This is a genomic window from Anaeromyxobacter oryzisoli (genome assembly GCF_022690765.1).
Lineage (GTDB): Bacteria > Myxococcota > Myxococcia > Myxococcales > Anaeromyxobacteraceae > Anaeromyxobacter > Anaeromyxobacter oryzisoli.
In genome coordinates, this window is the sequence record NZ_JALCZA010000034.1 from 1 (window position 1) to 51,064 (window position 51,064).

Sequence of the window (51,064 nt, forward strand, 5' to 3'; positions counted from 1 at the left end):
AGGGCGACGAGCCGTCCGGCGTGACGCCCGCCGCCGCGGCGGCGCCGGTGCGCCCGGCGTCCGAGACCGCCGCCGGCGCCGCGCGCTCCGAGCCGGGAGCCTCCGCCACCCCGGAGACGCCGCCCGCGCCGCTCACGGCGACCCAGGCCCGGACGCACGCTCGCACCGCGTTCGCGGAGGGCGTCCGGCTCCAGGAGAGCGGCGAGCTGCTCGCCGCCGCGGCGGCGTTCGAGCGCGCGGTCGCGGTCGATCCGAAGCTCGTGTGGGCGCACTTCGACGTGGGCGTCGTCCGGGAGCGGCTCGGCGACGAGGACGGCGCGCGCGCCGCGTACGCGCGGGCCCTCGACGTGGCGCCCGGGTTCGGCCCGGCCGTCCAGAACCTCGTCCGCCTGGAGCTGCGGCGTGGGAAGGGCGCCGCGGCCGAGGCCGAGCTCCGCGCCCGGCTGGAGCGCACGCCGGACGCGGTGGGGCTCCTGAATGGCCTGGCGGAGCTCCACCTCGCCGGCGGGCGCCTCGACCTCGCGGAGGAGGAGTCGCGCCGGGCGCTCAAGGTGGACGAGAAGAACGTGCCCGCGATGGTGAACCTCGCGACCGCCTACCACCGCAACGGCCGGAACGAGCTCGCGCGGATGGTGCTCGACAACGCGCGGCAGATCGACGATCGCGAGCCCGCGGTGTGGAACCGCCTCGGCTTCGTCGATCTCGCGCTCGGCAACCGGCCGCAGGCGCTCGAGGACTTCCGCACCGCGGCCGCGCTCCGCTCGGATTACCCCGAGGCGCACGCGAACTACGGCGCGATGCTCGCCGACGCCGAGGACTACCCCGCCGCGGTCGCGGAGCTGGAGCTCGCCGTCCGCTACGCGCCGCGGTCGCCCGGGGTCTGGCTCGACCTCGGCAACGCGTACCGCGGCGACAAGCAGTTCGTGAAGGCCGAGGAGGCCTACCGGAAGGCCGAGGAGCTCGAGCCGGGCCTCGTGGACGTCCAGTACGACCTCGCGGTGCTCTACCTCGACGGCGACAAGCCCGGGCTCCCCGCGCTGGCGCGCCTCGAGCAGGCGCTGGGCTTCTTCGACACGTACGAGGCGAAGGGCGGCAAGGACGCGCGCATCGCCGGATACCGCAAGGACACCGCGCGCGCCATCGATCGCGAGAAGAAGCGGCTCGCGCGCGCCGAGAAGGATCGGCTCCGCAAGGAGGCCGAGGCGAAGAAGAAGGAGGAGGCGGAGCGCAAGGAGGCCGAGGCGCGGGCCCGCGCGGCCGCCGAGGAGGAGGCGCGGCGCGCGGCGGAGGCGGCCAAGATGCCGGCCTCGAGCGGCGCGCCCGCGGCGATCGCGCCGGCGGCGGGGGACGGCTCGCCCGTGACGATTCCGGCCGCGGCACCCGCACCGGCAGCCACGACGGGCTCGGAGAGCGCGCCGGCACCGGCTGGTGATTCGAGCGCGACGCCTGCGCCCGCCGCGGCGCCTGCACCGGCCGCCGCGCCTGCACCGGCCGCCGCTGCTGCACCGGCCGCGGGATCCGCACCGGAGACCGCGAGCGCACCCGCGGCAACGACCGCACCGGCGGCGACTCCGACCGCGCCTGCACCGGAGAGCGCGGGGGCGCCCGCCGCAGCGCCCGTGTCGCAGACGACGACTGCACCGGCGACCGCGAGTGCCCCGGCGGCGCCTGTTCCGACGGCGGCGCCTGTCCCGACGGCGGCGCCTGTCCCGACAGCGGAGCCTGCCCCGGCGGCCGCAATGGACGCGGCGCCTGCAGCGGGAGCGACGCCCGCGCCGGCGGCCTCCGAGCAGCCGGCTGCGTCCACAGCGGAGGCCGCGCCCGCACCGGGGGCGACAACCGCGCCGGAGGTGGCACCTGCGCCGACGGTGTCGCCCGCGCCGGCGGCGCCCGTTCCCGCGGCGACGCCCGCCGCGTCCGCCACGCCGGCCGCGGCCTCCGAAGCGAATCCGGGCGCGGCGCCGCAAACGGACGTCATGGCGGCGCCGGCCGCCGCTCCCGCGTCTGCTCCGAGCGTGAAGGAACAGGGCGCGGGTGAGGAAAGGAGTGACAACAGATGACGGCCAGGCGTGCGCTTGTAGCGGTCTTCCTCGCCGTGCTAACGATCGGTGCGGCCCCCGCCGGGGCGCAGAGCGCGGACGCCGAGAAGGGCGCCGCGGCGAAGAAGGAGGGCACCGCGGCGAAGAAGGAAGGCCCGCGGAAGGTCATCCAGGTCGAGGAGCTCAAGGTGGAGGGCCGGATCCAGAAGCCCCAGGCGATGTTCCTCATGCCCAGGGCGAACTTGAGCTACGGAGACCTCGATCGCTCGGAGCCGTTCGTGCCGAAGGTGAAGAGCGCGGTGCAGAAGAGCCCGTTCTAGCAGGGGCGAGGAGCAGGGGAGCGCGATGGCGGCTCAGCAGCGGAAGGTCCTCCGCGTCGGGGTGATCCGGGGCGGACAGATCGTCGAGGAGCGCGTGCTCCCGGCGAACCAGCCCGTTTCGATCGGCACCGCGTCGACGAACACGATCGTCGTCCCGTCGGCGAAGCTTCCGGCGTCGACGCAGGTGTTCGCCTGCCGGGGAGGGCAGTACGCGCTCCTGTTCGCGGAGGGGACGCAGGGACGGATCGAGGGCGGGCAGGGCAGCGCCGCGGACCTCTCCGCGCTCGTCTCGCAGGGGCGCGCGAAGCCGCAGGGGGCAGGGCTCGCCGTGCCGGTCCGCGAGGACGAGCAGGGCAAGCTCGTCCTCGGCGACGTCACCGTGCTCTGGCAGTTCATGGCCCCCGCCGCCGAGGCGCCGAAGGCCGTCCTGAAGAGCAACCACTTCCAGAGCATGGACCGGCTGTTCGTGTCCGTGCTGGTCGGCTCCTTCCTGCTCCACTCCGGCGTGTACGTCGCCCTCGCGAACACGGAGCTCCCGAAGGAGGTCACGCTCGAGGAGATCCCGGAGCGCTTCGCCAAGGTGCTCATCCCCGACAAGCTCCCGAAGCCGCCCCAGGCCGAGGAGAAGAAGGCCGAGGAGGTCACCGAGGCGAAGGCCGAGGCGAAGAAGCAGCGGGAGGAGAAGAAGGCCGCCGAGGCACCCGAGCAGACCGCGGAGCGGAAGGCGGCGCGCGCGGCCGCGGTCGCGAAGGCCGTCCAGTCGAAGGGCATCCTGAAGGTCCTCGGCGCGCTCGGCCCGAGCACCGGCGGCGGCGCGGTCGCCGACGTCTTCGGCTCGGGCGGAGGCATGGGCGACGTCGCCTCGGCGCTCTCCGGCGCCGGCGGCGTCGCGGTCGCGACCGATCCCGGCGCGGGTGGCGGCCGGAAGGGCGGCGGGGAGGGTGGGAAGGCGTCCATCGGCGCCCTCGCCACGACCGGCGGCGGCTCGGTGGGCTACGGCGCCAAGGCCGAGGTCAACGTGAAGGTGTCCGGCTCCGTCCAGGCGGACGAGGCGGAGGTGGACTCCTCCGAGATCGACCAGGGGCGGCTCGCGAGCTTCGTCCGCGCGCGCATGGGGCTCATCAAGGCCTGCTACGAGAACGCGCTGAAGCGGAACCCGAGCCTCAAGGGCAAGGTCTCGATCCGCTTCACCATCCTCGAGACCGGCGGCCTCGCGGACATCTCCGCCGCGGTGAACACGCTCGCGACGCCGGAGGTGGCCTCCTGCATCGTGGGCACGATGCGGACCTGGCGGACGCAGTTCAAGCCGTCCGGCCCGGTCACGGTCGAGTATCCGTTCGTCTTCTCCCCGACGAACTAGGACGGCGCCGCGCGAGGTCGCCGTCCCGGCGACCTCCGCGAGCTCTGCCAGGGGGCAGGATCGGCGATGAAAGAGCTCCTCCTCGCGGTCGCGCTCGGAGCGGGCGCCCTCTCCAACTTCCCACGCGAGTCCGGCGGTCGGATCTCGCACCCCGCCATCGGCGTCGTCGTGGGCGGCGCGCCCGCGGTGATCGTCCCCGCGGGCGAGCTCCTCACCGCGTTCCACGCCGGCGGCAAGACGCCGGCCGGCTTCCCGTTCCTGCTCGGGATGGACGAGGTCGCGAGCGGCGCCGCCGCCGCGGCCGACATGGACGGGGACGGGCGGGCCGAGATCGCGGTCGCGACGGCGTCCGGGAAGATCTTCCTGTGGAGCGGCGCGGTGGTCCCCGGGTACCCGGTCGCGACCGTCGGGGCGGGGGTGAAGGCCGGGGTGTCGTTCGGCGACGTGGACGGCGACGGGCGCCCCGAGCTCCTCGTCGGCGACGACCAGGGCCGGATCCACGCGTTCAAGAAGGGCGGCGCCGAGGCGCGGGGCTATCCGGTCCAGGTCGGGCGCGCGATCACGAGCCCCGTCTCCGCCTCGAGCTTCGGCGGCGGACGCGCGATCGCGGCCGGCTGCGGGGACGGACGCGTCGTGGTCCTCGACGCCGCCACCGGCAGGCCGCGGCCGGGGTTCCCGCTCGCCACCCACTTCACCGTGTCCGGCGCGCCCATCTTCGTGGACCTGGACGACGACGGCGAGATGGACCTCGTCGTGGCGAGCCAGGACTTCTCGGTCTACGCGGTGAACGCCAAGGGCGAGCCCCTCCCCGGGTTCCCGGTCTCCGCCGGCTACCGGCTCTACGAGGCGCCCGCGATCGCGGACCTCGACGGCGACGGCCGGCTCGACGTGGTGTTCGCCTCGGCCGACGGCTTCGTCCACGCGGTGGACCGGACCGGCAAGGCGCTCAAGGGCTTCCCGGCGCGGGTCGGCGCGCGCCTCTTCGGCGGCGCCGTGATCGGCGACGTCGATCGTGACGGCGCCCTCGACGTGGTCGTGGCGACCGCGGACGGCGCCGTCCACGCCCTCTCGCGGACGGGCAAGCCGCTCGCCGGCTTCCCCGCGGCGGCCGCGGGCGAGGCGACGGCGACGCCGCTCCTCTACGATCTCGCCGGCGACGGGTCGCTCTCGGCGTTCGTCGGGGTGTCGTCGGGTGCGCTGCACGCGGTCCGCGCCCCGCGCCTCGGCCCGGGGGTGGCCGCCGCGCCCTGGCCCGGGCCCGGCCGCGACGCCGCGCGGAGCGGCCGCTACGGGCCGAACCCGCCGACGTACAAGGACCTGAAGCTCGAGCCCGCCCGCCCGCGGGTGGGCGACGCCCTCGGCGCCCGCTGGCGCGGCGTGTGGCTCGACGCCGGCCCCGGCGAGAAGCTCGCCACGCCGCGCATCGAGTGGTTCCGCGACGGCCAGCCGGTGAAGGAGCTCGAGGGGCGGCGCGATCTCCCGGCCGGCACGGCGCGGCGCGGCCAGCGCTGGCGCTTCGTCCTGTCGCAGCCGAAGGGCGACTCCCGCGCGGAGGGGCCCGAGGTGACGATCGCCGACACCGCGCCGGGCGCGGCGCAGGTCGCGCTCGAGCCCGCGCACCCGACCCGCGGCGCGGCGGTCAAGGCGGTGATCGCCCGCCCCGCGGCGGACGCCGACGGCGACGCGCTCACCTACCGGATCGAGTGGCTGCAGGATGGGGCCGAGACCGGGATCACCGGCGAGACGTTCCCGGGCGACCGGATGAAGAAGGGGGCGCTCCTGGCCGCCCGCGTGGTCGCCTCGGACGGCGAGCTCCAGGGGCCGGCCGGGATCGCGCAGGCGCGCGTCGCCGACACCGCGCCGGGCGGGGTGAAGGTCGCGCTCGAGCCGCAGCAGCCGAGCCGCACGGAGCCGGTGCGGGCTCGCGTCGCCGCGCCCGCGCTGGACGTGGACGGCGACCCGATCGCCTATCACTACAGGTGGAAGGTCAACGGCGAGGTCCGGAACGTCCCCCTCGCCTCGGCCGAGCTCCCCGCCGGCCTCTTCCGCAAGCACCAGAAGGTCACGGTCGAGGCGCGCGCCTTCGACGGCGACCTCGAGGGCCCGCCCGCCTCCGCCGAGGTCGAGGCGAGGAACTCGCCGCCGACGGCCCCCCGGGTCGTGATCCTGCCCGAGCGCCCGCGGAAGGGCGACGCCCTGCGGGCCGCCTTCGCGGCGTCGGCCGTGGACGCGGACGCCGATCCGCTCTCGTACCGCTTCACCTGGCGCAAGAACGGCCAGCCGCTCCCGGTCGCCGGCGACGGCCGCGAGGTGCCCGGGACCGAGGTCGCGCGCGGCGATCGGTTCGAGGTCGCCGTGGTCCCGAACGACGGCGAGGTGGACGGCCCCGCGGGCGTCGCCAGCGTCGCAGTGGTGAACACCCCGCCGACGTCCCCCCGCGTCGCCATCGAGCCGGCCCACCCGAAGGGCGGCGAGACCTTGAAGCTCGTGGTGGTCGAGCCGGCTCGGGACGTGGACGGCGACGCGGTCCGGCTCGGCATCGCGTGGACGCGCGAAGGGCGCCCCACGGGCACCGGCGCGGAGACCCTCGCGCCCACCGAGTTCAAGAAGCACGATCGCGTGCGCGTGGTCGTCACGCCGCGCGACGGCGAGGAGGCCGGCGAGCCGGCAGCCTACGAGGTGGTGGTGGACGACGCCGCGCCCACGGCGCCGGTCGTGGCGTTCCCGTCGGAGCGCCACACCGTCACCGCGCCGCTCCGGGTCGCGCTCGAGAAGAAGGCCCAGGACGCCGACGGCGACGAGCTCCGCTACCGCTACCGCTGGCTCAGGGACGGCGCGCCCATCGCGCAGCCGGACGGGACCGAGACCTCCCGGTCGGCGCCGTTCTGGACCGCCGCGGCCGAGGTCCCCACCACGCAGCTCGCGAAGGGGCAGCGCTGGGAGGTCGAGGTCCAGGCCTTCGACGGCGAGCAGTACGGCCCCTCCGCGCGCGCGGCGACGACGATCGTGAACAGCCCGCCGCCCGTCCCGAAGATCGCCTTCGCGCCGGCGCGCCCGCGCCGCGTGGACGGGCTCGCGCTCGCCATCACGCAGGCGCCCGACGCGGACGACGACGTGATCCGCTATCGCTACGCCTGGACGCGCAACGGCGAGCGCTGGGAGACGCCGCCCGATCAGGCGCAGATCCCGCGCGGCGTCGCGAAGAAGGGCGAGCGCTGGGGCGTCGAGGTCGTGGCGAGCGACGGCGAGGCCGACGCTCCCGCGACGCGCCTCGAGGTCACCATCTCGGACACGGCGCCGGGCCCGACGGCGGTCTCGCTCTGCGACGGGCCGGTCCCCGCCGGCACCGTGCTCCAGGCGCGCGTCGCCGCGACGTCGGCCGACGCCGACGGCGATCCCGTCAGCTACCGGCACGACTGGAGCGTGAACGGCTGGCCGGTGGCGGCGATGCAGGGCCAGGCCCGGCTCACCACGCCCGCGATCCGCAAGCACGACCTCGTCCGGGCGGTGGTCACGCCCACCGACGGCGAGCTCTCCGGCCCGCCCGCGGTCGCGGAGTGCCGGGTGGTGAACACCCCGCCCACGGCGCCGTCCGTCGTCCTCGAGCCGGCCGAGCCGACCGCGGGCTCCGGCGTGCGGGCCGTGATCCGCAAGCCGTCGTCCGACCTGGACGGCGACGCCATCGTCTACCGCTACGCCTGGACCCGCAACGGCCTCCCGACCCCGCACGCGGGCGCCGCCATCCCGGCGGCGGTCCTGCGCCACGGCGAGGTGTGGCGCGTCACGGTGACCCCGTTCGACGGGGAGGCGGAGGGCGCGCCGGTGGAGGTCACCGCGACGGTGAAGAACACGCCGCCGCCGGCCCCCTCGGTCCTGCTCCGCCCCGCCGCGGCCGTGGTCGGACAGGTGCTCACCTGCGACGCGCAGGTGCCGCAGCGAGACGCGGACCAGGAGCCGATCACCGTCCGTTACCGCTGGTATCGGAACGACCGGCTCGAGGCGATCGCGGAGGACCGCCCGGTCCTCCCCGCGGGCGTGATCCATCGGGACGAGCGCTGGAAGTGCGAGGCCTGGTCGAGCGACGGCCACGCGGAGAGCGCGCGCGTGAGCGCCCAGCTCACGGTGAAGGACAGCCCGCCGGCGGCGCCGCAGGTGGTGGTCGAGCCGGCGCGGGCGCGGAAGGCGGACGACCTCGTGTGCCGGATCGCGGCGCCGTCCGCCGATCCGGACGGGGACTCGGTGACGTACGCGTACGCGTGGTGGCGCGACGAGCGGCCCATGCCCGCCGGCGCCGATCCGGCCCGGATCGAGTCCTCCCGGATCGCCAAGGGGCAGCGGTGGCGCTGCGCGGCCACCCCGACGGACGGGACGCTCGCCGGGCCTGCGGGCACCGGCGAGCGGGTCGTCGCGAACACGCCGCCGGGACCGGCGCGTGTCCGGCTCGAGCCGGAGTCCCCTCACGGCAACCAGACGCTCAGGTGCGCCGTGGTCGATCCCTCCGAAGACGCCGATCGTGACGCGGTGCGGTATCGGATCGCCTGGTTCCGGAACGGGTCGGCCCAGCCGTTCGCGGAGACCTCGCAGGAGGTGCCTGCACGTCTCGTGAGGGCCGGTGATCGCTGGCGTTGCGAGGTGGTCCCCACGGATGGAACCGACGACGGCCCGCTCGCGGGGAGCGAGGAGGTCCTGGTGGGCCCCGGTCCGGAGGACGCCCTGTCGGCGGCAGGGGGACCGTGAGGACGATCCCTCGGTTGACCTGTCGCTCCCAACTATGTAGTCTTTCCGGGAATTTCTTTCGGGTGCGCCCAGGTGGGGAGATCATCGTGAGCCGCAAGATCGCTGGCCTGCTCGTCGCGTCGGCCCTGCTCGTCGGGAACGCGTCCGCCCAGACGGTTTCGTACGTCACGGGTGGGAACCCGGCGGGTCTGTCGGACAAGCAGAAGCTCGAGCGGGCCAGCGAGAACCTCGATCGCATGAAGGCGGCCCTGCGGCAGGTGCTCGGGCGGGTCGAGGAAGCTCGCAACGAGAAGGACGTCGTGAAGCTGAACTGCGTGAACGAGAAGCTCACGCAGATCAAGGCGCTCCTGAAGGTCGCGGAGCAGGCGGACATCGCCCTCCGCGAGGCGATCGCGATGAACGACGCGGGGAGCGACGCCGAGTACTCGAAGGTCGGGATCGCGCGGACGAAGGTGGACGCCCTCCGCGGCGACGCCGATCAGTGCATCGGTCAGCTCGCGTACGTGGTGGACGAGCGGACCACCGTCGAGGTCCAGCAGCCAGAGGGGCTGCCAGGGCGGGACGTGACGAACAACCGGCCGCCGCCGCTGCCGTCGGTGCCGGCGCCGATCGTCCGTCCACCTGCAGCGAGCAGGTTCTACTAGGCGGCCGAACGAGGCGGGGACGCCGGAGCACCGCATGAGCTCCGGCCAGGCGGAGGTCGGCCGGTCCTCCGGGACAGCAGCGGTTCCTCGCGACGCGAGGGGAGCGTGACGGGAATGTCGAAGCGGTCCAACGTCCTCATCGGAGCGCTCGCGGCCGTGCTGGTCGCGGGGCTCGCCAGGCCCGCCGCCGCGAGCGCCGGGAACGGGATCCGCCTCGGGGGCAGCGAGGGGCGCCTCCACCCGTACCTCGATCTCGAGACCCGGTACGACTCGAACCTCTACTACGCGTCGCCCGGGGTGAACGTCGCGGACGGCATCCTGCACGTCCGGCCCGGCGTCCTGCTGGCGGTCCCGGGCGAGACGACCGCCGTCGATCTCCGCGCGGAGCTCGACTGGGCCCAGTACCTCGGCCTCGAGGGGAAGACCTCCAACCTCTCCCAGCTCTACGGCGACGCCGCGCTCAGCGTCGGGGTGAACCGCCACGGCACGCTCGGCCTCGAGCTCACCGACGGCTTCCAGCGGAACGCCAACACCTCGTCCTTCTCCCTCGGCTCGGCGCTCATCTCGAACGAGAACGAGCTGCGCGTCGCGGTCCCCTGGACGCCGGGCGGGGGCGCCCTGATCCTCACCCTGGGCGGCGAGTGGCAGCTCGTGACCTACGATCCGTACCTGGACGGCACCCTCTGCACCGACCCCAACGCCCAGTGCAACTCCACGACGCTCTCCAAGCTCGGCTGGAACGAGCTGCGCGGCACCGGCGAGGTGCGCTGGAAGTTCCTGCCTCGCACCGCCTGGGTGCTCGACGGCGGGTACTTCAGCCGACTCCCCGAGAACCGGACGCTCTCGGCGAAGGTCTCGGGCTTCCGCGTGAGCACCGGCCTCTCCGGCCTCGTCACCTCGCGGCTCGTGTCCGTGCTGAAGGGCGGCTTCGGCCAGACCTCCGGCGACGTGAGCTTCGACACCTGGCTCGCCACCGCCGAGCTCGAGTGGCTCCTGAGCGAGACCTCGAGCGCCAGGCTCGGGTACATGCACGATCTCGGCACGGACTCGGGCACCGTCCTGTCCGTGTACCAGTCGAACCGCGTGTACGCCGACGCCCACGTCCTGCTCGCCGGCCGCTTCACCGGCCGCCTCGGCGGGAGCTGGGAGCGCCGGAGCTACGCGCACGTCGCCGCCGACGCGACCCTGCTCCGGATCGAGCCGGCGATCGAGGCGGAGGTGACCCGCTGGCTCCGGGCGTCGCTCGGGTACGCCTACACCGACCGGACCTCGAAGTTCCCCGCCGGCGTGACGGCGCTGCCGGGCTACGCGTACTCGAAGAACGAGGTCTGGCTCCGGAGCACGTTCACGTACTGACGCCCGCGAGCCCGAGGCGCGGCCGGCGGTTGACGTGCCCGCCCGCGTCCGGTACGACCTGCCTCTGCCGTCCGCCACCATGCTCCGCCGCCTCTCCGTCCTCTCGCTCGTGCTCGCCGTGGCGGCGTGCCGGCACGCGCCCCCTCCCGCGCCCATCCCCGCCGCGCCCGCGATCGCCTCGACGCTCGGGGCCGGGGACGTGTTCGAGGTCCGGGTGTTCCAGGAGCCCGAGCTCTCCGGCGTGTTCCAGGTCGGGCCGCAGGGCGACGTCATCTTCCCGCTCTGCCAGCGGGTCGTCGTGTCGGGCCTCACCGCGAACGGCGCGGCGGAGAAGCTCCGCGCCTGCCTCTCCGACGGCTTCATGCGGGACCCGCAGGTCTCGGTCCTCGTGAAGGAGTACAACTCCAAGAAGGTCTTCGTCTTCGGCGAGGTCCAGAAGCCCGGCACCTTCGCCTTCGAGGACGGGATGTCGATCGTCCAGGCGGTCACCATCGCCGGCGGGTTCACCAAGGGCGCCGCCCAGAACTCGACCTCCGTCACGCGCCGCGTGAACGGCACCGAGGTCAAGGTGAAGGTGAACGTCCAGGACATCGCGCTCGGGAAGGCGCCGAACTTCACGCTCGAGCCCGGCGACATCGTGTTCGTGCCGGAGAGCTTGTTCTGATCTAGCGAGGGCTGCGCCCTCGCCCCGCCGGCCCTGAGCTCGTCGAAGGGTCGTCGGGGCCCCGCTCGCGACCCCCGCTTCGCGGGGGATCCGCTCGCGGTCCCCGCGCGGAGGAGCTGCGCCCCTCCCCCCGCCTGCGGCGGGGTCCCGTCATTCTCGACGGAGCGTGCCGCCCCGCCCCGGCGGCGGAGCCGTCGGGGCCCCACCCCTGCTGCGCGGGGGCCGTGACCGCTCGCGACCCCCGCTTCGCGGGGGATCCGCTCGCGGTCCCCGCGCGGAGGGGCTGCGCCCCTCCCCCCGCCTGCGGCGGGGTCCCGTCATTCTCGACGGAGCGTGCCGCCCCGCCCCGCCGGCGGAGCCGTCGGGGCCCCACCCCTGCTGCGCGGGGCCCGTGACCGCTCGCGACCCCCGCTTCGCGGGGGTTTCGCTCGCGGTCCCCGCGCGGAGGGGCTGCGCCCCTCCCCCCGCCTGCGGCGGGGTCCCTCCACCCTGCGTGACGGGCTCGGCTGCGCCCTCGCGCCGTCGAGCGCGGGACGAGACGCTCGGTCTCCCGTTATCCGTTACCGTCACCGGCTGCTGCGTGAACCGTGAACCGGGTCGCGTGGCCCGTGGCCCGATCCCGTGGTCCGACCACGCCGTCGGATCACGGACCAGGGGCCACGGGAGGCGGGAGGCGGGCACGGGGAACGGTCACGGTCACGGGCACGGGCACGGGCACGGTGACGGTTCGAAATGGCGGCCGCGTACCCGCCCGCCGTGCCCCCCGGCTCCCGCGCGGCCGCACCGGCCGGCGCGCGGCCGGTGCGGGGCGTCGCGCGCGTCGATCTCCGGGTGATCCCGGGAGCGCGGCGTGGCACGTGCCCTGCTGAACGCCCGAGCATGCTCGTCCGCGTCCGAACCGGGGCGGTGCTCGGCGTCTCCGCGGTCCCCGTGGACGTCGAGGTGGAGTCCACGGTCGGGTTCCCGGGGTTCCACCTCGTCGGCCTCGCCGGCGGGGCGGTGCAGGAGGCGAAGGTCCGGGTCCAGGCGGCGGTGCGGAACCTGGGGGTGAAGCTGCCCCAGAAGCGGATCACCGTGAACCTCGCGCCGGGCGACCTCCGCAAGGACGGCACCGGCTTCGATCTCCCGATCGCGGCCGGCCTGCTCGCCGCGAGCGGCGAGCTCGAGCCGCCGGCGATCGAGGGGCTCCAGCTCGTGGGCGAGCTCGCCCTCTCCGGAGAGGTGAAGCCCGTGCGCGGCGTCCTGCCGCTCGCCATCGCGGCGCGCCGCGAGGGGGTGCGGGGCCTGGTGGTCCCGGAGGCGAACGCGTACGAGGCCTCGATCGTGGAGGGGCTCGAGGTCCTCCCGGTCCGCCACCTCGGGGAGCTCGTCGCCTGGGCGCGCGGCGGGACGCTCCAGCCGGCCGGGCCGCCGCCCGCGCCGCCGGAGCCGGCCGCCCCGCTCGATCTGGCCGACGTCGCCGGGCAGGAGGCGGCGAAGCGCGCCCTCGAGCTCGCCGCCGCGGGCGGGCACAACCTCCTCTTCTTCGGTCCGCCGGGCAGCGGGAAGACCATGCTCGCGCGCCGGCTCCCCGGGATCCTGCCGGCGTTCGGGTTCGAGGAGGCGCTCGAGGCCACCGTGGTCCACAGCGTGGCCGGGCTGACGCGGCACCGGGGGCTCCTCGCCGAGCGCCCCTTCCGCGCGCCGCACCACTCGATCTCCGACGCCGGCCTGGTGGGCGGGACCAGCATCCCCCGGCCCGGCGAGATCTCCCTCGCGCACCACGGCGTGCTCTTCCTCGACGAGCTGCCCGAGTTCCGGCGCCACGTGCTCGAGGCGCTGCGGCAGCCGCTCGAGGACGGGGAGGTCACCATCGCCCGCGCCGGCCGGAGCGTCACCTACCCGGCGCAGCTCATGCTGGTCGCGGCCATGAACCCCTGCCCGTGCGGCCACCACGGCGATCGCTCCCGCGCGTGCCGCTGCACCCCGCACGAGCTGATGAAGTACCGCCGCCGGATCTCCGGCCCGCTCCTCGATCGCATCGATCTGCACGTGGACGTGCCCCCCGTGCCCCCCGGCCAGCTCGGGACCGGCGGCGCGGGGGAGCCGAGCGCCGCCGTCCGGGAGCGGGTGATGCGCGCGCGCGCCCTCCAGACCGCGCGGGCGGGCCCCCGCGTCGCCCGCTGCAACGCGCGGCTCCGCGGGGCGGCGCTCCGCCGGCTCTGCGCGCTCGACGACGGCGGCCGGCGGCTCCTCGCCGACGCCGTCGCCCGCCTCGGCCTGTCGGCGCGCGCGCACGACAAGGTGCTCCGGGTGGCGAGGACCATCGCCGACCTCGCCGGCGCGGAGCGGCTCTCGGCCGAGCACGTCGCGGAGGCGATCCAGTACCGGGTGCTCGACCGGCCCACCTGACCGCCGCCCGCCCCGGGCGGCCACCCACCCGCGCGGCGCGCGGAGAACCGAGGGAGACGTGACGAAGCTCAGCGAGAAGATGAAGGCGCTCGGCCAGGCCCTGGCCGCGATCGAGAAGCAGTTCGGGAAGGGGAGCATCATGCGGCTCGGCGACGGCGCCGAGCCGGCGCCGGTCGCGGTGGTGCCGAGCGGCTCGATCGGGCTCGACGTCGCGCTCGGGGTGGGCGGGCTCCCGCGCGGGCGGGTGGTGGAGATCTACGGGCCGGAGTCGTCCGGCAAGACCACCCTCGCGTTGCACGCCATCGCCGAGGTCCAGAAGGCGGGCGGCGTCGCGGCGTTCATCGACGCGGAGCACGCCCTCGACGTCGGCTACGCGCGGAAGCTCGGGGTGAGCCTCGCGGACCTGCTCGTGTCGCAGCCGGACACCGGCGAGCAGGCCCTCGAGATCGCCGAGCAGCTCGTCCGCTCCGGGGCCTGCGACCTCATCGTGGTGGACTCGGTGGCGGCGCTGGTGCCGAAGGCCGAGATCGAGGGCGAGATGGGGGACGCGCACATGGGGATCCAGGCGCGCCTCATGAGCCAGGCGCTGCGCAAGCTCACCGCCGTCGTGTCGCGCAACGGCTCCCTCGTCATCTTCATCAACCAGATCCGGATGAAGATCGGCGTCGTGTTCGGCAACCCGGAGACCACCACCGGCGGCCACGCCCTCAAGTTCTACGCGTCCGTCCGGCTCGACATCCGGCGCATCGGGCAGGTGAAGGACGGCGATCAGGTGATCGGGAGCCGGACGCGGGTGAAGGTGGTGAAGAACAAGGTGGCGCCGCCGTTCCGCGAGGCGGAGTTCGACATCCGGTACGGGGTCGGGGTGGATCGCCACGCCGAGGCCATCGACCTCGGCGTCGAGCGCGGGCTCGTGGAGAAGTCCGGCGCCTACTTCGCCCTCGACGGCGAGCGGATCGGCCAGGGGCGGGAGCGCGCCATCGAGTTCCTCCGCGGGAACCCGGCGGCCTTCGACCGCCTCCTCGCGCGCCTCCGGGAGCCCGCGCCGGAGGAGACGCCGGCGCCCGCGGTCGCCGCGGTCGCGTGACGACGGCCCGTTGCCGGGGACGCGGGTGGAACCCCGATCGCCCCGAGCGCAGGGCCCGCGAGCCCCACGCCGCCCGGGCTCGACGCCACACGCACCGGTCGCCCTGAGCGTAGGGCCCGCGGCCCTCGTTCACGTCGGCTCCGCGCCCGCTGCGAGTCGCGGGCCCGGAGTCGAAGGGCGACGAGGGCCGGCGGGCGCCCGCGGCGCTCGACCTCGCGCCCGCTCCGCTCCGACCCCGACACCTTCTCCGCCCGAGCCGTCAAGGCCTGCGCGGCCGCCACCGCTCGATCCGGACCGACGCGGTGACGCGCACCTGCTCCGGGAGCGCCTGGACGCGCTCCGCGAGCGCGTCCGGAGAGAGGTGCCTCGCCGACGGGCCCATCGCCGCGAGCGCGTGGGCGTCGGCGCGGCCGAGCCTCAGCTCCCAGGAGAGCGAACGCGCCGCACCGCGCTCGAGGTGTGGCGCGAGCGCCTCCTCCAGCCGGCGCGCCTTCCCGGGATCCACCTCGAGGAGGCCGAGCGCGGGGCGCAGCTCGGCGAGGTGCTCCGGCGTCGGCGTGACGACCAGGAGCGCTCCGTCGTCGCGCAGGATCCGGCGCAGCTCGGGGCCGTTCCGCGGCGCGAAGACGTCGAGGACGAGCCCGGCGCAGGCGTCGGCGAGGGGGAAGGCCGCCCGCGCGTCGGCGACGATCGCGGCGACGCGGGGGTGAGCGCGCGCGGCGCGACGCGCGGCGTGCTTCGAGAGATCGATCGCGAGGCCGGCGCGACCGGGCAGGGCCTCGAGGACGCCGGCGAGGTAGTGGGCGGTCCCGGCGCCCACCTCGACCACGAGCCCCGGCGCCGCTCCGCGGGACTCCTCCGCGAGCGCCTGGAGGAGCGTCGCGAAGTGGCCGGCCCCGAGGAAGCGCTCCCGCGCGGCCACCATGTCCGCGTCGTCGCCGACGAGCCCGGTCGGGCGTCCGGAGAGGAAGCTGACGTAGCCCTGCCGGGCGATGTCGAAGGCGTGCCCGGCGGGGCAGCGCAGCGCGCGCTCCGAGGGCGCGAGCGGGCCGCGGCAGACGGGGCAGCGGAGGGCGGCGATGACGTCCGGGTGCATCGCCGACCACCTGTGCCCCACCTCCGAAGCCGGTGCAAGGGAGACGAGGTGCCCCGCGCCCGGTCGCGTCGCGTGGCTCAGAAGAAGAAGTACCGCAGCGTGACGTTGGTGACCCAGCTGTCGTGGTTCACGAGCGCGGGCGTGTCGACGCCGCCGATCCGGAACGGGTGCCCGAAGTGGATGCGCAGGAGGATCGGGCCGAACAGCACGTTCAACCCGAGCACGCCGGTGAGGGTCCGGGACTCCCACGCGCCGTTCGAGATCACCACGCCGTTGGCGTCCTTGCGGGACGCGAAGTGGTTGAAGACGCCGCCGAAGTCGAACGCGGCGACGCCCTCCAGGTAGTCGAAGATGAGGAGGTGGACGAGCGCGTCGAGCGGAAACTGCAGCTCGAGGTTCGCGACGTAGTAGTGCTGGCCGATGAGGAACGCGATGTCGCCCGGCGTGAAGCCGCGGAGGTTGTCGGCGGATGACAGCCACCAGCTCCGATCCCAGACCCGGCCCCGCTCGTCCGGCGCGAAGGTCGTCGCCGCCGCGAGCCGGAGGGACAGGTTGGAGCGCCCGATGAGCTGGAAGTACCGCTCGAGATCGGTCCGCGCGAAGCCGTGGATCGCGCTCCGCTCCGGGAGCCACCCGCCGCCGAGCTCGAGCAGCGCCGAGCTGCCGGTGAGCGGCCCGGTGTACGGGTCGAAGCGGATGCTGTCGTAGCCGAAGCGGACGACCGGGTTCGTCGTGAAGTTGAGGCCCCCGTTCTGCTCCCGCCACCGCCCCGAGGCGACGTCCGGGGTGCCGTACGCCGGGCTCGTGTTCGACACGCCCGCGCAGGAGATGAACACGTCGCCGGTGAAGTCGGTGAGGCAGTAGCGCTGGATCGCGCCGAGCGTGAGCTCGAGCTCGACGCGCCGGAACCGGTCGATCGGGTGGCGATACGAGCCGACCACGCCGAAGTCGCGCTGGTAGTAGGCGAGGTTCGGGTCGAGCCGGTCGAGCTGCTCCTGGACGAAGTGGTAGCCGCCGAGCGCCCAGCCGTTCCGCCTCGAGCGGTTCTCGAAGAGCACGAGCGCCTGCGTGTAGGTGAACGAGCCCCACACGGAGAGGTCCACGAACAGGATGTGGTCCCGGAGCAGGTCGGCGAAGAGGATCGCCGCGCGCCCCGCGACGGAGCTGCCCGCGCCGCCGCCGTAGACGAAGCCGGCCTCGGGCCGCCAGTTCCGGGCCGAGAGCGCCTCGTACGGCTTCGGCGACGCCGGGAAGTCGTCCTGCGGGATGGGCAGGACGTCGCCTGCGGGCGGGACGATCGGCGTCGCCTGCCCCTCGAGCCAGGCGACCTTCGGGACCTCCACGAGCTTGAAGAACCCGCCGTAGAACGTCGAGGCGAAGACGCCCCGGCCCTTCGGCGACGGGTTCGGGTTCACGAGGCCGGTGGCGAAGTCCGTGACCTGCTGCGCCTTGCCGTCCTTCAGGAGCCACAGGTCCGGCTTCCCGCCCGCGTCCGACGAGTACAGCACGGAGCCGTCCGCCTGCGGGTGCGGGTGGCGATCGATGGTGGGCGCGGTCGTGAGGCGCACGATCGCGCCGGTCGCGGGGTCCACCCGGAAGAGGTTCGTCCGTCCGTGGTCGGTGGCGTCCGACGCGCAGTAGATGCCGTCCCGCCCCCAGGCGAGGTCGCGCTCGGCGTACCCGTCGCGCGTGAGCCGGCGCGCCGCGCCGCCCGTCACCGGCACGACGTAGATGTCCTGCTGACCGTCCCCGGCCACGCCGACGAAGGCGAGCTGGGTCGCGTCCGGCGAGAAGGCCGGATAGGCGATCTGCACGAACGCGCCGCCGTCGGGCGGGCGCACGTCGATGGGCCGGCGCTCCTCGAGCCGGAACCGGGGTTTGCGCCCCTCCTGGTAGCGGTGCTGGAAGCGCTGGACGTAGAGCCGGTCGCCGATCCCGCTCTGCGCGGAGAACGCGAGCACGCCCTCCGCGACGGCGGTGACGGCGTAGTCGATCGGGTGGAGGGACTCGACGCCGGGGACGTTGTCGGAGGCGATCTCGACGGCGGCGCTGGGGTTGCGCGTGTCGAGCAGGTACAGGCGCGCCCGCCCGCGCTCGCGATCGATGCCGCGGAGGAGCAGCAGGGTGCCGTCGGGGCTGGCGCCGAAGGACTCCGGCTCGGAGGGGAGCCGCCGGATCTCGCGGAGGTTCGGGAGGTCCTGCCGCGCGCGCATGTACTCCGGGTAGTAGCGGCGCTTCAGCCAGGCGCGCCAGCGCGCGTCCACCTGCTCGACGGGCTCGTTCAGGACGCGCCGGACGAGGGCGTTGAAGCTGCGGGGCGATCCGCCGCCGGAGCCGCCGTCGCCGAGCAGGTACGCGTTCTCCAGGAAGCCCTGGATCTTCTCGTGGCCGTACTCCTCGGCGATGAAGGCGACGCGGGCCTGGCCGAGCTTGTACGTGGGGATGTAGCCGCGGAGGCGGTCCTCCGCGAACGGGACGATCTCGTAGTGGCGCTGCGGGTCGGGGTTCCAGACGAGGTCGCGGAGGTAGAGATCGGTCTCCACGTCGATCCCGCCCTTCGAGTAGTACTCGGCGATGCCCTCGATGAACCAGAGGGGCAAAAGGTCGATCGGGGAGGCGACGTCCTCGGCCCCGGCCTGGTCGAGGAGCTTCTGGATGGTGAACTGGTGCACCATCTCGTGCGTGGACACCTCGATGAACCGGGAGTGATCGCCGAAGTACGGGACCGTCATCTTCAGGTCCTGCGGCGAGGTCACGCCGAGCACGGACTCGGTCACCTGGAAGACGTTCTGCGTCTGGAACTCGCGCTGGGTCGCGTACAGGATGTACGGGATCCGCTTCGTCGGGTTGTAGTGGAACGCCTCGACGAGCCGCGCGTAGGCGCTCTCGATGGCCGGGAGCGCCTTCCGCGCCTGGGCCGCCTCGCTCCGGTAGAAGTAGAGCCGGATCCCGCCCTTGCCCCCGCCGGGCGGCGGCGCGTCCACGAAGGACCAGTCGAACTCGTACCACGCGACCTGGTTCTGCCCGGCGCGCTCCGGGACGACGAACACCTGGTCGAGGTCCCCCGCCGGCTTGCGCTCGACCTGGCGCGCCTCGAGGCGGCGCATCGTGTCGATCGCCTCCCCGATGGAGGGCGGCCGGAGCTGGAAGCCCTGCGCCGCGCTCGCGAACGGGAGGAGGAGGACCCAGAGCGCGAACAGGTGTCTTCGCATGGGCGGGAAGGAGCATGTTCCCCGGACAGGGGATCGGCCGCCAGGATATCCGGCGCACGGCGGCCCTGCACCCTTTCATTCCGGCGGGATTGGGTACGAGGAGGGGAGCTTCGACCCCGGGGGCGAGGCGCTCCGACCCGCGTGGGAGCTTTCGCTCCGGCGAGGCCGCCGCTCCTCCCGCCCCTACCGCATCGCAAGCCGGAGGAGGTTCAGCGCCTCGTAGGCGGCCTGGCGCCGGATCCGCTCGCGATCGCCGCGGTAGAGCCGGGCGGCGTGGACCGTGCGGGCGGGGCCGGCGAGGGCGAGGTGGACGGTGCCGACCGGCTTCTCCGGCGTGCCGCCGTCCGGGCCGGCGATCCCGGTGATCCCGATCCCCCAGGTCGCGGCCCCGAGCCGGCGCGCGCCCTCGGCGAGCGCGCGCGCGACCGGCTCCGACACCGCCCCGTGCGTCGCGAGGACGTCCGCCGGGACGCCGAGGACGCGCTCCTTGATGCCGTTCGCGTAGGCCACCACGCCGAGATCGAGGGTCGCCGAGGCGCCCGGCACGCTCGTCACGAGCGCGGCGAGGAGCCCGCCGGTGCAGCTCTCGGCGAGGGCGACGCGCTCGCCGCGGGCGCGGAGCCGCGCGACCACGACGTCGGGGAGCTCCTCCTTCCCCTCGCCCCAGACCGCGTCCCCGAAGATCGCCCGCACCGCGCCCTGGATCCGGTCCGCGCGGGCGGCGGCGCCCGGCCCGGGCACCGTCCACTTCACGTGGACCTCGGGCCAGTGGGCGCGGTAGCCCCAGCGCACGCCGGTGTTGGCGGGATCGTCCATCACGGGGCGCATCGCGTCGTCGGCGTGCGACTCCCCGATCCCGAAGAGCTTCAGGACGCGCGCGGCGGGGATCTCCCCGGCCCGCGCCGCGATCCGCGGCAGCAGCCACTCGTCGGCGAGCCCCTTGAACTCGAGCGGCACGCCGGGCAGGCACACCAGCTCGGCGCGGCCGATCCTCGCCGCGAACCCCGGCGCGGAGCCGAACCGGTTCGGGATCACCTCCGCGCCGCGGGGAAAGAGCGCCTGCTTGCGGTTGTTCGGGGTCAGGGTGCGCCCGAGCCTCTGGAAGCGCTCGGCGATGGCGACCAGCGAGGGCTCGTGGAGCTCGAGCGGGACGCCCAGCACCGCCGCGACGCACTCGCTCGTGAGGTCGTCCTCGGTGGGGCCCATCCCGCCGCTCATCACGACGAGGTCGGCGCGGGCGGTGGTCTCGCGGATCGCCGCCGCGAGGTCCGCCCGGTCGTCGCCGACGAGGGTCTTCCGGCGCACCATCACGCCGAGCTCCCAGAGCCGATCCATGAGCCAGGCCGAGTTGGTGTCCACGACCTGCCCGGTGAGCAGCTCGTCGCCCGTGGAGAGGAGCTCGACCTCCATCACCGCGCCACCCCCTCGCACCACCAGTGCCCCGGGCACCCGGCGAGGAGCCGCAGCGCGAGCGCGAGCCCCTGGAGCGCACCCCAGGCGAACACGCCGGCGACCACGTCGTCCATCACCACCCCGAAGCCGTTCTTCACCCGATCGAACGCCGACGCGGGCCAGGGCTTCGTCACGTCGAACAGCCGGAACAGGAAGAAGCCGGCGACGGCGGCGGGCCAGGAGAACGGCACGAAGGCCATCGTCACGAGGTACCCGACCACCTCGTCGATCACGATGGGCGACGCGTCGGCGACCCCCCAGTACCGGCCGGCGCGCTGCGCGGCGAGCACGCCGAGCGCCGCCAGGGCGACGGTGAAGGCCACGGCGGCGCCGGGGTGCACCCAGCGGTCGAGGGCCCAGTAGAGCGGGATCGCGCCGAGCGTCCCGACCGTGCCGGGCGCCACGGGGGCGTAGCCGCACGGCCCCCAGGCGGCGAGGAGGACCCACGCGTCGGGCGGCGTCCGCGGACGAGGGCCGGCGCGCCGGCCGCGCGCGCGGAGCCGGGCGAGGAGGGGCGGCACGGACTGCTCGGGCGGGTCGATCGGGGCGGGCGCGGGGCTCACGCCTCAGATGTACTCGTCCTGCTCCGCCTTGTCCCTCTCCTCATCCTCCGGCTCGGGCTCCAGCGCCTCGTCGGCGTCGAGCTCGGCGCGGACCGCCGGCGGCAGGCGGCCCCGGTCGGGCGCCGGACGGGCCTTCTGGAAGGCCGACTCCGCGAGCCCCATCGCGATGTAGGCGCCCATGTAGACGACCAGCACGAACGACGCCCGGGTCGCGACGCCCACCGCGAGCCCCGCCGCGCAGAGGAGCGCGAAGACGGCGAGGCTCTTCGCCGAGAGGTGCAGGTCCTTGAACGTCCGGTAGCGGACGGTCGAGACCATGAGGAACGAGAGGAGGATCACCACCGCCAGCACCGGCGCGCGGGTGGCGGCGTCGGTCACCGCCCCGAACTCCTTGTAGTGGGCGATGACGAGCGCGGTGATGGCGCCGGCCGCGAGCGGGATGGGCAGGCCGACGAAGAAGCGGGACGAACCCTTGTCCCCGCGCGCCGCGAGGACGTTGAAGCGGGCGAGGCGGAGCGCGCCGCAGGCGGCGAAGCAGAAGGAGAAGAACAGCCCCACGAACCCGAGCGGGGCGAGCGCCCACTTGTAGACGAGGAGCGCCGGCGCGGCGCCGAACGAGATGACGTCGGCGAGGCTGTCGAGCTGGACCCCGAAGTCGGACTGGGTCTTCGTCATCCGGGCGACGCGGCCGTCGAACGCGTCGAAGAACATGGCGAAGAAGATCGAGAGCGCCGCCTGGTAGAGCTGCCCGGGGGTGGCCTCGCCGGCGCAGAGGGTGAGCGCGTAGAAGCCGAGGAAGATCGAGCTGACCGTGAAAAGGTTCGGCAGCACGAACATCGCCTTGCGCAGGTTGATCTGCATGAACGCGCGAGCCTCCCTCGGCGCCGGAGGCGGCGAGCCCCCGGCCGGCGTGACGGGCGCCGGGTGGACCGCCGGGCGGGCCGATCCACCTTGGACGATGCGCAGGCTGTCACGCGTCGGTGCGTTTGTCGAGGGCGGCGACCGCCGCCCGATCAGCGGGCCGGACGGCACGGGGAGGCCACCTGCTCGCCCCGGCCGAGCTCCACCCTCGCACCCGCCCCGCAGTCCACCCACAGCACGGGATCGGTGCGCCACCGGTTGGCCCGGGCGACGGCCCTGGCGCCGCTCGCTGCCACGACGGAGGGGCCGGGGCCGGTGCAGACGTTCCCGACCAGCTCGGCCCTGGCGCCGTCCACGAGGACGAGGCAGCCCGCCTCTCCGCCCGACGCGTCCACCCCGCGGAGCGCGATCGATCCGCCGGACGCCTCCACCGCGGCCCCGCCGCAGCGCGCGAGCGCCGCCGCGTCGAGGGCCACGGTCCCGCGCCGCGCCTGGATGCAGTCCCCGAGGACCGCGTCCACCTCGACGCCGTGCGAGAGCTGCACCTCGCGGGCGCCCGCCACGTCCACCGCGAACCCGCGCAGCACCCCGGTGCCGGTCACGGCGACGCCGGACGGCCCGGGGCTGCGGATCGCCACGTCGTCGAGGACCGCCTCGCCTCCCGAGACGGTGACGCCCGCCTCGGAGGAGGGGCCCGTCACGTCGAACCGCCGGAGCGTCAGCGCGCCGGAGAGGAGGGCGATCCCGGCGCGGCCCCCACGGGCGGTGCCTCCCGCGAGGTTTACCCGCGCGTCGCGGGCGAGGAGGCCGTAGCCGCCGAGGAGGTCCAACCCCCGGCCTTCCAGCGCCGCGCCTTGCACGTAGGCCGCCACCGCGCCGCCGGCGAGGACCACCTCGTCGAGCGACGCGCGCCCCCCGAGCACCTTGAGCGCGGTGCGCGCGGGGCCGGCGCGGAGCGCGAGCCCGGCGAGCGCGACGTCGCCGCCCTCGACCACCAGCCCGTCCTCGCCCTCCGGGGCGATCACCTCCGTACGTCCGACGCCGGCGCCCTCGATCCGGAGGGGCCCGCGCCGGCGGCCGAGGGAGACCCGGTGCACGCCCGGGCCGAGGCGGATCACGTCGCCGCCCCGCGCCGAGGCGAGCGCCGCGGACACGTCGCCCCCCGCGGGGACGTCCAGCACCGCGGTCAACACGAGCGGCAGCGCCGCCGCGAGGAAGCCCGTCATCGTTCGCTCTCCGGAGGTGCCGGTCCGCCCCGAGGTGACGGCGGACCGGGTGCCGTGCAGCTTGCCACGCGCCCCGCTCGAACGCGACCCGCCGATCGGCTGCGCGCCCTCACTTGGATGCACGTTCGCCGCCGCTGAAGCCCGTGGCCTGCGAAGCCAGCGCCCTGCGCCGCTCCGTTCGCCCTGAGCGTAGGCGCGCGCAGCGCGCCGGAGTCGAAGGGCGAGGGTATCGCCATCGCTCCTCCGCGCGGCGGCGGTGCGATAGCATCGCGTTCGCCATGCCCGCCCGATCGCGTACGAGGCGCGCGCCCACCGCCCGGTCGAGGGCCCGGTCCGTGGAGATCGTGGACCGGCTCGAGCGCGCGATGCCGGACGTGAAGATCGCCCTCGAGTTCCAGGACGATCTCCAGCTCCTCGTCTCGGTGATCCTCTCCGCCCAGTCCACCGACGTGGGCGTGAACCGGGCCACGCCCGCGCTCTTCGGCCGCTACCCGGACGCCGCCGCCTACGCGGCCGCCCGTCCGGAGGACCTCTGGCCGTACATCCGGAGCCTGGGCCTGTACCGGAACAAGGCGAAGGCGATCGTCGCGGCGGCCCGCGCCATCGCCGAGGAGCACGGCGGGCGCGTGCCGCGCACGCGGGAGGCGCTCGAGGCGCTGCCCGGGGTCGGGCCCAAGACCGCCGGGGTCGTGCTGGTGCACCTCGGGGCGGGGCACGCGTTCCCCGTGGACACGCACGTCGGGCGCGTCGCGCGCCGCCTGGGGCTCACGCGCGAGGAGGATCCGGACCGGGTCGAGCGGGATCTCGAGGCGCTCGTCCCCGAGGAGCGGTGGGCGAAGGCGCACCAGCTTTTCGTCTGGCACGGGCGGAGGACGTGCATCGCCCGGGCGCCGGCGTGCTCGCGCTGCGCCGTCGAGGCGCTCTGCCCGAAGCGCGGGGTGCCGCCGAGCCTGCGGCGGTGAGGGGGGCCGGCCGCCCCGCGTGCGACCTCCCGTTGCCGCCCCCGTCGCCGCGTGCTACATCCCGCTCGCCGGAGCCGTCCGGGCGAACGCGTCGGCCTTGCTTGCACGGGGGCCGCCGAGGAAAGTCCGGGCACCACAGGGCAGGGTGCCGGTCAACGACCGGTCGGGGCGACCCGCAGGACAGTGCCACAGAGAACAGACCGCCGAACGGCATCGCGAGGTGCGCGTGGCAAGGGTGAAACGGTGCGGTAAGAGCGCACCGCGCGCCGGGTGACCGGCGCGGCACGGCAAACCCCACCTGGTGCAAGAGCAAATAGGGAGGCGTTCCGCCCGCGCGAGCGGTCGGAGGGATCGGCCCGGTCCAGGCCTCCGGGTATGGCTCGCTGGAGGCGCGCGGCAACGCGCGTCCGAGAGGAATGTTCGCCGCCGCGGGGCGACCCGCGGAACAGAACCCGGCTTACAGGGCGGCTCCGGCATTCTTCTCTCCCAATGGAATCCGTTCCCTGTCCCCCACCGGGGGAGAGGGCAGGGTGAAGGGCGGCCAGGATCGCTCCATCCCGGTCGTCGGGAGCCTCTCACCGCGGTGCTCGCCGGACCGTCACCGAAGCGGCTGCGGTTCCGCACGTCCGCCCCCCGCTGGGTCAGAGATCCTGCGACGTCTTCAACTCCGGTGCTGGCTTCGACGGAGTCGCGCGCGCCCGTCGAGGTCCCGCGGTCCGATCCGGCGATGTGCACCCAGGCACCGGACTTGCGGGGCCGATCCGCGCCAGTTATACAGCCGTAATAACGGAGGCGCGCCATGCGGAAGAAGCTCACGGCCATCGGCAACAGCCTCGGCATCGTCATCGAGAAGCCCATCCTGGAGCTGCTCGACATCGATCGGGACACCGAGCTCGACATGAAGACCGACGGCGACAAGCTCGTCCTCGTGCCGATCCGGAAGGGGAAGCGCGAGCGGGTGAAGGCCGCGTTGGCCCGCGCCATGACCGCCCACGACGAGAGCCTCCGCAAGCTCGCGAAGTGATGGACCCGGAGTTCCTCGACCTCGCGGACGTGCTCCTCATCCACGAGGGCCAGTTGGCGCGCTACGGCGGCTCGGCTGGGCTCCGCGATCAGGGACTCCTCGATTCCGCCATCGCGACGCCGCGAGCCACCTTCGGCGGCACGTTCGTTCACGAGAGCCTCTTCGCGATGGCGGCCGCCTATGCCTTCCACATCGCGGAGAACCAGCCCTTCGTCGACGGGAACAAGCGGACCGGCGTGTTGGCCGCCGTCGTCTTCCTGGAGCTGAACGGGTTCATCGTCGAGGAGCCGCCCTCCGGCTTCTACGACGCGAGATCGCCGTCGCCGAGCGCCGGCTGGCGAAGGAGGGGCTCGCCGAGTTGCTTCGCAAGTGGTCGAAGCCGGCCTCGTAGGAGGTGGGCGAGGCCGAGCGCACCCAGCGACGAGAGAAGCGAATGCGCCGTCTTCACGCCGAGTCGGCGGCACGGCCGGGTCGTCTCGTAGCGGCGGCAAGCGGGTCCTGAACTGGAGGGCGAGATGGCCAACCTCGCGGTCGAGTTCCACGACGGCACCCTGGAGGCGGTTCGCCGTGAAGGCGCGGATTCGGTGCTGGTGATGAACCTCTACATCCTCAGCAGCGATGGGCGGCCGGGGTGGGACACGGGCGTCGGGTGGTATCAGGATGCGGAGGTCCGACTCCGCAACGCCACGATTCAACGGGAGCCGACCGGAACCCTGGATGTGATGGATGGCACCGTCCAGGTGAACGATCAGCCGTTCCCCAACGTGCTCAGCTTGCCATGCGACGTGGACGGTGAGGTCACGGTGCTGTTGTCCGGGATCGAGGGCACGTTCATGGCTCGCGCCAAGGGCATCAAGGTGGAGCTTCTCGGTGAGCCGGGCGACGCCGAACCCGGACCATCAGGCTGATGCCGAATCACGCCGGAGCACCCGCAGCTCGACCTGCGGCGCGCGGAGGCGGCCGGCTGCGCCACCGCCCTCACCTTGCCGAGGAGATCGAGCTGCCGCGCGACGCCTGCCTCCGGGACGCGGCGGTGGCGCCGAGCCGCCTGCACGAGCAGCGTCTCGGTAGAGCTCGCGGTGCGGGCCTCCTCGACGGCGGCGTCGAGCGCAGGCGGCAAGAGGTCGCGGACGGTCGTGGCGAGCGCTGCGTCGGCGCCGCTCTCCGGCCGCGTTGATCCCAGAGGGAATAGCGGGCGACGCACTGTCGCTGTCGTGCGGTGGCGAGTCCGCGCTGGTACCCTGAGGAGCCATGGCTCGCTGGTCCCGAGTGTTCGAGCTGGTCGAGGCGCGCGGATTCCTCGTCGAGCCCGGTCTCACGACGCACGAGCTCGAACGCGCGGAGCAGCGATTCGGGTTTCAGTTCCCACCCGATCTTGCCGAGCTTCTTCGGGAGGGCCTCCCAGCCGGCAAAGGCTTCCCGTGTTGGCGCGACCTCGACGCGGCCCTGGAGGCGCAGTTCGCATGGCCTCTGGAGGGGATGCTCGTCGATGTGGAGTGCAACGCCTTCTGGATGCCGGAGTGGGGAGACCGACCGCCCGAAGTGGCGGCAGCGAAGGCTGTTGCATCCGAAGCGGTCAGGGGGGCACCTGCTCTGGTCCCGATCTACGGCCATCGTTACCTCCCTGCCGAGCCGCTGGAGACCGGCAACCCGGTGTTCTCCGTCTACCAGACCGACGTCATCTACTACGGGCACGACCTCGCCTCGTACTTCGACGCGGAGTTGGGGAGCGGGTACGAGCGGGCCATTCGCTTCGACGCGATCCGGTCCATCAGATTCTGGGGGCGCGTCGAAGAGCTAAACCGTTAGTGCAGGTGCCCGAGACGACTACGCCTGGCCCGGGAGCGGCCAGGCGCGGTCATGCTGGGCGACCCCGGCTTCACAGAACGTCGTGAGCGCGTCCGCGACCCGCTCGTCGGCGCGGTGGAACGCGAACGCGGAGACGAGGAGCGAGACGGCGGAGGTGCCCAGTGTCGTCTTCCTGAGCCCAGCCCCTCTCCTCGCCGGCCGCCCCGCGCCACGCTCTCCCCGCCGCCCGGCGGGCAGCGCGGCGGCGAGTCTGGCGACAGCTCGAGGCGGATTCGGGCCGAGGCGCGAGGCCCGGGCGTGCAGGCCGACGGCCGCCTTCCGGCGCCACGCACGGCGTTTGACATCGGCCGAATCGTGGTCATCGAAGAAGTGGGAGGAGGTGCAAATAGCATGGCAACGATGACAATCGAGAGGCGGCCGTTCGTTCACTGGGGCGCCTCCGTCACCGGTGCGTTCTTCGCCGTGGCGATCGCGACGGTGCTAGGCCTGTTCGGCGCGGCCTTTGGTCGGGCCGGGGCCACCGTCCTGTCGGGCGTGTGGCAGATCCTCACGCCGCTCGTTGCGGTGTGCGCTGGCGCGGTGATCGCGGTGTCTCTCAGCGAGCGTCGCGGGGCATACCTGAACGGCCTGATGGTGTGGGCGCTCGGGGTCGCTTACGCCGGGGCGCTGTTCGCGGCGTCGGCACCGGGTGCGCGTGTCGCTGGTGAGCGGATGGTCGTAGGCTCTGGGACCACCCTGGCGCTCGCCGGGCTCGCGACGATCCTTGGCCTCGTCGGCTCGCTGATCGGATCCGCGATCGGCAGCTCGCTCGAGGGGCGGATCGCGCGCCGGGCCGAGGAGATGGCCGCCACGGAGGAGCGCGGGTACCACCCGACGTTCACTGCCGAGCCCACGTCGCCACCACCGTCGGAGGTCCGTCCGACGGAGCGGCCCGAGCTGCGGCACTGATCGGCGATCCGAGCCGAGATGGTTGAACGGGGGGCGGAGCACCGCTCCCCGTTCGTGTCTGTGCTCGGGGCGGGGCGGCACGCCCCGAGGACAAGGCGGCGCGCTCGAGTTCCGCCTGCTCGCGCGCGCGGACCGGCGGCGTTCCGGCGAGGGCTCGGGCGGTTCCACTCACGGTAGCGCACGGCTCGTGGACCTCCTACGGAGTCGGGGGAGGTCCGACATGATGAAGCTCGTCAGGCTGTGCCTCGGGACCCTGCTCGTCGCGATGGCGTGTGGCGGCGCGTCCTCCGTGACGACCACGACGCCGTCGCCCACGCCGTCGCCCACCCCGCCGGCCGCGTCGACGTCGCCGCTGAACCTCTCGCTCTCGGGACCCGGGACCGCCGAGGTGCGCACGTCGAAGGACCAATCCGTCTGCTCGGGGAGCTGCACGGTCCAGGTCGAGAACGGCGCGACCGTCCTCATCGTCGCGCACCCGCAGAACGGGGCGACGTTCGAGGGCTTCGCCGGCGACTGCTCGGGGATCGCGGACTGCTCGCTCATCGTCAACTCGACCATCAACGTGACCATCAACTTCGCGCCGCCTCCGCCGCCTCCCCCGAAGCAGCACGTGCTCTCGGTGACGCGGACGGGGAACGGCACCTGCACCGTGAAGGCGGACGCGTTCGGGATCGACTGCGGCTCGGACTGCCAGCGGGACGTGGACGACGGCGCCGAGGTGGTGCTCGCCGTGGAGCCGGACAAGGACTCGGCCTTCACCGGCTGGCATGGCGCGTGCGACGGCAAGAAGGACGCGACCTGCGACTTCCGGGTGGACAAGGATCTGACCGTGAGCGCGAGGTGCATGAAGATCATCTGCTCGGTCGATCCGTGAGCGGATCGCACGACGCCGAGTCGCCCGCCGGTACGGTCGGCGCGACCGCACCGCGGGGCGCCCGCGTGGGGACCACGGCCCCGGCCGTTGGGAGCCCAAAAGTCCACGTCTGGGCGATGTGACCCATCGGCTGGGTGCAGTGCCCCACCTCCGACCTCGGCCCGCCGTCCCTCCCGCGGCGGGACAGGGTCCGCAGGTGCCCGACATCTGGACGGTTGTACGGGCGTGAACGAAGCGCGCCCCCTCCGGCTGGCGCGGTTCGGTTTGTGCAGAAAACGGTTGGGTGACCCGCTTCGCCTGGCTCTGCGTGCTCGCGTGCGTCCTCCCGCGGGCGGCCCTCGCCCAGCGCGCCGGGGACCCGTCGCCGGGGAGCCTCGCGCCGGTCGTCGCCATCGTGAACCCGATGGACGGCGCGGTCACCGGACGGCGGGTCCGGGTCCAGGCGCGCGTCCAGCATCCCGCGGGCCTCTCCGCGATCGCGCAGGTGACGCTGGCCATCGCCGGCGCGGGCTCGGCCGGGGTGGCGATGTCGCAGAACACGCGTTACCTCTCCGCCCCGGAGACGGGCCTGTACGAGGCGATCGTCGCGCTGTCGCCCGGGAGCGCCACGCTCGTCGCGACCGCGACCGACACGTCGGCCCGCTCGACGTCCTCCGCGCCGATCGCCGTGACCGCGAGCGCCGACCGGGGCGACGGCAACCTGCTGGTGCGCGACGACTCGAGCCAGCTCTGCACCGCGTGCCACGCGGTCTCCGATCACGGCAGCGAGACCGCCGGCCGGACCTACGGCGCCTGGACGACCACCTGCCGCGACTGCCACACGGTGCACGGCACCCGGAACACCCACCTCGTCCGCGAGATCATCAAGCCGCCCTGGCTCGTCGGGACCGAGCCCCCGCCGCCGAAGGCGACCCGGCTCGCGACGCGGGCCGGCTACGCGGCCGCGGGCGGGGCGGCGAACCCGGGCCAGGCGAGCTTCGCGAACGGCGACGGCAGCGGGCCTTGCCAGGTGTGCCACACGCGCACGGCGCGCTGGCAGGCCGCCGGGAGCGCGGACGCGGTCCACCTCGGCGATTGCGCGTTCTGCCACCGACACCAGACGGGGTTCAAGGCGCGCTGCCAGGACTGTCACGCGACGCCGCCGACGACCGGGGCGCACCTCGCGCACGAGGGCGCCTCCGCGCCGACGCCGCCGTTCCCGAGCGACCCGCGCCCGCTCGGGTGCGGGAGCTGCCACCCGACCGATCCGGCGCTGCACGGCGACGGCGCGCAGCAGGTCGTCCTCAACCCGAGCCTCGTGCTGCCGGGCGGGACGAGCACGGCCGGGGCGCGGCTGAGCGGCTCGTCCACGGGCACGACCTGCCTCGTCGCCTGCCACGCCCCGCTTGGCGCGCCGCCCCCGGCGTCGCCGCCGACCTGGAGCACGGTCGGCCCGCTCCCCTGCACCTCGTGCCACGCCCGGATCGACCCGGGCGGCGTCGCGCCCACCGCGCGGTCGGGCCCGACGCTGCACGATCCCGTGTTCTCCGAGGCGCGGCCCGCGAGCGGCGAGCCCACGACCTGCTTCTCCTGTCACGATCCGGCGTCGCATGACGGCACGCACCTGACCGGCAACCCCGGCCTGGTCGCGAGCGCCACGGTCAACACGGTCTGCATCGGGTGCCACTCGCCCCCGGCCGCTCCGGGCGGAGCGCCGGGCCAGGTGCTGCACCAGGGGACCGACGCCGCGACGTCGTGGACGCCACCGGTGCTGCCGGGGTGGAGCGAGGCGACCTCCGACGGGACGAGCGGCGACTTCCACGGCGGCCGCCGCGGCACCTGCTTCGATCCGGAGCACGGGCCGGTGCCCTGCGCTCCCGACGTGACGCCCACCGGGTTCGGCGGGACGCTGAAGGCCCCGTACTACCGCGGCTACCCGGCGATGCCGTGCGCGACGTGCCACGGCGGGCACGCGAGCCAGAACAGCTTCCTCTTCGCCGGGGTGGTGAACGGGACGGCGATCCCGCCCGGCGCGATCGATCGGACCGGCGTCGGCGCCGAGAAGCTCTGCGAGGCCTGCCACGCGGGCGGTCGCCACGACCGCTGCAAGGAGTGCCACACCGACACGATCATCTGCCCCGACGGACAGTGCTACATGGACCCCACGGCGACGCACGTGGATCCGGCGCCTCCGGGCAGCGCCTGCTTCTGGTGCCACGGCCACGAGGGGATCTCGAAGTGGACCGAGCCGTACAGCGGCCAGAGCATGACGGGCTCCTCGGGCTGCGATCATTGCCACGGGTTCACGATGCCGCCGATCCGGTACGCCCCGCCTGCGCTGGCGACCGCGCCGCGCGTGAGCGGCCTCACCGCGACCACCGCGACCATCGCGTGGCAGACCGACGAGAGCGCCTCGACGTGGGTCGAGTACGGCGCGGGCATGCCGGGGTACGTCGCCGGGAGCGCCGCCGAGGTCGGCGCTCACGCGGTGACGCTCACGGGGCTCTCCCCCGCGACGACGTACGCCTGGCGGGTCCGGAGCGTCGATTCCTTCCGGAATGTGCTCAGGACCGCCCTCGCCACGTTCACGACGGCCGCCGCCGACGCGGTCCCGGCGCCGGACCTGGTGGCCGTGGGGGCGGTCGGGGTCGCGGTGCCGCAGTCGACGATGGTCCTCGACCTGCAGTGGTACCCGGTGGCGGCGCCGACGGGCGACCCGATGGAGTACCGGGTGCAGCTCGCGTCGGATCCGACCTTCACGACGCTGCTGAACGGCGCTCCTCCCGACTCCGGCTGGATCCCCGGCGCGCCCGGCACGCGCGGCGGCGCGGCGATCCTGTCCTTCGAGGTCACGCTGACGAACCTGCCGCAGGACTACTGCAGCGCGGTGCCGGACAGGAACCAGTACTACTGGCGCGTGAAGGCGCGAGATTCGGTCACCGGGCTCGAGTCGGACTGGTCCGTCGTCGATCCGTTCACGGCGATGGCCGGCGACCCGCTCTGCTAGCGCGCACGCAGCGTGGTGAAGGGGCGAGGGCTGGCGCCGCCCCCCGGCCGCTCCGCTCGGGCCGGACGGGGGCCAGGGCGGCCGGCGGCCGCCGTCAGGCCGCCGTGGGCTGCCGCTGCGCGAGCGGGAGCGTGAACCAGAACGTGCTCCCCTTGCCGGGCTCGCTCTCCGCCCCGATCGCGCCGCCGTGGGCGGCCACGATCTCGCGCGCGATGTAGAGCCCGAGCCCGACCCCGCTCCGGCGCGTGCCCGGCACGCGGTAGAACTTCTCGAACACGTGGTCGAGGTGCTCGCGCGGGATGCCCTCGCCGGTGTCCCGCACCTCGAACCGCGCCGCCTCCCCGGTCGCGGCGACCCGGACCTCGACCGATCCGCCGGGCGGCGTGTGCTGGATCGCGTTGGCGAGGAGGTTCGCGAGCACGAGCCGGGCGCGCTCGGGATCGCCGCGCACCTCGAGCGGCGTCGCGGCTGGCGCGGCGGAGAGCGTGATCCGGGCCGCGTCCGCGGCCGAGCGGAGCGTCGCCTCCGCCTCGAGGACGAGCGCGCTCGCCTCGACGCGCCCCACCTCGAGCGTCATCCGGCCCGACTGGATGCGCGACAGATCGAGCAGGTCGTCCACGATGGCCTGGAGCCTCTCGCAGTCCTGCCGCGCGGCGAGCATGAGGTCCGCCTGCTGCTCGGTGAGCGTCCCGGCGGCCTCCTCGACGCACAGGTGCACGGCCATCCGGAGCGAGCCGAGCGGGGTGCGGAGCTCGTGCGCCACCGTCGCGACGAGGTCGTTCTTCAGCTCGTCGAAGCGCATCAGGCGCGTCACGTCCTGGAGCACGATGGTCACGCCGGCGACGCCGCCCTCCTCGGAGTAGAGCGGCGAGGCGCGTGGCAGGAGGTGCCGGCCGCCCTCGGGGGAGTCGATGCGGACCGCCTCCTCGAAGCCGCGGGGGACGTAGGCCCCCTTCCCGGAGAGGACGTGCGCGCGCACCCGCTCGACCACCGCCCGCAGCGCGGGGTCGAGCGCCGACAGGGCCGGGGTGGTCCCGCCGGCGCCGAGCCGGAGGGTCGTCTCGGCCGCGCCGTTCAGGTTCAGGATCGCCCCGGCGGCGTCGAGGACGAGGACCGGATCGGGGAGGCTGTCGATGACGGCCTGCGACGCCTGCTGGGCCTGGAGCAGCTCGCCCAGGGAGCTCGAGCGGTAGTCGGCGAGCCTGTTCGCCATGGTGTTGAACTCGGTCGCGAGCGCGGCGATCTCGTCCTTGCCCTCCACGGTCACCCGGGCGTCCAGGTCTCCCTCGCCGATGCGGCGGACCGTCCGCGCCAGCGCGCCGAGCGGGCCCAGCAGGCGCGCCGTCAGGGTGAGGGACACGAACAGGCCGATCGCGAGCCCGGCCGCGGTCGCCACCATCACCGCCGCGCCATTCCGCTCCGCCGTCCGGCGCGCCCGCTCCGCCTTCGACGCCATCGCGTCCTGGTTGAGGGCGAGGAGCTCGCCCTCCGCCGCCTGCACCGCCCGGTACGCGGGCTCGAGGGCCTCGAAGTACGTCCCGAGCCGGCCTTCGGCGGGGGCGTCCGCGAGCCGCCGGTAGGTGACGCGGTACTCCGACCACGCCTGGCGGAGGCGCCGGGTGACCTCGGCCTCTCCACGCTCCGTGATGTTGTGCTCCTGGACCTGGAGCTCCGACTCGAACCGCTGCCAGGGCGCGGCGACGTCGGGCCCCTGCGGCCGGCGCGTGGCGAGCCGGAGCGCGCTCGCCTCGAGCGCGTCGAGCGCCTGGAGCATCCGCTCGGCGGCGAGCACGCTCCGGTAGTTGTCCTTCAGGATCAGCCCCGGGCTCCGGCCGAGCGTCGAGATCGCGGTCACCGAGGCCACGCCGAAGAGCGCCAGGACCGCCGCCATCGGGGCGAGCGCGAGGAGGAGCTTCGTGCGCAGCGTCATGGCTTCACCTCCTCCTCGCCCTCGAACGAGACGATGTGCAGGTCGAGCCCCTGGGCCTCGTCCACCAGCCGCTGGAGGACCGAGCGCCCCACGAGGCGGCGCCAGCGCGGCTGCTCGCTCCGCCCGACGATGAGGTCGCTCACCCGGTGCGAGCGCGCGAACCCGAGCATGGCCGCGGCCGGGTCGTCGGCGTGAAGCCGCACCACCTCCGCCCCCAGCTCGCGGGCCTTCTCGACATTGTCGAGGAGGTTTCGCTGCGCCTCCGCGTCGATCCGGTCCGGAGCCTCCTCGGGGGTCTCGACGTACACCACGTACCAGTTCGTGTTGAGCCGCCCCGCCATGCGCGAGCCGCGCCGGAGCAGGGCGACCGCGTGCGGCGGATTCGAGGAGAGGGCCACCATCACCCGGCCGCGCGTCGGCCCGGGCGTCACGCCCACCCGCGCCGCCTGCGCCGCGGACCGATCGAGGCTCTCGGCCACCTCGCGGAGGGACAGCTCGCGGAGCGTGGCGAGGTTCTGGTCGCGGAAGAAGTGCTCCAGCGCCCAGGGGATCTTCTCGTGCGGGTAGATCTTCCCGGCGCGGAGCCGCTCGACCAGGTCCTCGACCGCGAGATCGAGGTTCACGACCTGATCCGCCTGCTCGAGGAAGGAGTCGGGCACCGTCTCGCGCACCCGCACGCCGGTGTTGCGCCGGATGAGGTCGTTCAGGCTCTCGAGGTGCTGGATGTTGAGGGCGCCGATCACGTTGACGCCCTCGGCGAGGAGCTCGAGCACGTCCTGGTAGCGCTTCCGGTTCTTCGACCCCGGCACGTTGGTGTGCGGGATCTCGTCCACGATCGCCACCTGTGGCCTCCGCGCGAGGATCGCCTCGAGATCCATCTCCTCGACCGCGACGCCGCGGTACTCCACCCTGCGGCGCGGCACGACCTCGAGGTCCCGCACCAGCGCCGCGGTCTCCGCGCGCCCGTGCGGCTCGATGAGCCCCAGCACCACGTCCACGTTCCTGGCCCGGAGCGCGTGCGCCTCCTCGAGCATGCGCCAGGTCTTCCCGACCCCGGCGGCGAAGCCGATGTAGAGCTTGAGCCGGCCTCGCCGGCGGCGCTCGACCAGCTCGAGGAAGTCCTGGGCGCTGGGACGTCTGCCCGTGGTGATCGCGCCGGGGGCCATGCGCCAGGGAGCTCTACTCGGGGCGCCCGGCCGCCGGCGGGCCCGCCGCGGGCGACGCCGGCGCGCCCAGCCGCCGATCCAGCGCCAGGTTCAGGAGGAGCACGTTCACCCTCGGCTCGCCGAGGAGGCCGAGGTCCCGAGCCTCGACGGCGTCCTCGACCACCGCGCGGACGCGCGCCTCCGGGACCTGCCGTGCCTTCGCCACCCGCGGGAGCTGCCAGAGCGCCGCCGCCGGCGAGAGGTGCGGATCGAGGCCGCTGCCGGAGGTGGTCACGAGCTCCACCGGGACCGGCCCCGCGGCGTCCGGGTTCTCCCTCCGCAGCCGCTCCACCTCGGCCGTCGCGCGGTCGCGCAGCTTCTTCGAGGTGGGGCCCAGGTTCGAGCCGCCGGAGGCGAGCGGGTCGTAGCCCTGCTCGCCCGCCGCGGACGGGCGCGGCTGGAAGTAGGCGGGGCTCGCGAAGCGCTGCGCGAGGAGCTCGGAGCCGACCACGGCCCCCTTGTCGTCCACCGCGAGGCTGCCGCGGGCGTGGTGCGGGAAGAGGAGCTGGGCGAGCCCCGTCACGAGGAGCGGGTAGGCGAGGCCGGTGAGGACGAGCGTGACGATCGTCGCGCGCACGGCGGGCACGAGGTGCTCCCGCAGCCCGGGGGCCGCGGGCGGCGGCGGCGCGGGCAGGGGGAGCGGGGTGGCGCGGCGGAGCTCGATGACCTTGCGCATGAGGCCTCCCCTATGCGTGGACCAGGCGCGTCGCGGCGAGCGCCAGGTCGATGAGCTTGATGCCCGCGAACGGCGCGACGACGCCCCCGACCCCGTAGAGGAGCAGCGAGCGGCGGAGCACCGCGGCGGCCCCGAGCGGCCGGTACCGGACGCCCTTCAGGGCGAGGGGGATGAGGAGCACGATGATGATCGCGTTGAAGATCACCGCCGAGAGGATCGCGCTGAACGGGGAGGCGAGGTGCATCACGTCGAGCGGCGCCAGCTCCGGGTAGACCGCCACGAAGAGCGCCGGGAGGATCGCGAAGTACTTCGCGACGTCGTTCGCGATCGAGAACGTGGTGAGCGTCCCGCGCGTCATGAGGAGCTGCTTGCCGACCTCGACCACCTCGAGCAGCTTGGTGGGGTTCGAGTCGAGGTCCACCATGTTGCCCGCCTCCTTCGCCGCCTGCGTGCCGGTGTTCATCGCCACGCCGACGTCGGCCTGGGCCAGGGCGGGCGCGTCGTTCGTCCCGTCGCCCGTCATCGCGACGAGCTTCCCCTTCGCCTGCTCGTCCTTGATGAGGCGCATCTTCGCCTCGGGCGTGGCCTCGGCGAGGAAGTCGTCCACCCCGGCCTCGCGCGCGATGGCGGCCGCGGTGCGGGGGTTGTCGCCGGTGATCATGACGGTGCGGATGCCCATCGCCCGGAACCGCTCGAACCGCTCGGCGATCCCGCCCTTCACCACGTCCTTGAGGTGCACCAGCCCGAGGACGCGCGCGCCGTCGGACACCGCGAGCGGCGTGCCGCCCGAGTCGCCGATCCGCTCCGCGGCGGCCTGGAGCTCGGGCGGGAGCGCCCCGCCCAGCGCGGCCACGTGCCGCGCCACCGCGTCCACCGCGCCCTTCCGGATCCGCCGCGGCCCCATGTCCACGCCGCTCATGCGGGTCTGCGCGGTGAAGGGGATGAAGTGGTGCTCCGCCTCGCGCACCTCGCGGCCGCGGAGGCCGTACTGCTGCTTCGCGAGCACCACGATCGACCGGCCCTCCGGCGTCTCGTCGGCGAGGCTCGCGAGCTGCGCGGCGTCGGCGAGGTCCTCGACCGCGACGCCCGGCGACGGGATGAGCTCGGTCGCCATCCGGTTGCCGAGGGTGATGGTCCCCGTCTTGTCGAGCAGGAGGGTGTCCACGTCCCCGGCGGCCTCCACCGCGCGGCCGCTCATGGCGAGGACGTTCTTGCGCAGGAGCCGGTCCATGCCGGCGATCCCGATCGCGGAGAGGAGGCCGCCGATGGTGGTGGGGATGAGGCACACGAGGAGCGCGACCACCGCGGTGGCGGAGAGGTCGATCGAGGCGTAGCGCGCGACGGGGACCAACGTCACGCACGCGAAGAGGAAGATCACCGTGAGCCCGACGAGGAGGATGTGCAGCGCGATCTCGTTCGGGGTCTTCTGCCGGGCCGCCCCCTCGACGAGCGCGATCATCCGGTCGAGGAAGGACTCGCCGGGCTCGACGCCGATCCGGACCACGATCCGATCGGAGAGCACCCGGGTGCCGCCGGTGACGGCGGAGCGATCGCCGCCCGACTCGCGGATCACCGGCGCGGACTCGCCGGTGATGGCCGACTCGTCCACCGAGGCGATCCCCTCCACGATCTCGCCGTCGCCCGGGATCACCTCGCCGGCCTCGACCACCACGGTGTCGCCCTTGCGGAGGGCCGACGCGGGCACGCGCTCCTCGCCGCCGTCCACGCGCCTCCGCGCGGTGACCTCCCGCCGCATCCTGCGGAGCGCCTGCGCCTGCGCCTTGCCGCGCCCCTCGGCCACCGCCTCGGCGAAGTTGGCGAAGACCACCGTGAACCAGAGCCAGACGCTCACCGACAGCGTGAACCACCCCGGCGCGGCGCCCGGGGGACGCAGGAGCCGGTCGCGGAGCCAGAGCAGGGTCGTGAGGACGCTGCCCACCTCGACCACGAACATGACCGGGTTCCTCGCCACGCGGCGTGGGTCGAGCTTCCTCAGGCTCTCGAGGAGCGCGGGCCGCAGGATGGCCGGGTCGAACAGCGAGAGCTGCTTCGTCTTCGAGGAGGCCGAGGCCATGGCTAGAACACCCTCCCGTGGAGCGCGGCGAAGTGCTCGAGCACCGGGCCGAGCGAGAGCGCGGGGAAGAACGTCAGGGCGCCGACGATCAGGATCACGAAGATCAGGAGGACGGTGAACGTCGCGCCGTTCGTCGGGAAGGTCCCCGGACCGGCGGGCACCACCTTCTTCCCGACCATCGACCCCGCGATGGCGAGGACGGGGACGATCATGAGGAAGCGGCCGGCGAGCATGTCCAGCGCGCCGGTCACGTTCCAGAAGCGGGTGTTCCCGCTCAGGCCGGCGAACGCCGAGCCGTTGTTGCCGGCCTGGCTCGAGTACGCGTAGAGGATCTCCGAGAGGCCGTGGGGCCCCGCGTTGCCGAGGGACGAGGCGCCGTACGGCGCCACCGCGGCCCAGGCCGAGAGCACGAGCACGAGGAGCGGGAAGATGAGGACGTAGAGCATCGCCAGCTTCATCTCCCGCGCCTCGATCTTCTTCCCCAGGTACTCGGGCGTGCGTCCGACCATCAGCCCGGCGATGAAGACGGTGAGGATCACCATCACCAGCATCGCGTAGAGGCCGGCGCCGACGCCGCCGAAGATCACCTCCCCGAGCTGGATGTTCAGGAGCGGCACGAGCCCGCCGAGCGGCGTGAAGCTGTCGTGCATGGCGTTCACGGCGCCGCACGAGGTGCCCGTCGTCACGGTCGCGAACAGGGCGCTGCCGGCGACGCCGAACCGCGTCTCCTTGCCCTCCAGATTCCCGGCCCGGTGGTCGCAGGCGAGGCCGGCGAGGGCGGGGTTCGCCTGCGCCTCGGCGCGGTAGGCGATCCCGACGCCCGCGAGGAAGAGCACCGCCATCGCCGCGAAGACGGCCCACCCCTGCCGCGTGTCGCGCGCCATCTTCCCGTACGTGTAGGTGAGCGCCGCGGGGATCGAGAAGATCAGCACCAGCTCGAGGAAGTTGGTGAGCGGGGTCGGGTTCTCGAACGGGTGGGCGCTGTTGGCGTTGAAGAAGCCGCCGCCGTTGGTGCCGAGCTCCTTGATCGCCTCCTGCGAGGCGACCGGGCCGAGCGCGACGACCTGCTTCAGCCCCTCGAGCGTGGTGAGCTCGCGATAGGCGGAGAGGGTCTGGGGCACGCCGAGCGCGACGAGGACCAGCGCGACGACGACGGAGGCGGGGAGGAGGACGTAGACGATCGATCGGACGAGATCGACCCAGAAGTTCCCGAGCGTCCTCGCGCCGCCCGGCCCCGGGTGGCGCGTCAGGCCCCGCGCGAGGGCGAGCGCCACCCCGATCCCCACCGCGGCGGAGGTGAAGTTGTGCCACGCGAGCCCCGCCATCTGCGTGAGGTCGCTCATGGTGGTCTCGCCGCCGTAGTTCTGCCAGTTGGTGTTGGTGGCGAAGCTCGCGGCCGTGTTGAAGGCGAGGTCGGGCGCGACCGGTCCGAGGCCCTGCGGGTTCAGGGGGAGGACGTGCTGCAGGCGCTGGATCGCGTAGGTCACCACCACGCCGAGGCCGCTGAAGATCAGCATCGCGAAGGCGTAGCCCTTCCAGTCGTGCTCCCGCCGCGGCTCGACTCCGCAGAGCCGGTACAGCGCGCGCTCGAGGGGTCCGAGGACGCGCGGGAGCGGCCGCCGCTCTCCCTCGAACACCCGGTGCAGGTAGAGCCCGAAGGGCTTCGTGACGGCGAGGACGACCAGGGCGAAGAGCCCGATCTGGAGCCAGCCGTTCTCGGTCATGGCGCGCTCCTAGAAGCGCTCGGGACGGACGAGCGCGTACCCCAGGTAGACGGTGAGGACGAACGCGAGGACGATGCCGGCTGCGTGGTCGAAGGTCATGGGCGGATCCGAACGTTCACAGACGGTCGCAGCCGGAGACGTAGGCGATCGAGAGCGCGAAGAACGCGACCGTGGTGAGCAGGTAAAGGACGTCGAACATGGGCGGTGCTCCGAGGGCGCGGCGAGGCCCGTCGTTCCCCGCCGTCGGGGCGGGCATGGGCGAGCTCGGGTTCGATAACCTGCTCTCGCCCGGATCAGGATGGCGTCAACCTTGGGACCCAGCTCGTCAGGAACCCGTCAAACGTCCCGAGAGGGCCAGCTCGCTCGTGGACCACGGGCCGGATCGGCCAGCCGGCTCCCGGCCCGCCGGGCCCTGCCTCCGGAGGCGGCGTGCGCCGCAGCCGCTCGACGCGAGTAGGTGTCGCCATCAGGAGAGCGCTTCGGTCAGCGCCTCGAGGGAGGCCGGCTTCGACAGGTGCGCGTCGAACCCGGCCTCCCGGGCGCGCTGCTTGTCCTCGGGCTGGGCGTAGCCGCTCAGGGCGACGAGGCGGGTCGAGCGGAGCGACTCCTCGGCCCTGAGGGCGCGGGCGACCGCGTACCCGTCCGCGTCGGGGAGGCCGATGTCGCAGAGCACCACGTCGGGGTGGAGCTCGCGCGCGAGCGCGATCCCGCTCGCGGCGTCGCGGGCGAGGTGCACCCGGTGCCCCTCGAGCTGGAGCAGGTCGGCCAGGATCTCGGCCGCGTCCACGTTGTCCTCGACGATCAGCACCAGCCGGCCGGTCGCGGCCCGCGGCTCGCCGGGCGCGGCCGCGGGCGCCGGGTGCGCCTCCGGCTGCGGCTCGAGGAGCGGCAGGGTGACCACGAACTCCGTGCCGCGCCCCACACCCTCGCTGCGCGCGACGATCTCGCCCCCGTGGAGCGTCACGAGCCCCTTCGCGAGCGCGAGCCCGAGGCCCAGGCCGCCCCGGGTGCGCGCGAGCCCGTGCTCCTCCTGCGTGAACGGCTCGAACACCTGCGCGACCCGCGACGGGTCGATCCCGATCCCCGTGTCCCGGACGGAGAGCCGGGCGCGGCCGCCGTCGAGCCGCAGCGTGACGGTCACCACGCCGCTCGGCGGGGTGAACTTGTTCGCGTTCTGGAGCAGGTTCCCGACGATCTGGGCGATGCGGGCCGCGTCCGCGTCCACCTGGATCGGGCCGGCGGCGAGATCGACGCGCAGCTCGATCCCGCTCTGCTCGAAGAGCGAGCGCAGGTCCTCGCACGTGCGGCGGACGACCTCCCGCAGATCCATCGGGGCGCAGTGGAGGCGGATCTTGCCCCGTGAGATCCGCGTCACGTCGAGCAGGTCGTCCACCAGGCGGGCGAGGTGGTCCGTCTGCCGCCGCAGCACCTCCCGCGCCCGGACGGCCTGGCGGCTGTCGGAGGGGGCGCGCTCGAGCACGTGGATGCCGTTGCGGATCGGGGCGAGCGGGTTGCGCAGCTCGTGCGAGAGGACGCCCAGGAACTCCGTCTTGCGCCGGTCGGCCTCGCGCATCGCGTTCTCGGCCTGCTTCCGCTCCGTGATGTCGGCCGCCACCGCGGCGAGCGTGTCGGCGCCCATGCGCGCGACGGAGAAGAGGAGGGTGCGGCCCTTCAGGACGAGCTCGTGCTGGACCGGCACGCCCGTCTCGAGCACGGACGACCAGCTCGGGAGGACGTCCCGCGCCGGCTCCGGGCCGAAGACCTCGCTGATCGGCTTGCCCACGGTCTCGTCCCGCGATCGGCCGAAGAGCGCCAGCGCGGGGTCGTTCATGTCGCGGATGACGAGCGCGACCACGTTCCCGTCCTCGTCGCGCTCGGCCTCGTACACGCCCACCAGCTCGATCAGGTTCTCGAAGAACGCCCGGTAGCGCTGGGCGCTCTCCCGGAGTCGCAGCTCCGCCCGCTTGCGCTCGGTGATGTCGAGCGCGGCGGTCCCGAGGGTGCTCTCGTCAATCCGGAAGATCCGGACGAGCAGCGCGAGCCCGCGGAACGAGGTCTCGTACTGCTCGGGCTCCCCGGTGGCGAAGACCCGCTCCATGCGTTGCTCGAGGGCCGCGCTCCGCTCCGGGATCACCTCGCGCAGGGACCTCCCGACGAGGTCCGCACGGGCCGCGCCCATGAGGCGGAGGCCCCCCTCGTTCGCGTCGGCGTAGCGCCACCCGATCACCGCGCCGTCCGGCGCGCGGACCGCCTCGAAGACCATCAGCGCGTCCCGGATGTTCCGCGAGATCGCCCGCGCCCGGGCCTCGCTGATGCGCAGGGCCTGCTCCGCCGCCTTGCGCTCGTCGATGTCGAGCGCCATCCCGACCATTCGCACGGCGCGGCCGTTCTCGAAGAACGCCCGCCCCTTCGACGCGACCCAGTGCCGGGTGCCGTCGGGCCACAGCGCGCGCAGCTCGACGTCGAGGTCCTCGCCGTCGTCGATGGCCCGCCGCACGGCGGCCTCGACCCGCTCCCGATCCTCCGGGGCGACCGCCGCGAGGAACGTCGCGTGCGTCACCGGGACGTCGGGTGGCAGCCCGAACAGCTCCCGGCTGCGCTCCGACCAGACGTGCTCGTTGGTGAGGAGGTTCCACTCCCAGGAGCCCAGGCGCGCGGCCTCCTTGGCGAGCCGGAGGTGCTCCTCCTTGTCTCTCAGCGCCCGGGCCTGCTCGGCGGCGCGGCGCTCCGCGGCCCTCTCGGCGGTGACGTCGCCTACCACGATGACGGCCGCCACCACCTCCCCGCGATCGTCGCGCAGCGGCGCGGCGCTGGTGCGGATGGTCTTGTCCCTCCCGTCCGGCGTCCTGAGCAGGCGCTCGTCGGGAGGGACGACCTCGCCCTGGAGCGCGCGGACGCCGATCGGGAGCGCGCGCGCTCCGTCCCGCGATCGCAGGTCGAAGCGCTCGATGAAGGACTCGACCGGCGCGAGCAGCTCGTCACGCGGGACCCCGAAGATCCGCCCCGCCGCCTCGTTCGCGATGACGACGCGCCCGTCGGGCGCGGCGACGACGAGCACCCCGTCCAGCATGGTGGCGAGGATTCGAGCGTACGGCAGGAAAGGGGCGGTCAGCTCCTCGCCGACGCTCCGTTTCGGCTGCTCCGCGAGCGGTGGCTCGTGCACTCAGGACACCTGCTGACCCCACCTGCTAGCCCTAGGTTGCACCCGCCGCACGGACGCGGCACCGGGTCAGCGCGGCGTGCGCCGGGCCCACGGCTCCCCGGCGAGCGCCCGATCGAGGAGCCTCGTCACGTCGTGGGCGTTCCGGGGATCGACGTCGGCGCGCACCGCCCGCGTCCAGAGGAGCGCGCCGGTGCGACGGTCGAACAGGTCCACCTCGAGGACGGTCTCGTCGCCGGCGAAGAAGCCGCGCGATTCGACCCGGAGCTCCGGCGGGGGTGGCACCGCGAGCTGCACCTCCGGCGGCTCCTCCGCCCAGGCCTCGCCGGGCGCGGCCGGCGCGTACGGAGCGGGCGCGGCGGTAACGGACGGTGCGGACGGGACGCCCTCGACGGGCGGAGCCGCGCAGCAGGGCGGAGGGAGCACGAACGCGAGCTCGAACCCGAGCCAGAACGAGGTGCCGCCGTCCCACTCGCCCGCGTAGGGCTGCTGCCAGGGCACGGGCACACCCACGGGCGCTGGCGCGGGGACGGGCCGGGATGGGGTGATCGGCGCGCCCGTGGGTGGCCGCGGCGCGACGAGCGGGCCTGGCGAGGGGACCGGACGAGCCCCGCGCGCGATCGCGGGCGCGAGGGCTCCCGGGACGGGGCGCGTCCGGACGGGGATGGACACGGGCTGCGGCGGGCTCGGGGCCGCGCGCGCGGGGGCGCCCCTCGGCTCGGAGCGCGGGGAGTCGCGCGAGAGCACCGCGAGCACGACGACCGCGGCGACGATCACCACGAAGCCCACGACGATCCCCACCTTGGCGGCGCGCTGGTCGGAGCGCCGCGAGTCCGTGCGCGCCACCGCTCGCGCCCGCACGAGGAGCAGCGGATCCGCGGCGCCCAGGGCGTTCGGCGAGAGCTCCCGCCCGGCGAGCGCGCTCCCGAGCGCGGCGCGCGCGAGCACGCGGGCCTGCTCCAGCTCCTCCGGAGTCGGCGTCCCACCGCTCTCGACCCAGAGCTCGAGCTGCGGCTCGGCGACGGCGCCGCTCACCGGCGCGAGCTCGCTCCCGAGCGTGCTGGCCGGAGCGCGCACGGTGGTGCAGCCGAAGGCGACGAACGCGAGCAGCGCGACGGCGATCCTGGGCATGCGGAGAGGATACCTCCCTCGCCGGGGCCGACGTGGGATCCCCGGCGAGCGCGCGGCGCGCCACGGGCCCGATCGGCAGGCGAGGCGCGCGACGATCGGCCCTCCTCGGCCGGACGGCGGCACCGCCGCGAGCGCGCTACACTGCCTCGCGTGTGGACGCTCGAGCCCGGAGCGGCCTCCGGCCGCGTCGTCGCCGCCGCCGCGTACCTCACGGCGGTGGTGTCGTTCCTGCTGCTGCAGGAGGTCGGGCTCCGGCTCCGGCGCGAGGAGCACCGCGCCTGGTGGGCCGGCTCCGGGCGCGACCTCCTCAACGTCGCCGGGCTCCTCGCCATCTCCGGCGCGCTGCGATTGCTCGGGCTCTCCGGTCCGGCCGCGCTGCTCGTCGGCGGCACCCTGACGCTCCTCCTCTTCGGCGTGTCGGTGCTCGTCGCGACCCAGCTCGACGTCCGGCATCCGCGGGCGTGGGCCCTCGCCGCCGGGCTCGCCCTCGCGGCGCCGGTGCTGCTCGCCGCGGAGCGCGTGGTGGCGGCGTTCGGCGCCGCCGCCCGCGCGCTCTTCGTCCTGCACGCCGGTTAGTACCGCGCGTCAGGAGTTGCGAGCCGGAGCCGCACGCGCGGTACGCGAGTGGGGGTCCGGGGGAGGCGGCGCTCCGCCTCCTCCGGGTGGGCGCTACCGGTGGGCGCGCGTCGGCGTCGTCTTCCGCGCGGCGGCGGCGGCCTTCCTCGCACCGTGAAAAGCCTTTCGGAGCACGCGCTTCATCGGCTTCTCCGGCTCCTCCATGTCGACCGGGTGATAGTCGGCCGGGGCGAGCTCTGGCGCGGTGACGCCCGGCGGCAGATCCATCCCAACGTCACCCGGGCGCTCTACCGTAGCCTTCTGGATCTTGCGTTTCATGGTGAGACCCCCTGATCGCGATGCTGCCATGGTGCGCCCTCGCGTCGGCGCGGGAGGGCGGAGAACGGGGGAGCCTCGGGCGGGGTGACCCACGGCGGGAACGGGGGAGCCGACCGGGAGAGCGGCTCGGCCCGCTCGTCGAGCGGTGTTCCGGACTTCATCGAGCGGGCGCCCGGTCGCCTGCGAGCCTCGAGCTTCAGCCCCGGGCCCTCGGGCCTGGCTTCGGGCGCGGGCCCGGGCCCGAGGCGTCGGGCATCAGGCGTCGAGGTCCCAGTGAAGACGAGAGCGCTGCCGCAGGCGGCCAAAATGGAGAAGGCCGCCGGGAGATCCCGGCGGCCTTCGGATGCTTCACGCTGCGGAGCGTGAGGCGGCGACTACATCATGCCGCCCATACCGCCCATGCCGCCCATGCCGCCGCCCGCAGGAGCCGGCGCCTCCTCCTTCGGCTTCTCGGCGACCATCGCCATGGTCGTCAGCATGAGGGAGGCGACCGACGCCGCGTTCTGGAGCGCGGAGCGGGAGACCTTGGTCGGGTCGATGACGCCCGACTTCACGAGGTCCTCGTACTCGCCCGTGGCCGCGTTGAAGCCGAAGGTGGTCTCCTTCGACTCCTTGACCTTGTTCGCCACGATCGACGCCTCGTAGCCGCCGTTGCCGGCGATCTGACGGAGCGGCTCCTCGACGGCCCGGCGCACGATGTCGAGGCCGAACTTCTCGCCCTCGCCCACCTTCACGCCGTCGAGCGCCTTGAGCGTACGGAGGTACGCGACCCCGCCGCCCGGGACGATGCCCTCCTCGACGGCCGCGCGCGTCGCGTGCAGCGCGTCCTCGACGCGGGCCTTCTTCTCCTTCATCTCGGTCTCGGTCGCCGCGCCGACGTTGATCACGGCGACGCCGCCCACGAGCTTCGCGAGCCGCTCCTGGAGCTTCTCGCGGTCGTAGTCCGAGGTGGTCTCCTCGATCTGCGCCCGGATCGTCTTGACGCGCGCCTCGATGTCGGCCTTCGCGCCGGCGCCGTCCACGATCGTGGTGTTGTCCTTGTCGATCGTGATCCGCTTCGCGCGGCCCAGGTCCTTCAGCGTGACCTGCTCGAGCTTGATGCCGAGCTCCTCGGCGATCATGCGACCGCCGGTGAGGATCGCGATGTCCTCCAGCATCGCCTTGCGGCGATCGCCGAAGCCCGGGGCCTTCACGGCCGCGACGTGCAGCGTGCCGCGGAGCTTGTTCACCACGAGGGTCGCCAGCGCCTCACCCTCGACCTCCTCGGCCACGATGAGGAGCGGCTTGCCGCCGCGGGCGATCTGCTCGAGCACCGGGAGCAGATCCTTCATGTTCGAGATCTTCTTCTCGTGGATGAGGATGTACGCGTCCTCGAGGACCGCCTCCATCCGCTCCGCGTCCGTCACGAAGTACGGCGAGAGGTAGCCGCGGTCGAACTGCATGCCCTCGACCACGTCGAGCGTCGTCTCGAGGCCCTTCGCCTCCTCGACGGTGATGACGCCCTCCTTGCCGACCTTCTCCATCGCCTCGGCGATGATGTTGCCGATGGTGGCGTCGCCGTTCGCGGAGATGATGCCGACCTGGGCGATCTCCTTGTGGTCCTTCGTCGGCTTCGAGAGCTTCTTCAGCTCGGCCGTGATGATCTCGACGGCCTTGTCGATGCCGCGCTTGATGTCCATCGGGTTGTGGCCGGCCGCGACGAGCTTGGAGCCCTCGCGGTAGATCGCCTGGGCGAGCACGGTCGCGGTGGTGGTGCCGTCGCCGGCGACGTCGGAGGTCTTGGAGGCGACCTCCTTCACCATCTGCGCGCCCATGTTCTCGAACTTGTTCTCGAGCTCGATCTCCTTCGCGACCGTCACGCCGTCCTTCGTGATGGTCGGGGCGCCGAAGCTCTTCTCGATGACCACGTTCCGGCCCTTGGGCCCGAGGGTCACCTTCACCGCGTCGGCGAGCGTGTTCACGCCCTTGAGGATCGCCTCGCGGGCCTTCTGGTCGAACAGGATTTCCTTGGCAGCCATTCTTGTCGCTCCGTTTTCGAGAGAGGAAAGCCCGACGGGGGCGCTAGCCCTCGATCACGCCGAGGATGTCCTCCTCGCGCATGATCAGGTGCTCCTCGCCGTCGATCTTGACCTCGGTGCCCGCGTACTTCGAGAAGAGGACCCGGTCGCCGGCCTTCACGTCGAGCGGCCGGACCTTGCCGTCCTCCTGGACCTTCCCGTTCCCCACGGCGATCACCTTGCCCTCGATCGGCTTCTCCTTGGCCGTGTCGGGGATGATGATCCCGCCCTTCGTCTTCTCCTCCTCCTGAACCCGCTTCACGATGATGCGGTCCTGCAGGGGACGGATCTTCGTCGCCATGAACTGCCTCCTTGCCGTTCAGTGCCGTCCGCGCGCCAGGGCGGCGGGCGGCGGTCCGAGGTCTGTCTGTGGCCCTGGCAATCGCTGGCCGGGACTGCCAAAGGCGGGCGTATCGTAACCACCGACCCTGGGCTGTCAAGCGAGCCTGCGCATTTCGCAATCGTCCGAAATGAGTGAGTATTTACGGCGCGTTTGGCACTCGCCCCGTTCGAGTGCTCGCCGCCGCCTGGCGGTGGGCGGACGCGACTGCCAGCCCGCCGCGAGCAGTCGAAAACCTCCGCTGCCACGGGGGGTTGGCGCCTGGATCCGCGGAGCGTTACGGTCTGTGGAGGCGCCTCGCGGGGAGGACGGCGGGGCGGCCGGCCGGAAGGGAGGACAGGCGCCGTGGATCGGGAGATCCTCGTCGGGAAGAGCGCCCAGGAGTGGTTCCGCGAGCGGGTGTCTGACGCCCTGTCGCACCGCAGCCTCCAGATCCAGGAGGTGACCGAGTTCTACCTCGTGAACCTCCTCGCGAGCTTCCTCGAGCGGGAGCGGCTCTTCTGCCCGCGCTCCGCGGTCGAACACGCCGCCGGCGACGTCCTCGACGAGCCGCTCGCCCTCATCCTGCTCCGGGCGCTCGCCGCCGACCGGCACGCCCGGGTGCGCGAGCTGCGCCGGCTCGGTGACACGGCCCTCTTCGTCTGCGGGTTCTTCGGCGACTCGCTCGCGCGCTCCGCGGTGGACGTGGACTACTACGTCGCGATGGGCGAGCGGGCGTACGGCACGCTCGCCGACGCGGAGCGCGGGTGGGCCGGCGCGCCGTTCGGCGAGCTGTCCGATCGGTTCGGCGACTTCGTCGATCTGTTCGCCGAGATCGCCGAGCTCTCCGATCTCCGCTCCAACCGCGGGCTCGTCCGGCTCTACGAGCGGTTCCTCGCGACGGGATCGGCGCGGGTCGCGGAGCTGCTGCGCGCCCGCGGCGTGGCGCTGCTCGGCGGGCCGGGCGGCGCGACCCGGAGCCTGAAGCACTGATGAACTTGAGGCGCCGGACGCCCCGCCTCCGCCCAGGCGAGCCGGTGGACCATGCCCCGCGCGGCGCGGCCGTGGGCGCTCGCCCGCGCCTCGAGCGCTCGCAGGCGAGGCGGGGCTGGGACGCTGCGGTGGCGCGGGGCGAGGGCGGCGCCCCGGACGCCTCCGCCCTACCTTCGGTGCGGGGAGGGGGCACATGAAGACTTTCGCGACGAAGAACAAGGACAAGGTGATCGATCTGCTCGCGGAGCGCCTCTGCTTCGAGCGCGCGAGCGTGAAGCTGTACGAGAAGGTCATGGAGCGGATGGCGCGGGCGGCGGCCGCGCGCGAGACCGCCAGCGAGGGCGAGGGCGACTACACCACGTACGGCCTGAGCGGCTATGGGAGCGACGTGTTCCGCGGGATGCACCGCGACATCGGTCAGGAGCAAGGAGCGTCCGAGGACGAGCGCCGGACGCGCGAGCGCGAGCGGCGCGTCGTGGCGGAGATGGTCCCCCGGGTGAAGGCGATCCAGGAGCAGGAGCAGGAGCACCGGCACTGGCTCGAGGATCGCATCCGGGAGCTCGGCGGCGACGCCCGGGCGCGGACCGAGCTGGCGAGGCTGAGCGCGCGGGAGATGAAGGGGATCGAGGCGGTCGTCGCGAAGGATCCCGAGCTCCCGCACCTGCTCCACGCCCTGCTCGCGGCGGAGCACGTGGACAGCGCGGGGTGGGATCTGCTCGCCGTGCTCGCCGCCGAGGCGGGCGACCTCGAGGCGAAGAGCGAGTTCGAGGAGCGCCTCCACCAGGAGGAGCGGCACCTCGCCTTCCTCCGCGAGGCGCTGCGTTCCTTCACCGCGCAGGACGTCCTGGACGCGGAGCTCGAAGCGCCGCCCATGCCTCACGCACCGTGACCTCCGAACGGCGAGGTGCCTCGGGCGCGAGGCGCACCCGCGACGGCGCAGGGCAAGCGAACGGATCGCGCCCGGTGAAGGACGCGCGAGCGTTCGGGGCGTGATGTCGTCGGAAAGACACGAAGGGCGCGCCGGTCGGGGCGCGCCCTCGGAGCTCGCGGCGGCGGACGCCGCGGGGGTGGCGGGAGGCTAGCGGAGCGTCCGCGTCTGCCCGGCCGGGATGGTGGACTTCTCCTTGTCGAACTTGCCGGCGAGGGCGTCGCGCACCGAGCGGTCGAACCGGACCTTGCCGGTGGCGATCTCGCGGAGCGCGACCACCGGGGCCTTGTTCTTCGGGGCACCCTGGAGCGGCCGGGCGCCCGCCATCAGCTGGCGGGCCCGCTTGGTCGCGAGCAGCACGAGCGCGAAGCGGTTGTCCACCAGGGGGAGGCAGTCTTCGACGGTGACGCGGGCCATTTCTCTTCCTCTCTACCGATCTGGGCTGAAGGAAAGACGAAACATAGGCGGAAGGACCGGGCGGGTCAACGTGAACGGCGCGGGCCGCCGGCGGCCCCGCCGACCGGCCCCGGAGAAGGGAGGTCCGGCGTCTGGGGGCGGGCGGGGGGCAGGGGCGAGGTCCCCGCGAAGGCCGCCAGGGCCGCCTCGAGCGCCGAGACGTCCTGCTCCGCGGCGACCACCACGGTCCGATCGGGCGCGAGCAGGAACGCGACGCCGTCGGCGCCGGTGCCGCTCCCCACCGCCCACTCGAGCGCGCGGCCGTCGTCGAGCGTCACCCGCACCCGGGCGCGCGGCGTCCGGAGCCCGTACGCCTCGAGCTCCTCGCGGAGCGCGTCGGCCCGCGCCAGCGTCCCCCGCCGGCGCAGCGCCGCGAGGCGCGCCAGCACCGCGTCCGCCCGGGCGGCCGGGACCGCCGCGCCCTCGCCGCGCCAGCCCCCCGCCGCGCGCGCCGCCGACACGGTCCGCCCGGCGATCCGCACCTCGATCCGCGACGCGCGCGCCGGCTCGAAGGCCGCCACCTCGGCGCCGCGCCGGATGTCGCCCGCGATCTCGCGGCTCCGCTCGTGCCGGGCGAACCAGGTGAGGGCCGCGGCGGCGGGGAGGAGCGCCACGAGGATCCCGACGAGGACGCCGCGGATGCGCATGGATCGCGAGACCGTGCCACGGACGGCGCCGGACCGCGAGCCCGCTCGAGGGGCCTACGTCTTGCGCCAGTACCCGCTGCCCTGCTCGTCCTTGCGGTGATCGTACCCGGGGTCGAGCTTCACGAAGGTGCACATCTCGACGAGGCGCGAGTAGATCCGGTCGCCGACGCGCTGCTGGAGCGACATCGACTCGGCGTCGCGCTGGAACTCCGTCGAGCCGGTCCGGACCACCCGCCCGGGCACCTCGCGCGGGCGCGGCGCCTGCTCCTCCGGGAAGTAGTTGGTCGCGAAGAGCGTGGAGAGGCCGGAGTTGTACCGGCGGCTCACCAGCTCGTCGAGCATCGACCGCTCCCACTCCGTCCCGCGCTCCTTGCCGAGCTCGTCGATGGCGAGCACCGGCACCCCGAGGAGCGGCTTCAGGATGTCCATGTGGCCCCGGTTCGCCGAGAATCCGGCGCGGATGTCCGAGAGGAGCAGCATGAACTCGACGTACCGGCCGGCGACGCCCTTCTCGAGCGCGAGGTAGCGCAGCGTCGCGACGAGCAGGTGCGTCTTGCCCGCGCCGGGCTTGCCGAAGAAGAGGAAGCCCTGGGTCGGCGCGTCCCGCCGGAAGCGGTGGGCGAAGTCCTGCGCCACCTGGAGCGCGCTGGCGTGCGGCTGCGCGTAGCAGCGGAAGGTCTCGAAGGAGGCCTTCGCGATGGCGGGGGGGACGGCGACCCGGTTGAAGAGCGCGATCCGCTCGTCGAGGCTCCGGCAGCTGCACGGCTGCGCCACCATCGAGGTGCCGGAGGGCACGAGCGTGTAGCCGGAGCCGCCGCAGTGCGTGCACGACGCCTGGCAGGCGCAGCGGTGTGCGCGCGCGGTCTGGCCGAGGACCTGCTCGACGACGTAGCCGGCGCCGCCGCACTCCGGGCAGGTCCTGTCCTCGCGATCGGGCATGGGGGGCCCCGGAGTCTACACGGATCCGCGCAGGCAGGTGAGCCCCGCCCGCCGCGCGGCGTCGAGCAGGTGCAGCCGGAGCGCCTCGCGGTGCGCGCGCCGGCTCGCGCCGCGAACCCGGGGGCCGGCGAGGTCGCGGACGCGGCGCCCGAGCGCCGATCGCTCCGCGCGCGGGAGGCTCGCGACCCAGGCCGCGAGGAGGTGCGCGTCGGCCCGGGCGATCGCCTCCTCCGCGCGCGCGAGCGGCGAGCCGGCGGGGTGGACCGTCTCCAGCGCCCGCCACGCCGCGCGGTACCCGTCTCGCAGCGCCGCCGGCGCCG

General features: G+C 73.9%; 41 protein-coding genes, 1 other RNA gene and 1 pseudogene. 21 read left to right on the plus strand and 22 right to left on the minus strand.

The features are described 5' to 3' along the window. The 9 genes from MNZ27_RS12260 to recA all read left to right on the plus strand — a co-directional run. The coding region (locus tag MNZ27_RS12260) for a tetratricopeptide repeat protein (protein ID WP_242394363.1) at positions 1-2,060 on the plus strand (2,060 nt) is incomplete at its 5' end. Continuing rightward, the gene (locus MNZ27_RS12265) at positions 2,057-2,359 is read left to right on the plus strand and encodes a hypothetical protein (protein ID WP_242394364.1); all 303 of its coding nucleotides are present in this window, start codon (positions 2,057-2,059) and stop codon (positions 2,357-2,359) included. The genes MNZ27_RS12260 and MNZ27_RS12265, both read left to right, overlap by 4 nt. Positions 2,360-2,384: 25 nt before the next feature. Beyond that, positions 2,385-3,719, plus strand: coding sequence for an AgmX/PglI C-terminal domain-containing protein (locus MNZ27_RS12270; RefSeq protein WP_242394365.1), 1,335 nt, complete (start codon positions 2,385-2,387; stop codon positions 3,717-3,719). A gap of 66 nt (positions 3,720-3,785) precedes the next feature. Continuing rightward, complete coding sequence (locus MNZ27_RS12275) at positions 3,786-8,456, plus strand: FG-GAP-like repeat-containing protein (protein WP_242394366.1); 4,671 nt, start codon at positions 3,786-3,788, stop codon at positions 8,454-8,456. Between the two features lie 86 nt (positions 8,457-8,542). Then, positions 8,543-9,100, plus strand: a complete 558-nt coding sequence (locus tag MNZ27_RS12280) for a hypothetical protein (RefSeq protein WP_242394367.1) — start codon at positions 8,543-8,545, stop codon at positions 9,098-9,100. Between the two features lie 114 nt (positions 9,101-9,214). Next, the gene (locus tag MNZ27_RS12285) at positions 9,215-10,456 is read left to right on the plus strand and encodes an outer membrane beta-barrel protein (protein WP_242394368.1); all 1,242 of its coding nucleotides are present in this window, start codon (positions 9,215-9,217) and stop codon (positions 10,454-10,456) included. A gap of 34 nt (positions 10,457-10,490) precedes the next feature. Further along, the gene (locus MNZ27_RS12290) at positions 10,491-11,120 is read left to right on the plus strand and encodes a polysaccharide biosynthesis/export family protein (RefSeq protein ID WP_308197954.1); all 630 of its coding nucleotides are present in this window, start codon (positions 10,491-10,493) and stop codon (positions 11,118-11,120) included. 879 nt (positions 11,121-11,999) lie between these two features. Beyond that, complete coding sequence (locus MNZ27_RS12295; RefSeq protein ID WP_242394369.1) at positions 12,000-13,511, plus strand: YifB family Mg chelatase-like AAA ATPase; 1,512 nt, start codon at positions 12,000-12,002, stop codon at positions 13,509-13,511. Positions 13,512-13,569: 58 nt separating this feature from the next. Continuing rightward, positions 13,570-14,598, plus strand: a complete 1,029-nt coding sequence (recA, locus tag MNZ27_RS12300; protein WP_308197955.1) for a recombinase RecA — start codon at positions 13,570-13,572, stop codon at positions 14,596-14,598. A gap of 259 nt (positions 14,599-14,857) precedes the next feature. Here the strand turns inward: recA and MNZ27_RS12305 are convergent, their stop codons facing one another. From MNZ27_RS12305 to MNZ27_RS12330, 6 genes are all read right to left on the minus strand, one after another. Further along, a complete protein-coding gene (locus tag MNZ27_RS12305; protein ID WP_242394370.1) occupies positions 14,858-15,694 on the minus strand; it encodes a putative RNA methyltransferase in 837 nt (278 codons plus the stop codon). Positions 15,695-15,771: 77 nt separating this feature from the next. Then, positions 15,772-18,906: a hypothetical protein gene (locus tag MNZ27_RS12310; protein ID WP_242394371.1), complete on the minus strand. Its 3,135-nt coding sequence runs from the start codon at positions 18,904-18,906 to the stop codon at positions 15,772-15,774. A 183-nt stretch (positions 18,907-19,089) separates the two neighbouring features. Further along, positions 19,090-20,316, minus strand: a complete 1,227-nt coding sequence (locus MNZ27_RS12315; RefSeq protein WP_242394372.1) for a competence/damage-inducible protein A — start codon at positions 20,314-20,316, stop codon at positions 19,090-19,092. Next, the gene (locus tag MNZ27_RS12320; RefSeq protein ID WP_242394373.1) at positions 20,316-20,921 is read right to left on the minus strand and encodes a phosphatidylglycerophosphatase A family protein; all 606 of its coding nucleotides are present in this window, start codon (positions 20,919-20,921) and stop codon (positions 20,316-20,318) included. Before MNZ27_RS12320 ends, MNZ27_RS12315 begins: the two co-directional genes overlap by 1 nt. A gap of 3 nt (positions 20,922-20,924) precedes the next feature. Then, on the minus strand, positions 20,925-21,782 hold the full coding sequence (gene pssA / locus MNZ27_RS12325) for a CDP-diacylglycerol--serine O-phosphatidyltransferase (protein WP_242394374.1): 858 nt from the start codon (positions 21,780-21,782) through the stop codon (positions 20,925-20,927). 152 nt (positions 21,783-21,934) lie between these two features. Continuing rightward, positions 21,935-23,008, minus strand: coding sequence for a right-handed parallel beta-helix repeat-containing protein (locus MNZ27_RS12330; RefSeq protein ID WP_242394375.1), 1,074 nt, complete (start codon positions 23,006-23,008; stop codon positions 21,935-21,937). Positions 23,009-23,286: 278 nt separating this feature from the next. Here MNZ27_RS12330 and nth point away from each other — a divergent pair, with 278 nt between their 5' ends. From nth to MNZ27_RS12375, 9 genes are all read left to right on the plus strand, one after another. Continuing rightward, positions 23,287-23,970 (plus strand): endonuclease III, encoded by a 684-nt coding sequence (gene nth / locus MNZ27_RS12335; protein ID WP_242394376.1) that lies wholly within the window; start codon positions 23,287-23,289, stop codon positions 23,968-23,970. A gap of 70 nt (positions 23,971-24,040) precedes the next feature. Further along, positions 24,041-24,446, plus strand: an RNA gene (gene rnpB, locus MNZ27_RS12340) — RNase P RNA component class A. 323 nt (positions 24,447-24,769) lie between these two features. Continuing rightward, positions 24,770-24,994, plus strand: a complete 225-nt coding sequence (locus MNZ27_RS12345) for an AbrB/MazE/SpoVT family DNA-binding domain-containing protein (protein ID WP_242394377.1) — start codon at positions 24,770-24,772, stop codon at positions 24,992-24,994. After that, a complete protein-coding gene (locus tag MNZ27_RS12350) occupies positions 24,994-25,476 on the plus strand; it encodes a type II toxin-antitoxin system death-on-curing family toxin (RefSeq protein WP_242394378.1) in 483 nt (160 codons plus the stop codon). The genes MNZ27_RS12345 and MNZ27_RS12350 overlap by 1 nt, the downstream gene beginning before the upstream one ends. 33 nt (positions 25,477-25,509) lie before the next feature. Next, positions 25,510-25,902 carry a hypothetical protein gene (locus MNZ27_RS12355; protein WP_242394379.1) on the plus strand — a complete coding sequence of 131 codons (393 nt, stop codon included), beginning with the start codon at positions 25,510-25,512 and terminating at the stop codon, positions 25,900-25,902. 343 nt (positions 25,903-26,245) lie between these two features. Then, the gene (locus tag MNZ27_RS12360) at positions 26,246-26,803 is read left to right on the plus strand and encodes an SMI1/KNR4 family protein (RefSeq protein WP_242394380.1); all 558 of its coding nucleotides are present in this window, start codon (positions 26,246-26,248) and stop codon (positions 26,801-26,803) included. Positions 26,804-27,202: 399 nt separating this feature from the next. Beyond that, positions 27,203-27,751: a hypothetical protein gene (locus MNZ27_RS12365; protein ID WP_242394381.1), complete on the plus strand. Its 549-nt coding sequence runs from the start codon at positions 27,203-27,205 to the stop codon at positions 27,749-27,751. 220 nt (positions 27,752-27,971) lie between these two features. After that, positions 27,972-28,625, plus strand: coding sequence for an InlB B-repeat-containing protein (locus MNZ27_RS12370; RefSeq protein WP_242394382.1), 654 nt, complete (start codon positions 27,972-27,974; stop codon positions 28,623-28,625). A 283-nt stretch (positions 28,626-28,908) separates the two neighbouring features. Further along, positions 28,909-31,611, plus strand: coding sequence for a fibronectin type III domain-containing protein (locus MNZ27_RS12375; RefSeq protein WP_242394383.1), 2,703 nt, complete (start codon positions 28,909-28,911; stop codon positions 31,609-31,611). A gap of 94 nt (positions 31,612-31,705) precedes the next feature. On the opposite strand, the gene MNZ27_RS12380 is transcribed toward MNZ27_RS12375, so the two are convergent. From MNZ27_RS12380 to MNZ27_RS12420, 9 genes are all read right to left on the minus strand, one after another. Then, complete coding sequence (locus tag MNZ27_RS12380; protein ID WP_242394384.1) at positions 31,706-33,541, minus strand: HAMP domain-containing sensor histidine kinase; 1,836 nt, start codon at positions 33,539-33,541, stop codon at positions 31,706-31,708. Continuing rightward, the gene (locus tag MNZ27_RS12385; protein WP_242394385.1) at positions 33,538-34,707 is read right to left on the minus strand and encodes a sensor protein KdpD; all 1,170 of its coding nucleotides are present in this window, start codon (positions 34,705-34,707) and stop codon (positions 33,538-33,540) included. The genes MNZ27_RS12380 and MNZ27_RS12385 overlap by 4 nt, the downstream gene beginning before the upstream one ends. 13 nt (positions 34,708-34,720) lie before the next feature. Continuing rightward, complete coding sequence (gene kdpC / locus MNZ27_RS12390; RefSeq protein ID WP_408629690.1) at positions 34,721-35,422, minus strand: potassium-transporting ATPase subunit KdpC; 702 nt, start codon at positions 35,420-35,422, stop codon at positions 34,721-34,723. A 10-nt stretch (positions 35,423-35,432) separates the two neighbouring features. Next, the gene (gene kdpB / locus MNZ27_RS12395) at positions 35,433-37,496 is read right to left on the minus strand and encodes a potassium-transporting ATPase subunit KdpB (RefSeq protein ID WP_242394386.1); all 2,064 of its coding nucleotides are present in this window, start codon (positions 37,494-37,496) and stop codon (positions 35,433-35,435) included. Positions 37,497-37,498: 2 nt separating this feature from the next. After that, complete coding sequence (kdpA, locus tag MNZ27_RS12400; RefSeq protein ID WP_242394387.1) at positions 37,499-39,220, minus strand: potassium-transporting ATPase subunit KdpA; 1,722 nt, start codon at positions 39,218-39,220, stop codon at positions 37,499-37,501. Between the two features lie 9 nt (positions 39,221-39,229). Then, positions 39,230-39,319 carry a K(+)-transporting ATPase subunit F gene (gene kdpF / locus MNZ27_RS12405; RefSeq protein ID WP_242394388.1) on the minus strand — a complete coding sequence of 30 codons (90 nt, stop codon included), beginning with the start codon at positions 39,317-39,319 and terminating at the stop codon, positions 39,230-39,232. Between the two features lie 16 nt (positions 39,320-39,335). Beyond that, positions 39,336-39,476: a hypothetical protein gene (locus MNZ27_RS12410; RefSeq protein ID WP_242394389.1), complete on the minus strand. Its 141-nt coding sequence runs from the start codon at positions 39,474-39,476 to the stop codon at positions 39,336-39,338. A gap of 210 nt (positions 39,477-39,686) precedes the next feature. Continuing rightward, entirely contained in the window at positions 39,687-42,383 is a 2,697-nt protein-coding gene (locus MNZ27_RS12415; RefSeq protein ID WP_242394390.1) for a PAS domain-containing hybrid sensor histidine kinase/response regulator, read from the minus strand. A gap of 66 nt (positions 42,384-42,449) precedes the next feature. Beyond that, the gene (locus tag MNZ27_RS12420) at positions 42,450-43,511 is read right to left on the minus strand and encodes a hypothetical protein (protein ID WP_242394391.1); all 1,062 of its coding nucleotides are present in this window, start codon (positions 43,509-43,511) and stop codon (positions 42,450-42,452) included. A 150-nt stretch (positions 43,512-43,661) separates the two neighbouring features. On the opposite strand from MNZ27_RS12420, the gene MNZ27_RS12425 reads away from it, so the two are divergent. Continuing rightward, positions 43,662-44,087, plus strand: a complete 426-nt coding sequence (locus MNZ27_RS12425; protein ID WP_242394392.1) for a hypothetical protein — start codon at positions 43,662-43,664, stop codon at positions 44,085-44,087. 93 nt (positions 44,088-44,180) lie between these two features. On the opposite strand, the gene MNZ27_RS12430 is transcribed toward MNZ27_RS12425, so the two are convergent. The 3 genes from MNZ27_RS12430 to groES form a co-directional block, all read right to left on the minus strand. Then, positions 44,181-44,405 (minus strand): hypothetical protein, encoded by a 225-nt coding sequence (locus tag MNZ27_RS12430; RefSeq protein ID WP_242394393.1) that lies wholly within the window; start codon positions 44,403-44,405, stop codon positions 44,181-44,183. A 374-nt stretch (positions 44,406-44,779) separates the two neighbouring features. Further along, positions 44,780-46,423 (minus strand): chaperonin GroEL, encoded by a 1,644-nt coding sequence (groL, locus tag MNZ27_RS12435; RefSeq protein ID WP_242394394.1) that lies wholly within the window; start codon positions 46,421-46,423, stop codon positions 44,780-44,782. A gap of 43 nt (positions 46,424-46,466) precedes the next feature. Beyond that, positions 46,467-46,763 (minus strand): co-chaperone GroES, encoded by a 297-nt coding sequence (gene groES, locus MNZ27_RS12440; protein WP_242394395.1) that lies wholly within the window; start codon positions 46,761-46,763, stop codon positions 46,467-46,469. Positions 46,764-47,147: 384 nt separating this feature from the next. Between groES and MNZ27_RS12445 the strand changes: the two genes are divergently transcribed. Both MNZ27_RS12445 and MNZ27_RS12450 read left to right on the plus strand, forming a co-directional pair. Continuing rightward, a complete protein-coding gene (locus tag MNZ27_RS12445; RefSeq protein WP_242394396.1) occupies positions 47,148-47,774 on the plus strand; it encodes a hypothetical protein in 627 nt (208 codons plus the stop codon). Positions 47,775-47,967: 193 nt separating this feature from the next. Then, complete coding sequence (locus MNZ27_RS12450; protein ID WP_242394397.1) at positions 47,968-48,663, plus strand: DUF892 family protein; 696 nt, start codon at positions 47,968-47,970, stop codon at positions 48,661-48,663. 189 nt (positions 48,664-48,852) lie between these two features. On the opposite strand, the gene rpoZ is transcribed toward MNZ27_RS12450, so the two are convergent. The 4 genes and pseudogenes from rpoZ to MNZ27_RS12470 all read right to left on the minus strand — a co-directional run. After that, entirely contained in the window at positions 48,853-49,119 is a 267-nt protein-coding gene (rpoZ, locus tag MNZ27_RS12455; protein ID WP_242394398.1) for a DNA-directed RNA polymerase subunit omega, read from the minus strand. Positions 49,120-49,184: 65 nt separating this feature from the next. After that, positions 49,185-49,805, minus strand: a complete 621-nt coding sequence (locus MNZ27_RS12460; protein WP_242394399.1) for a hypothetical protein — start codon at positions 49,803-49,805, stop codon at positions 49,185-49,187. A gap of 54 nt (positions 49,806-49,859) precedes the next feature. Beyond that, positions 49,860-50,744 carry an ATP-binding protein gene (locus tag MNZ27_RS12465; protein WP_242394400.1) on the minus strand — a complete coding sequence of 295 codons (885 nt, stop codon included), beginning with the start codon at positions 50,742-50,744 and terminating at the stop codon, positions 49,860-49,862. 15 nt (positions 50,745-50,759) lie between these two features. Next, positions 50,760-51,064: pseudogene (locus tag MNZ27_RS12470) on the minus strand (hypothetical protein); the annotation flags it as partial.

Coding starts and splice junctions, on each gene's coding strand:
- MNZ27_RS12365 (WP_242394381.1), top strand. CDS start 27,203: ATGACAATCGAGAGGCGGCCGTTCGTTCACTGGGGCGCCTCCGTCACC.
- MNZ27_RS12430 (WP_242394393.1), bottom strand. CDS start 44,405: ATGAAACGCAAGATCCAGAAGGCTACGGTAGAGCGCCCGGGTGACGTT.
- kdpA (WP_242394387.1), bottom strand. CDS start 39,220: ATGACCGAGAACGGCTGGCTCCAGATCGGGCTCTTCGCCCTGGTCGTC.
- MNZ27_RS12270 (WP_242394365.1), top strand. CDS start 2,385: ATGGCGGCTCAGCAGCGGAAGGTCCTCCGCGTCGGGGTGATCCGGGGC.
- MNZ27_RS12460 (WP_242394399.1), bottom strand. CDS start 49,805: ATGCGCATCCGCGGCGTCCTCGTCGGGATCCTCGTGGCGCTCCTCCCC.
- MNZ27_RS12295 (WP_242394369.1), top strand. CDS start 12,000: ATGCTCGTCCGCGTCCGAACCGGGGCGGTGCTCGGCGTCTCCGCGGTC.
- kdpB (WP_242394386.1), bottom strand. CDS start 37,496: ATGGCCTCGGCCTCCTCGAAGACGAAGCAGCTCTCGCTGTTCGACCCG.
- kdpF (WP_242394388.1), bottom strand. CDS start 39,319: ATGACCTTCGACCACGCAGCCGGCATCGTCCTCGCGTTCGTCCTCACC.
- MNZ27_RS12410 (WP_242394389.1), bottom strand. CDS start 39,476: ATGCCCGCCCCGACGGCGGGGAACGACGGGCCTCGCCGCGCCCTCGGA.
- groES (WP_242394395.1), bottom strand. CDS start 46,763: ATGGCGACGAAGATCCGTCCCCTGCAGGACCGCATCATCGTGAAGCGG.
- MNZ27_RS12265 (WP_242394364.1), top strand. CDS start 2,057: ATGACGGCCAGGCGTGCGCTTGTAGCGGTCTTCCTCGCCGTGCTAACG.
- MNZ27_RS12370 (WP_242394382.1), top strand. CDS start 27,972: ATGATGAAGCTCGTCAGGCTGTGCCTCGGGACCCTGCTCGTCGCGATG.
- MNZ27_RS12305 (WP_242394370.1), bottom strand. CDS start 15,694: ATGCACCCGGACGTCATCGCCGCCCTCCGCTGCCCCGTCTGCCGCGGC.
- MNZ27_RS12350 (WP_242394378.1), top strand. CDS start 24,994: ATGGACCCGGAGTTCCTCGACCTCGCGGACGTGCTCCTCATCCACGAG.
- MNZ27_RS12275 (WP_242394366.1), top strand. CDS start 3,786: ATGAAAGAGCTCCTCCTCGCGGTCGCGCTCGGAGCGGGCGCCCTCTCC.
- MNZ27_RS12465 (WP_242394400.1), bottom strand. CDS start 50,744: ATGCCCGATCGCGAGGACAGGACCTGCCCGGAGTGCGGCGGCGCCGGC.
- MNZ27_RS12380 (WP_242394384.1), bottom strand. CDS start 33,541: ATGACGCTGCGCACGAAGCTCCTCCTCGCGCTCGCCCCGATGGCGGCG.
- MNZ27_RS12315 (WP_242394372.1), bottom strand. CDS start 20,316: ATGGAGGTCGAGCTCCTCTCCACGGGCGACGAGCTGCTCACCGGGCAG.
- kdpC (WP_408629690.1), bottom strand. CDS start 35,422: ATGCGCAAGGTCATCGAGCTCCGCCGCGCCACCCCGCTCCCCCTGCCC.
- MNZ27_RS12310 (WP_242394371.1), bottom strand. CDS start 18,906: ATGCGAAGACACCTGTTCGCGCTCTGGGTCCTCCTCCTCCCGTTCGCG.
- groL (WP_242394394.1), bottom strand. CDS start 46,423: ATGGCTGCCAAGGAAATCCTGTTCGACCAGAAGGCCCGCGAGGCGATC.
- MNZ27_RS12330 (WP_242394375.1), bottom strand. CDS start 23,008: ATGACGGGCTTCCTCGCGGCGGCGCTGCCGCTCGTGTTGACCGCGGTG.
- MNZ27_RS12285 (WP_242394368.1), top strand. CDS start 9,215: ATGTCGAAGCGGTCCAACGTCCTCATCGGAGCGCTCGCGGCCGTGCTG.
- MNZ27_RS12345 (WP_242394377.1), top strand. CDS start 24,770: ATGCGGAAGAAGCTCACGGCCATCGGCAACAGCCTCGGCATCGTCATC.
- nth (WP_242394376.1), top strand. CDS start 23,287: ATGCCCGCCCGATCGCGTACGAGGCGCGCGCCCACCGCCCGGTCGAGG.
- MNZ27_RS12450 (WP_242394397.1), top strand. CDS start 47,968: ATGAAGACTTTCGCGACGAAGAACAAGGACAAGGTGATCGATCTGCTC.
- MNZ27_RS12360 (WP_242394380.1), top strand. CDS start 26,246: ATGGCTCGCTGGTCCCGAGTGTTCGAGCTGGTCGAGGCGCGCGGATTC.
- MNZ27_RS12385 (WP_242394385.1), bottom strand. CDS start 34,707: ATGGCCCCCGGCGCGATCACCACGGGCAGACGTCCCAGCGCCCAGGAC.
- MNZ27_RS12420 (WP_242394391.1), bottom strand. CDS start 43,511: ATGCCCAGGATCGCCGTCGCGCTGCTCGCGTTCGTCGCCTTCGGCTGC.
- MNZ27_RS12355 (WP_242394379.1), top strand. CDS start 25,510: ATGGCCAACCTCGCGGTCGAGTTCCACGACGGCACCCTGGAGGCGGTT.
- pssA (WP_242394374.1), bottom strand. CDS start 21,782: ATGCAGATCAACCTGCGCAAGGCGATGTTCGTGCTGCCGAACCTTTTC.
- rpoZ (WP_242394398.1), bottom strand. CDS start 49,119: ATGGCCCGCGTCACCGTCGAAGACTGCCTCCCCCTGGTGGACAACCGC.